The following is a 57,671-nucleotide window of genomic DNA, read 5'->3' as shown; positions in this document are numbered from 1 at the left end:
CTAAATAATAAACAATAGGTTTAATCGGTTCTACCAGTTCCCCTTTTGCATAAGCGACAGGATCTTTTGGTTCCAATTTCCAACGGCGGATGTAGGTTTTACTGTCGGATTTTAATTCGTTACTTCCATAATCAATCTGATTCATCGTAAACCATCCCACTCGCGGATCTGCTAATCGGGGTTGCATTGGTTTTTCAGGCAATAAAATCATCGATTGATTCATTTGGATACTGATTGTTTCCGAATCTGACTGAACCGGCGGTTTTGAAGCGTTATAGGTAAAATCCTGAATTACTTCAATATTCATGGGAAAACTTTTCATTGTATTGATAAAACTGCGGGATTCATCCAGTCCTTTTACTTTATACGTTTCTCTCATATCAGCCGATAAACCGCTAATTGATTTCACGTCTGTGGCATAAAATTTAGTCATATCGATTACCGTATTTGCCGAATCTTTGCTGAACGCTACAATATCAAAAGCAAATAAAGTAGGTTCATAATTATTGGATTTTACCGAAATACTGATAGGCAAACTGTCATTAGCAACTGCACTGAATGACTTTAATTTAATCAGAATTTTATCTTGAAAACGCTCCCAAATAATTAATTGCTCATTGGTTTCGGAACCGGCATTTACATATCCGCCGCCTAAATTAGCTGGAAGTTTAGCCAATCGACTGACCAAAAGCATGTCTTTATTCAAGTATTTATTTGGGATTTCGAAGAAATATTTCTTATCCACTTTATGAACGATAAACAATCCATCGTCAGAAACGGCATCTTTAGTAATTACCTTGCTGTATTCCTTAATCGTGGCTTCCGGTTTCTTTTCCGGTGGCGGGACTACAGTGGCATTTTTATCTTTTTTTCTTTTGGATTGGGCAAATTGGGCGGTAGGTACAAGCATCGCAGCAGCAATTGCTGTTAAAATGAAAAATTTCTTCATTTAATGGTTATTTAGTGGTTAATCAATACCAAAAATAATTTTTAGAGCCTACAAATTGAATAGTATTAATTGGTTTAACTTTTAATTAACAACCATTCAATTTAGTACTGTTCCTTTTATCATTGGTGATTTTACACTATAGAATAAAAACCTACCTGTTTAGTTTTAATTAAAAACTATTTGCTTTAGGCTAAACATATCCTGAATTTCAAACAAAATTTATCTACAAAACACGTATTGCTTTTACAAATCTACGAGTATAACCTGGCTTTTTCAAACTAGTAATCACTACTTTCATTTCACGACCTGAGGTAGAATGAATAAAATCACTTTCCATTCCTTTTGGATTTGTTACGATGCCCATATGGCCGATAACATTTCTGGTAGGACTCAAAAACAACAGAATATCTCCTTTTTTCACATCAGAAATTGGAATTTCTTTGCCAAAATTTTTAAACTGTGAAGAACTGCGCGGAACCTTGATTTTGAAATTATTAAATACAAAATAAACAAATCCGGAACAATCGAAACCATTCTTGCTACAGCCCGCTGCAACATAAGGTGTTCCTAATAATCCCATTCCAAAATTGACAATCTTGTATCCCAAATACGTGTTATTGTCAATTGGATCTACCAAGGTATCTTTGACAATAGTTTCATTTTTTTGGGATGAAAACCCACCCGTTTTAGATGAACCATACGCACTACTGCCTAAAACAAGTACCGATAAACCAATAAACAGTGTCAATTTCATGGTATTTATATTTTTAAATTTCATAGTGACAAAATTAAATTAGCAGCCTTTAAGTTTATATTATAGGAATCCCTGTTTCTATATTTCATAATTGAAATAGTGAGATAATGGAATCCCATAAAGTTCATCTTTACAAATCTAAATAAATTATATCATTTCAAATGAAAGCGAGTAAAAAAGCCCAAAAGCTAAAAGGCAAACAATAAATATGCCAAGAAACCTATAGTATAACAATCTTTGTGTGCCATTAAATACAAGTAATACAAATTACTTTCCACAAAAAAAGCCCCAACTCGGGACTTTTCATATTTTTATTCTTCTACTTCGTCCGTCCCATGGGATTTTGAATAGCCTCTCCATTTCTCGATACAATCCTGCAAATCCTGCGGAAGTTCCGTATCAAAACGCATCATCTCACCGGTTGTAGGATGCACAAAACCTAATGTTTTAGCGTGTAAAGCCTGTCTTGGCAATGCTTTGAAACAGTTGTCAATAAACTGCTTGTATTTTGTAAACGTAGTTCCTTTTAAAATCAAATGACCACCATAACGCTCGTCATTAAATAAAGGATGTCCTATGTGTTTTAAATGCGCACGAATCTGATGTGTTCTTCCGGTTTCCAGTTGGCACGAAATCAACGTAACGTATCCAAAACGTTCTAATACTTTGTAATGCGTTACAGCAGGTTTTCCTATTTCAGGATCAGCAAAAACCGCCATTTGCATACGATCTTTCAAGTGTCTTGCTAAGTTTCCTTCAATTGTTCCTTTATCAGCCACGACATTTCCCCAAACTAAAGCGACATATTCTCTTTCAGAAGTTTTTGCTTCAAATTGTTTGGCTAGGTGCGTCATCGCCGCTTCCGTTTTGGCAATCACCAATAAACCCGAAGTGTCTTTATCAATTCGATGCACTAATCCGGGACGCTCGCTGCTGTTCATTGGCAAATTATCAAAATGATATGCCAACGCATGCACTAAAGTTCCCGTATAATTCCCGTGGCCGGGATGTACCACCATTCCTGGTAATTTGTTTATCAACAATAAAGTATCGTCTTCATACACAATATCAAGCGGAATATTCTCTGGAATAATATGGTTTTCATAAGGAGGATGCGTAAGCATAACCCTAACCACATCATTGGCTTTAACCTTGTAATTGGACTTTACTTTAGCGTCGTTTACAAAAATATTCCCTTCGGTAGCTGCAGTTTGTATTTTGTTGCGAGTCGCATTTTGAATAAGGCTCATCAAGTATTTATCAATTCGCAAGGACGCTTGGCCTTTAGGAACTTCAAACCTGAAATGTTCAAATAACTCGTCTTCTAAATCTATTGTATCTATATTATTGTTCATCAACTGGTATTTCTTCTTCTATTGGTGCTACAAGCGTATCTGCAGCCTTTTCCTCTTCTTCGTAACTCATTTTTCCGTCTCCTAAAACCAAATCAATTTTGGATGATTTCAAGACTCTGTCCCCTGCTTTCAGGTTTCTTCCTTTGAAACGCATTTCCAATACCATATCTTTTCCAAGATTTGGAACATATGTAACCGATCCTTCTTCAAGTCCTAAAGCTTTCAAAGTAGGCACCGCTTCACGATATGTTTTATTCACTAAATCAGGAATTCGAACAGATGAAAATCCTGAAGTATTTATTTTTATGTATATTTTTCTACCTACTTTTACCTTTGTACCCGGCGTTGGATCTTGCTCAACAACACTATATTGCGGAAAATCACTTCTATAATCTACGCTATCCAAAAGCACGTAATCTAAATCCAACTCGTCCAGCTTTTCCTCCACTTGCTCTTCCGTCAATTTACTCAAATTTGGAACCGCAATTTCATTGCCATGATCAGTTGTAAAAGTCAACCAATGCATAAACAAATAGCCCAAAGCTGCAATAATGGCAATCGCAATTAATACTTGTACAAAAAAGACACGGCTGGTAAGATACTTACGTAAACTCATAAATTTATTTTTATATGCGGCAAAGATAAAGCTATTTCGTTCCAAAAAAAATGATAATTTTGTTTAATGCTTTTTGGAGCTATTTCCCGCTATTCGTTAAAATCTTTTTATCCGCCGAAAAGGCTGATAAAAAGGATTTCCACTACTATCGGGGCTAGAATCTAGTGCTAAAAACACATTATTATTTATTCGAACAACTAAGAACAAAACGATACAAAATGAAAAACATTGCCATCATCATGGGCGGATATTCCAGCGAGTATAAAATCTCACTCATCAGCGGAAACGTCGTATATCAATTTCTGGACAAAACGAAATACAACGGATTCCGAATCCATATTTTCAAAGAAAAATGGGTTTATGTTGATGCTAACGACTCCGAATTCGCTATCGATAAAAATGATTTTTCAGTAATTGTTGATGGTAACAAAATTACTTTCGACTGTGTTTTCAACGCCATTCACGGAACTCCCGGCGAAGATGGATTAATGCAGGCCTATTTCGAATTATTGCATATTCCGCAAACCTCCTGCGATTATTACCAAGCGGCTTTAACGTTCAACAAACGTGATTTATTATCGGTTCTAAAACCATACGGAATAAAAACTGCCACTTCCTATTACTTAAACAAAGGCGATGTTATCAATACTGAAGAAATTGTCGCTAAAGTTGGTTTGCCTTGTTTTGTAAAACCCAATAAAGCGGGTTCCAGTTTTGGAATTTCCAAAGTTAAAACTGCAGCCGAATTACCAATCGCAATAGAAGTCGCGTACAAAGAAGACAACGAAATCATCATCGAAAGTTTCCTTGACGGAACTGAAGTTTCAGTTGGAGTTATTAATTACAAAGGAAAAGTAACCGTCTTACCAATAACTGAAATTGTTTCTGACAATGATTTCTTCGATTATGAAGCCAAATATTTAGGCAAATCACAAGAAATCACACCGGCAAGAATCTCAGATGAAATGACTCAAAAAGTGAGCGAAATAGCCAAACGCGCTTACGAAGTCCTCAAAATGAAAGGTTTCTCCCGAAGCGAATTTATATTGGTAAACGGAGAACCACACATGTTGGAAATGAACACCATTCCAGGATTAACAACGGAAAGTTTGATTCCGCAACAAGCCAAAGCAGCCGGAATTTCATTGGAAGATTTATTTACAAACGCGATAGAATTGGCATTAAATAACTAACTTTCCATTATGACAGAAATCTTTGAATGGAACCGATTATTATACAATGATCTACCAGAATCCTTTCTTTTAGAAGTTATTTTCCGTTCCACCATAATGTTTACCGTTTTACTATTGACATTAAAAGTCGCAGGAAAACGTGGCGTGAAACAATTATCGGTATTTGAAACGGTCATCATAATTGCCTTAGGATCAGCAGCCGGAGACCCTATGTTTTATGAAGAAGTTGGTATCATTCCGCCCATAACTGTATTTCTGGTCATTATCCTATTGTACCGATTAGTAACTTGGCTCACCGGAAAAAGTAAAAGATTTGAGGAGTTTATAGAAGGAAAAACCGAATGTATCATCAGCGAAGGGAAATTTTCAATTGCTACATTTAAAAAAGAAAGTCTGGCTCAAGATGAATTCTTTTCAGAACTCCGTTTGAAATCAATAGAGCATTTAGGGCAGGTGAAAAATGCATTCATGGAAACTAGTGGCGAAATCAGTGTTTTCTACTATGAAGACCACGATGTTCAACCAGGATTGCCAATTCTGCCTTTTTTATTTAAACTCAAAAGTAAAACGATTCCAGCAGAAGGCGTTTATTCCTGCATCTTTTGCGGCAATACGGAAAGTCATAAAGCAGGAAATGCGCTGTGCAGCGTTTGTGCAAAATCGGAATGGGTCGAAGCAATAGATACACTGAGAAAAACGTAATTCAACCCAAAGAAAATCAATGCGATTTAATTATATCTTATACAATGAGAAAAGCAATATTCCCGGGTTCTTTTGACCCAATAACTTTAGGACATGAAGACATCATCAAGAGAAGTATTTCTTTATTTGATGAAATCGTAATTGCCATTGGAATCAATGCCGAAAAAAAATATATGTTTTCATTGGAAGACAGAAAACGTTTTATTGAAGAGACATTCAAAAACGAACCTAAAGTTTCAGTAATAACCTATGAAGGTTTGACAATTGATTTGTGCCATAGAATAAAAGCAGATTTTATTCTTCGTGGTTTGCGCAATCCAGCCGATTTCGAATTTGAAAAAGCAATCGCCCACACCAATCGTCGTTTATCAAAAATAGAAACTGTGTTTTTATTGACTGCAGCAAAAACCTCGTATATCAGCTCCAGCATTGTGAGAGATGTAATCCGCAATGGAGGACAATATGAAATGCTGGTTCCAGATGCAGTTCGAGTGAAATAGCACTAAAAATAGAAATTTACTGAAAGCACTATTTAGCCGTATCTTCTCCAAAAATAAATGCCAGATTGTATTACAAAAAATGTTAAATCACGTTAAGCATACTTTTAATTATGGAAGGAATTTTAATCTTTGCGCCTTTCTTTTTGATTCCATACATAATGGCGCATATTTTTAATCGTGTAAATTATTCCAATAGATGGATGACATATATTTTTAGCGGAATAGTAAATTTAGCATACTCTGTGTTGTTCGATTTTATAAGTTCTTATTTGAAGGAAGATAAATCTCAACCTGTATGTCATTTCCCCTTATTTCTATTTCCAATATTTTTTTCGCCTTTTCTAATACTACTTCAATTTATGTTTAACAAAGCTATCATTAAATCTGTCAAGTACAAACGCAACGATAGTCAAAATGAACAATAAAAGCTAAACACCCAGCAACCCAAAAAAATATAAATTTGTAAAAAGCGCTGTTAAGCCGTACTTTCACCAAAAATAAAAGCCATTAAACATGAGTATAGAAAGAGAATTAAGCAAACGTAGCGGAGCAAAATGTGAACTTTGTGGTGCAACCGAAAACCTAAAAGTATATCAAGTATTGCCAACCAAAAAAGGTGGACTTGATGAAAGTATTATGTCTTGCAGTACGTGTATTGACCAAATTGAAAATCCGGATAACGTAGATTTAAATCATTGGAGATGTTTGAATGACAGCATGTGGAGCGAACATACTGCCGTACAAGTTGTCGCGTGGAGAATGTTAAGTCGTTTGCGTGCAGCTGGATGGCCTCAAGAATTACTGGACCAAATGTATTTAGACGAAGATACTTTAGCTTGGGCACAAGCAACTGGTGAAGGCGAAGAAGACGAAACTAAAATAATTCACCGTGATAGCAACGGAGTGATTCTTGAAATTGGAGATTCAGTCGTTTTAATCAAAGATTTGAAAGTAAAAGGTTCCAGCATGGTAGCCAAACAAGGAACTGCTGTGCGTAACATCAGACTAGACCATGAAAACGCCGAATATATTGAAGGTAAAGTCGACGGTCAAACTATTGTAATTATTACACAATACGTTAAGAAAATATAGTTTGCAGTGATCAGTGATCGGAAAAAAGAGTGATCAGTGACTTTCTTGATAACAAAAAATCGTTAACAGTAATCAAATTTACTGTTAACGATTTTTTTATTGGTATAATGTTTTTTTTACTGCTCACTAGAAACTGAAAACTGAACACTAATTTTCCTCTTCTTTCTTAATCACTTTTCGAGCGACTTCAATTTTAAACTTCTTGCCTTTCATTTTTTCGTCTTTAATGGCGTGCAATAAATCTTTTACTTTGTTGAATTTGACGGCAGCAAAAGAGATAAAATCTTTCACTTCGATTAATCCCAAATCGCCTTTTTCTAATTTCCCTTTCTGAGAAAAGAAACCTACGATATCAATTTTGTTCAATTTATTTTTCTTTCCACCACTGATATAAATGGTTTGAAATTCAGGTGGTTTTGGTAAAGAAGTGGAGTTTTCCACTTTCAAAGCTTCCATGCCGTAATCAATGTAATCCATTTTTTTCTCACTTTCATGAGCAATAATATACGCGGTTCCAGAAGCCAACATACGCGCTGTACGTCCGTTTCTATGCGTGAATTCGTCTTCTTTAGATGGCAAGTGATAATGAATTACGTGATTCATTTCGGGGATATCAAGTCCACGAGCAGCCAAATCAGTTGTGATTAAATAGCTTACACTTCCGTTTCTAAACTGGATTAAAGCGCGTTCTCTTTCGTCCTGATCCATTCCGCCATGATAATACGTGGCATAAATTCCTTTTTCATTCAATGTATCACTGATACGTTCTGCGGCATCACGATGGTTGCAAAAAACAATAGCCGACTGTGATTTCAACGAACAAATCAAGTTGAATAAACTCCCAATTTTGTCTTTTTCTTTCGAAACCACCATTTTCATCGAAAGATTCGTTTCTGCTACGTTTTCTGGAATAAAATCCAAAATCGTTGGATTAACGACTCTTGTATATCGAGGAATCTCAATATCGGAAGTAGCGGAAACCAAAACGCGTTTATTCAGTTTCGTTAATTTTCCAATGATAAATGACATTTGCTCATGGAAACCCAATTGTAAGGATTTATCAAATTCATCCAAAATCAGCGTTTGGATTTTATCCACACGGAAAGTTCCTCTGTCGATATGATCAGCAATTCTTCCCGGAGTTCCAATTAAAACTGCTGGAGGATTGCTTAAATTCTTGATTTCAGTATCAATGGAATGTCCGCCGTAACATACATTTACTTTATAATCGGTTCCCATTTTTTTCCAAACTTGCTCAATCTGCAATCCTAATTCACGTGATGGAACCAGAACTAAACATTGAACCGATTGAATTTCTGGTTGTAACATTTCTAAAATAGGCAACAAAAAAGCCAAAGTTTTCCCGGAACCTGTTGGCGAAAGCAATAAAACATTATTGTCATTCAGAATAGCATCTTGTGCAACTTCCTGCATTTCGTTCAGGCTTTCGATGCCTAAATTCAAAAGTATATTGTTGGAATGGTGTTTCTTATTCATTTTTTCAATTTGGTGCAAAGGTAATTTTTAATTGTGATTTATGAATTTTGAATTACCAAATTTCATTCTATTTCAATCGAAAAATTCCTTTTATTACATTCATTTCTACAGTTATCTAAAAAAAGCTACATTTGAAATTCAATTTAAAAACCGAAATATGAGACTTTTCACATTCCTTTTTTTACTACTCTCCATCAGTACTTTTGCACAAAAAACGAATAAATACGATACTTTTTTCGAAAAAGGCAATGGAAATCAATCAGCGTCTTATCCAGAAACAATCGCGTATTACAAACTTTTGGCAGATGATTTTCCTACTATCGAAATGCAAAAAATGGGATTGACAGACAGTGGCGAACCCTTGCACATGGTTATTTTTAATCCTGAAAAACAATTTGACTTTGGAAACATCCAAAAAAACAAAGCAGTAATCCTACTCAATAATGCTATTCACGCAGGAGAACCGGATGGAATTGACGCTTCAATGCAATTGTTTAGAGATTTAGCTTTAGGCAAAATAAAAGCCCCTAAAAACACGGTTATTGTTTGTATTCCGGTATATAATATAGGCGGAGCTTTAAACAGAAATTCTACTTCAAGAGCCAATCAGGACGGACCAGAAATCTATGGCTTTCGTGGCAATGCGAGAAACTATGATCTGAATCGCGATTTCATCAAGTCCGATACCCGAAACACTAAAAGTTTTGTGGAAATTTTCCATAAAATAAATGCTGATGTTTTTATTGACAATCACGTTAGCAATGGTTCAGATTACCAATACAAACTCACGTACATTATGACGCAACATAACAAATTGGGAACTGTTTTAGGAGATTTTTTAAATACTGAAATGATGCCGGCTTTGATCCAAGATTTACAAAAAAAGAATATCGAAAATACGCCTTATGTCAATGCTTTTCAGGACACACCAGACAAAGGTTTTGGTCAATTTTTTGAAAGCCCAAGATTTGCAACAGGTTACACTTCGTTATTCAACACAATAGGATTTGTCGTGGAAACGCACATGCTTAAAAAATATGCAGATCGTGTGAAAGTGACATACGAATACATGCGTTCAGCAATCGATTTTACAGATACTAATTACAAAAAAATAAAACAACTGCGTTTGAAAAATGAAGAGCAGTACCAACCAAAGAAATCGTACACCATTAAGTGGGAAATTGACAGTACGAAAACGGTTCCGTTTTCTTTTTTAGGCTATGAAGCCAGTTATAAGAAAAGTGACGTAACATCAGGAAATCGATTGTTTTATGACCGTACAAAACCATTCAAAAAAGACATTCCGTACAGCAAAGAATTCAAATCCACAAAAGAAATAATAATTCCGAAAGCGTACATTATTCCAAAAGGATTTTGGCCAGTTATTGAATTATTAAAAAGTAATACAATTACCTATTCCCAACTAAAAAACGACACCATAATTGAAGTTGAAAGTTACAGAATTGCGGATTTTAAAACGACAAATTCTGCTTACGAAGGACATTATTTGCACCGAAACACTTCGGTAACTTCTAAAATGGAGAAAGTGGCTTTCGCCAAAGGAGATTACATAATTCCTACGCAACAAAAGGGAATCAAATATTTATTGGAAACATTAGAACCAGAAGCAATCGATTCTTTCTTCAACTGGAACTTTTTCGATACGATGTTGCAACAAAAAGAAGGTTATTCAGATTATGTTTTTGAAGATTCAGCGACACATATTTTAAAAGAAAATCCAAAATTAAAAGCCGAATTTGATTTAAAAAAACAAAGCGATGTGAATTTTATCAATAATCCGGAAGCGCAACTCGACTGGATTTACAAACAGTCGGTTTATTATGAAAAGGCGCATTTACAATATCCAGTCTATCGCATTTTAAAATAAAAACTCCTTTTTTTTTAAGAAATGCCCCCAAATAGTGTTGACTTTATGGGGGCATTTCTTTTATATAATTTTTTCCTCTTCAAACAATAATTTTATGTTTTCATAGGAATTTTTTAAAGCACCTTGAATTTGTTCTGGATTTAACCAGGCTACTTTTTCGATTCCTTCTTCTAATTGTCCTTGAAGTGTACCATCAAAATTAGTTTGCATTTCGAACCAATGTGTGATTTTCAACTTATATTTTCCATTACGCCTAAAAACATGATATGTTTTTTGAAGTTTGTGAGATATTGACAGCCCATTTACCCCAGTCTCCTCCTCTACTTCACGCACAGCTGTATCCTCAATTTCCTCTCCTTTTTTGATACCGCCTTTGGGTAAATCCCATTTCCCGTTTCTAAAAATGAATAGGACTTCACCTTTTTTATTATACACCAAGCCTCCTCCCGCTTTGCAAACAGGAATTTTTGCTTTCAAAGTCTTCATAATAACGCTTTCATCAGCATGATATAAGTACGCTTTTTGAATTTTATTTTGAAAGATTTTAACTATAAGTTGCTCTATGTCAATACTTTCTAATAGAAATAATTGAAAATCTGTCTCCTTAGAGATATGATTTGTCAAAAAAAGTGGTTTGTCGTTAACAAAAACTTTATACATTTGTAGTATGATTTTTAATAAAGATACCGCCGAAAAAACAGCCGAATTTCTTTTGCAAATAAATGCAATTAAATTGAATCCAGGAAATCCTTTTACATGGGCTTCTGGATGGAAATCACCTATTTATTGTGATAACAGATTAATCCTCTCATTTCCAGCTGTAAGAAATTATATTCGGGATGAATTTTCCAAGAATATTGAAAAACAATTTGGTAAACCAGATGTTATTGCCGGTGTTGCCACTGGAGCAATAGGAATTGGTATGCTGGTAGCGGAAAGTATGGGGCTGCCATTTGTATATGTACGCCCTGAACCTAAGAAACATGGCAGACTAAATCAAGTAGAAGGTTTTTTACAAAAAGGACAAAATGTAGTCGTTGTAGAAGATTTAATCAGTACGGGAAACAGTAGTTTACTTGCTGTTGAAGCTTTGCGTGAAGCGGGAGCCAATGTCAAAGGTATGGCTGCAATCTTTACTTACGGCTTTGATGTTGCAGAAGAAAATTTCAAAAACGCAAATGTTGATTTATTTACTTTAAGTAATTATCCAAACTTATTGAATTTGGCGGTTGCTAAAAGATATATCACTGAGGATGAAGAATTAACACTAAGAGAATGGAATTCAAGTCCGTCTACTTGGAATACTGAAGTCTAAATTAAAAAATAAAAATAAAAACCATGAACTTAGAAAGTCCAAAAGTTACTGTTCAAAAACCAGCTCAAGAAATGTTTGATTTATTGAGTGATGTTAAAAATTTTCAAAAATTAATGCCTGATAACATTGCTAAATTTGAAGTTATTGGTGACGACGCATTTATTTTTGGTTTAAAAGGCATGCCCGAAATAAAATTGAAAATGAAAGAGAAAGTGGCTCCAAGCAAAGTAGTTCTGGGCGCTGCAAGTGATAAATTACCGTTTACATTGATAGCAAATATTGATGCTGTTTCTGAAACTTCAAGTGATGTAAAACTTGATTTTGAAGGTGATTTCAATCCTATGATGGCTATGATGATAAAAGGTCCAATTGGGAAATTTATCGAAACTTTAGCTGGCAATATGAATAAATTGTAAAAAACTATTTAAATAGTAACAATAAAATAATATTACAAAAGTCTTTTAGTGCAAACTGAGAGACTTTTTTTTGTATAAAAAAGTCAATAATTGTCATTTACCGAGTTTTTAGGTTTGTTATGGGGAAAAATCACAACAATCATTTAATATTAGTAAATTACTGATTATTAAATAGTTAATAAATAATTTAAATCTAGTTGGCCCCATAACCAGAGAAAAAAACTCAATTGATCTATGCCAATTACTGATCCTCAATTAAAGAGCAACGATTGCGGAATTAGCGCAATCAAAACGATTTATAACATTTACGGAAAGAATATTTCTCGAAGATATATCGAGCAGAATATACCATTGGAAGAAAAAGGATCTCGAATTTCAGATATTAAAAACTTCTTGAATTCAAATGGATTTAAGGCTCAATTCAAACTATTTGATATTAATTATATTGGAGGTAATGAGGCAAGTTTACAAGAATTATTCCCTTTTATTTTACCCATTGAAAATAAAAATGGCTTGCATTATATTGTGGTGAATGATATAAAAAATAACCGCCTAAAAATATATGACCCTAGCAAAGGAAGTCAATACTATTTGTCCCTACAGGAGATGAAAAAAAAATCTTATTTCATCAAAAATCATTGGGATCTAGCAGATACTGAAGATAAAATAATAGCAATCTGTTCACAGGATTTATCAGATTATCAAATTAATTTTGAGAATACCTTAATTGAAAATGGTCATGCGGTCCTTTTCAATAAGCTCACTTACTTTAAATATCTAAAAGACAGTTTTGGTTTTAAAGACCTGCTAGCAGAAAGGAATTTTCTAACCGATTTACTAAAAAACCAAGAAATTTCCAGTGTCCCAAATAGTTTTAAAATACTGGAATTAGAAAAAGGAAAGATAAAAAACAATTCTCCTTTGATTCTTGTGGTAAAAGCAATAGAAGAGGAAAAAGACACACAGCAATCCTATCCTGAAGAAGAAAACGGAAGTTTATATTGGCAATTATTCAAACAATTAGGGGAATATAAAAAACTTTGGTACATCTATATTTTTGCGGCTTTGTTTTCAGCTGCTACTGCTCAAATTGCAGTCTTTACCAATCAAATCATGATTGACAATGTCCTTCCAACCTATAATTTGAACACGCTAGTTTTGTTTGCTGCAGGTTTAGGAATTTATAAAATTTTCGACATTTTCACTACTGTCTATAAGAACTTTGTGGGGATTCATTTAGGAAATGCTTTAGATAAATATTTTCTATTTTCTTTCGACAAAAAAATAAATAATTCATCCCTTTCCTATATTCACTCCTACAAAAAAGGGGATTTAATGGAACGCGTGAGTGATTCGCTGAAACTAAAAAGCTTTTTCATGAAGTTTTTCACCAATATATTAGTGGATGTAAGCGTGTCTATTTATTCATTATGCATTTTATTTTTTATAGATAAAACGCTAACATTAATTGTACTGGGTGTAATGATTTTATTTTTTCTTTGGTTTAAATTCATTACACCTTATTTGAAGCAAAATGAAAGACTGCGCTACATTCGCAAAGCCGATTTTCTTTCTAAAATGATGGAGAAAGTTGATGGAATACAGGTTATTAAAAGTTTCAAAATAGAACGTTTTCATTCCAATAAAATTTTCATAAGCATCAATGAATATTTAAAAATTCAGCTAAGAAACGGGTACATTGATTTATTAAATAAAATTTTTGTTGCCCTGATAGTAATTGTTTCCACGATTTTTATCATTTTATTTTTGACAAAATCAGCTATTGAAACCCAAATAATTACATTGGGCCAAATTGTGACTTTTATAGCGCTTTCTTCAAAAATATTTTCTTCTTTGAAAGGCATTTTAGATGACAATCTGACACTTCAGGAGAACGAAGTCATCCTAAAGAGATATTTGGATTTTGATGAAAAAACAAAAAAAATCTCTAAAAAAGGAATTCAGGATTTCAACATTGAAAAAATTGAATTTCAGAATCTGAATTACGGTTATCTACCCGATGAATTTGTATTAAAAGATATTAATTTAAAAATACGAAAAGGCGAAAAAATAAAAATAGAAGGACAAAATGGCTCTGGAAAATCAACCTTCAGCAAAGTATTAACAACACTTTACCATCCCAATTCAGGCTCGATTCTTATAAATGAAAAGGATAAGAAATTTTATAACGATGATAAAATGCGGGATAAAATTTTATTAGTGACCAATGAGGATACTCTGTTCAATGACACAATTCAAAACAACATTATTTTAGGAAAAGAGATAACCGTTACAGCAATTTTAGATATGGCAAAACAAATTAATTTTTATGAATTTATTGCTTCAAAAGATGATGGACTGGAATTTATTATTAACGAAAACGGGAAAAATCTTTCCACTGGGCAACGCAAAAAAATCCTCTTGCTTCGGGCACTATTTTCAGATGCTGAACTTATCATTCTAGATGAAGTCCTTTCAGGAATGGATCTCGAATCCAGAAATAAAATAGAAACGATGATTGATGAAGACCTTATAAAAACGTATATCATCATTTCTCACGAACCCATCACTAATATCAATTTTTCTAAAAAATATAAAATAGCAAATGGAGAACTCTTTTTATTACAACACGAAATCGATCCGGTTTATTAAAATTCTAAATCGAGTTTTGATAGCATTTCTTATAATTATAGTCTTTTTAATTTTTACCATAAAAATGAACGATACGGTAAGTTTTAAAGAAGGACAAATCTTTTCTGATACTCCCCAACTAAAAATAAACGCACCAAATGAAGTGAAAGTTTTAAAAGTACGAGTGAAAGAAGGTCAGGAAGTACAAAAAGGAGATACACTTTTTGTACTTGAAAATAAAAAAACCAAATCTGATTATGACATCTTAAATACAAATGTTTCCGGAATGAAAAACAAAATAAATATTATAAATAAATTGATTTTCAATACAATCAATCGGAAAAACTCTTTAAAACAATTATTGGAAATCCAATCAAAAATTTATAAAACGGATCGTAAAAAAGCAGAACAGGAAATAAGTTCTTTGAATACTAAAATAAATTTATCCTCACAACAAACTTCAATCTTAACAAATAAATTCCAAACTGATTCCTTGCTTTATACTAAAGGAGCCATTTCTAGATATGAGATGACCGAAACAAAAAACAGGAATTTAGATGATCAAAAAGGGCAGTTGGATATTCAATCTAACTATCATGTAAAGAATTATGATTTTGAAAATTTATCCAATAATTATCAAAAAACAAATAACGATTTGCGGCGCAACATTATTGATGTAGAGAATCAAATTCATAATTACCTGCGTGATATTGTTGAGCTTCAAACACAAATTAAGGATGGAAAATCCAATCTTACTTATATTTCTGATGAGTTAGGTAAATTGCTTGTAATATCCCCAATCGAAGGAACTGTTTCTAATCTTTATAACGCTAGGCAAAATCTGGAAATTATCAACAAAGGAGATATTCTCACTATAATTGCCCCAAAAAGAGAAGCCTTTTACGCAAAAGTAATTTTAGATGAAAAAGACCTTGCTTACATAAGAAAAGGCCAAGAAATTAATTTGAAACTGGATGCCTATAATTATTATCGATTTGGTGCTATTAAAGGAACAATTACCTATGTTTCTCCATCGGATGTAGATCAAACATTTTACTGTTTGGCAAACATAAAAAAGTACAATCCAAACATTAACCTAAAGGCAGGTTATAAACTTAAAGGAGAAGTGATTATCGAAAAAATGAAGCTTTATCAATACATCATCAAAAAATTATTCAACAAAATTGATAGTAATCTTAACTAGTCGTTATGAAGAATTCCATTTTTTTTGTAGTGTTTCTTATGTTTTCAAATTCATCGTTTGGACAGGATTTTGTGTCTTTTGCTGATTGCTTAGATTTAGCAATAAAAAATAATTTATCCCTGAAAAGCGCAGTCGTTTCCGGAGAAATAGCTACTAATGAATATAAATCCAGCTATGGGAAATTATTACCCTCTATAAATGCAACGGTTGAAAACAAAAATTCATGGGGTAGAGAAATAGATCCTGACACTAATTTATTTGTTGACAAAAAAATAGAAAATTATTCCGGAAATATTGGCGCATCTTATAATTTATTCTCTGGTTTTTCGACCCTAAATTCTATCAAATCAGCTAAACAGGATATGAAAATAAATGAAGCCAATATTAAAAAAATTGAAAATGAAATCACAATCGATCTTGCCCAAAAATACATCACTATTTTATATTTGCAAGAAATTATTTTATCCAATCAGGAACAAATAAAATCGAGTAAAAAACAACTGGAAGTAGCTGTTTTAAAGTTTGATTCCGGAGTGATATCTGAAAGTGAAGTGTTTAAAATAAAATCCCAAAAAGCCACTGAGGAATTGAATTTACTAACCAACCAAAACACTTTAGCAGATAATTTAATCAGTCTAAAGCAATTAATAAATATTTCTTTAGAAAAAGAAATCATCTTACTAAAACCTAATTTAGAACGCTATGAAAATTTAGAAATAAATGAAAACCAATTTTCTTTGGCTAACAAAGCTGTCAAAATAAATCCTTCTTATTTGATGAATGTTTTAAAAGAAAAAAAAACACGAAATGAACTTTCCATTTCAAAGGCATTATTATATCCTTCATTAAGCATGCGTTTTTCGTATGGTTCTTTTTATACTGTCAAAGATCCTTTTGTACCGTTTAAAGAACAATTTGATGCCAATCTTTCAAAAGGACTTCGATTCAATTTATCAATTCCTATTTTTAGTCAGTTAGAAAATGCTTCAAAAATTAAAATCAGTAAACTCAACTATAAACAATCCAAATTAGAGACTCAAATCGAACAAAACCGTCTTTCGAAAGAAATTTTAAAGGCCATCAACGATACAAAAACATCTATAAAAAAAAATGAGTCAGCAGCAATTGCTTATGAATTTTCTAAAAAAAGTTATGAAGCCGATGCCTTAAAATTTGAATTAGGTAAGATTAACATCAATGAATTAAATATAACAAAAATGAACTTTAATAATTCCCAAGCAGAGTTAATCCAATCAAAATATGAGTTACTATACAACAATGCGCTAATAAAATTCTATTTAGGCGATCCTTTTGTATTATAAATTTTATCCTCAATATAGCATTTGAATTTCCTTGATATCAAACTCAGAAATACTGTCGTCTTCCAAAAGAATCTGAAGTTTCCCAACCGAAGAAATCCCTTGAATAATACCCATAAAATTAGTATTATTTTTACCTGAAAAAGGCATTGGTATCCCTTTTTTATATAATTTATCAGTGTAGTCAGACCATAAGATATCAGGATGCTGTTTCCATAACACTATACTTTTCTCCATTTGATCTATAATGGAAGAAAGCAAGACTTCCTTATCGAATTCAGATGTAGAAATTACCGCTAAAGAAGATGCTTTTGGTAAATTTTCAAAATTAGTTTGATTCACATTTAGACCTAAACCGACAATAGAAATTATAGTACCATCACTTTTTATACTATTTTCTATCAAAATGCCACCTATTTTTTTATTATATGACATTATGTCGTTAGGCCATTTAATACTAAGATCAGGAATCTTAAATGTTTCCAAAACAGTAATTACGGCAAGTGAAACTACAATATTCAGATTATAAATTTGACAAATATCCGATAAAAAATCCTTAACCAAAATACTCATTGTTAAGTTTTTACTCGCCTCAGAAGTCCAAACAGCGCCCATTTGACCTTTCCCTTTTGTTTGATTCTCTGCGGTAACAACAGTCAAGTTTTCGAGCTCTTGTTTATTCGATAACCCTTTAAGGAATTCGTTTGTAGAATCTATGGCATCGAGTTTGATTACTTTCATATACGTTTTTTTGTGAAACAGAATTTAATATTGTGTTAAGGTTCAAAAATAATCACAAAAAATGGTAACTTTACAAACTTATATAAAAATAATTCATGGCGAAAAAGACTATAAATAATGACGTCCTATTGGCGAATATCATTAAAGGGATAGAAGAAGTAAAAGGAAATGATATCACTATTCTTGATTTAAGAGAAATAGACACTGCAGTTTGTGACTATTTTGTAATCTGTAATGGAAATTCAAATACACAAGTTAACGCAATAGTCAACTCCGTACAAAAAACAGTTTCAAAAGAATTAAAAGACAAGCCTTGGCATGTTGAAGGTACTGATAATGCGGAATGGGTATTAATGGATTATGTTAATATTGTAGTTCATGTATTTCAAAAACACATCCGTGAATACTACAACATCGAAAGCTTATGGGGCGATGCTAAAATAACGACCATAGAAAACAAATACTAAAGACATATAATCCGTAGTAATGGCTAAAGAAAATAATCCAAATCCGAATAAGTTTAAAGTAAGCCCTTGGCTAATCTATACTGCAATATTATTAATTTTCTTATTTATAAGTTTTATAACTAATGGTTCAAGTCTAAACGAACCAGGACAATTGACCTCTTCTAAATTTAATGACTATTTAGAAAAAGGACAAATTGAAAAAGTTATCGTATACAATAAGACAGAAGCAGAAGTATTTCTTAACGCTGCTGCATTGAAAGATGCTGCGCACAAGAAAGTTTCTAAAGATGTTTTCGACAGACCTAACAAAGGACCACACTACACGTTTGACATTGGTAATGATCAAATATTTCAGAACAAATTAGAGAAAGCTGTTGCAGAAGGTAAATTGAAAGATTTTAACTTCTTGGCAAAAAGCAATTGGTCAGATATCCTGATTAGTTTGTTACCTATCATAATCATTATTGCAGTTTGGATATTTATCATGAGAAAAATGTCTGGCGGCGGAGCTGGAGGTGGTGGACAGATTTTCAATATTGGAAAATCAAAAGCTAAACTTTTTGATGAAAAAACAGATATCAAAACTACTTTTAAAGACGTAGCTGGTTTAGAAGGTGCAAAAGAAGAAATTCAAGAAATTGTTGAATTCCTTAAAAACCCTGAAAAATATACCAATCTGGGTGGTAAAATTCCAAAAGGAGCTTTACTCGTTGGACCTCCGGGAACAGGTAAAACATTATTGGCAAAAGCCGTAGCTGGTGAAGCTCAAGTACCATTTTTCTCTTTATCAGGTTCAGATTTTGTTGAAATGTTTGTTGGTGTGGGAGCATCACGTGTACGTGATTTGTTCAAACAAGCCAAAGAAAAATCTCCTGCAATTATTTTTATTGATGAAATAGATGCAGTAGGTAGAGCTAGAGGAAAAAGTAATATGTCCGGTGGAAATGACGAACGTGAAAATACATTGAACCAATTGCTGACAGAAATGGATGGTTTTGGAACTAATTCTAACGTGATCGTTTTAGCTGCAACAAACAGAGCCGATGTACTTGACAAAGCTTTAATGCGTGCTGGCCGTTTTGACAGACAAATTTTTGTAGACTTGCCAGATATTCGCGAAAGAGCTGAAATTTTTAAAGTTCACCTTGCTCCGTTGAAAAAAATTGAAGGATTAGATACTGAATTTTTGGCCAAACAAACTCCAGGATTTTCTGGTGCTGATATTGCAAATGTATGTAATGAAGCTGCTTTGATTGCTGCCAGAAATAACAAAACTGCTGTTGACAAACAAGATTTCCTTGATGCTGTTGACAGAATTGTTGGTGGTCTAGAAAAGAAAAACAAAATTGTTACACCTGATGAAAAGAAAGCAATTGCAATCCATGAAGCAGGTCACGCAACGGTAAGTTGGATGTTAGAACATGCTGCTCCGTTAATCAAAGTAACAATTGTTCCTAGAGGACAAAGTTTAGGTGCTGCGTGGTATTTACCGGAAGAACGATTAATTGTTCGTCCAGACCAAATGCTTGATGAAATGTGTGCCACAATGGGTGGAAGAGCTGCTGAAAAAGTAACTTTCAACAGGATTTCAACTGGTGCATTGAGTGATTTAGAAAAAGTGACCAAACAAGCACGTGCTATGGTAACTATTTACGGATTGAATGAAAAAATTGGTAATGTAACCTATTATGATTCAACTGGGCAAAGTGAATATAATTTATCTAAACCATATTCAGAAGAAACGGCTAGAGTTATTGACGAAGAAATTTCATTACTAATTGAAAGTCAGTATCAAAGAGCTATTCAAATCTTAGAAGAAAATAAAGAAAAACTAAATCAACTGGCAGATATTCTAATTGAAAAAGAAGTTATTTTCAAGGATGATTTAGAAGCAATTTTTGGAAAAAGAACTTTTGATAAAAATCTTGATGAAGTAGTATCATAGTAAACACCAAAATTATTTAATTATTTTTAAAATCTTAATTCAAAAACTACTTTTGAATTAAGATTTTTTTATCTTTGGACGTTTTCAAATAATATATAGTATCTTACATAAATATGAATCTTTTTAGAAAATTTTTTGGTTCTAGCCATCCAGCATCAGAGGAAGATAAAGAAAGTGAATTTAACAGTTCCCATTCTGATAACACGCCTTCTATAGACGAAAAATTTATCTATAATTTTAAAAAAAATGGAGGTAAGTTTTTATACTGTGAAAATACTGAAGAACTAAAAGAACAATTTGAAAACATACTCGAAGAAAATGATTGGTTTGAAAGCGAAGTTTTGTGCTATGAACCAAGTCTTTTCGGAATGCTTGACGAAAATAAACTCGTATATAATAAACCTGCAAATCCGAAATTTCTTCTTGCTAATTGTGAGAATTTAATTGCTGAAGAAGGTTCTATATTATTTTCTTCTAAACAAATAAAACAGCACAAACCAAATGAGCTGCCAACTAATATCATCGTAATTGCAACTACAAGTCAAATGCTTGATTCAAAAAGTGACGGGCTTAGTGCAATAAAAAAGAAATACGAAAGAGACTATCCTACCAATATTACTACTATAAAATACTTTGAAAAAGCAAAAGTAGAAGATTTCACACAATACGGAAGTTCAGCAAAAAATCTATATTTATTGCTTTTAGAAAACCTTTAAGATGAATGAAACTCTAAAACGAGGTATATCAGGAGCTATTTATATCCTATTATTACTTGCTTCTATTTTATATTCTACTGAAAGCTTTTTTATCCTTTTTGGTGTCTTTCTTATTATTGCAGTTTACGAATTTTGCAATTTAGTTCAAATACATAAATTATTTCCAATTCTTTTTGGTACAACTTTATACACAACAGTAACTTTAGTGAGTCATTACAATCAAATCACTACAGATACTATAAATAAAATTTTCAATACTAATTTAGAAATTTCAATAAATGTCAAACAATTAGATATTGTGCTATTGGTCATTGCATTAGTGGTATCTATAAAATGTATCCTTTTTTTATTTTATGATAACATTCAAAAAATAAGCACTTCATCAAAATACTTGTATTTGTTAGGGTATATTATACTGCCTTTTGTGTTCATCACTAAAATTTCATTTGGAATAAATGATTATAATCCAAAAATTATAATTGGATTATTTATCTTAATCTGGACCAATGATACCTTTGCTTATATTGTAGGTAAATCTATAGGTCGAACCAAATTATTCGAAAAAATATCACCTAAAAAAACATTTGAAGGATTCTTTGGAGGAATCGTATTTGCAGTTTTAGCAGGTTATTTAATATCAAAATATTACATCAAAGCTAATCCGGAATTTAGCGACAGATCCGTTCTAATTTGGACATCTATAGCTGTGATTGTTGGAATTGCAGGCACTATTGGAGACTTAATCGAATCTAAATTCAAGCGTATTGCAGGCGTAAAAGATAGCGGAAACATAATGCCTGGTCATGGAGGCATACTAGATCGACTAGATAGTGTTATATTTGTAGCACCAATTATATTTTTATTTTATCAAATTTTAAACTATGTTTCATAAAGAAGGAACCCAATCGATTTTATTTGGATCAATTTTCGTAGCTGTAGTCCTTTTATTGACTGACAATTTTATTGACACCAATTGGATTAAAATGGCAATACAAATAGCAGCCTTATTGCTTTTGATTATCATATTACAATTTTTTAGAAATCCAAAAAGAACTGTGATAATCAATGAAAATCACATTCTAGCTCCCGTTGATGGAAAAGTAGTTGTAATTGAAGAAGTGTTTGAAAGCGAATATTTCAAAGACAAGCGTCTACAAATATCTATTTTCATGTCTCCAATAAACGTTCATGTTACGCGTTATGGCTTGAGTGGAATTGTAAAATTCAGCAAATACCATCCTGGAAAATTCTTAGTGGCTTGGCATCCTAAAGCTAGTGAAGAAAACGAAAGAACTACGGTTGTAATCGAAAATAAAACTTTTGGTGAAATTTTATACCGTCAAATTGCCGGAGCTTTGGCGCGAAGAATCGTAAATTATGCCGAAGAAGGAATGCAGGTAATTCAAGGAACGGATGCTGGATTTATAAAATTTGGTTCAAGAGTAGATATCTTTTTACCATTAGGAACACCAATAAATGTTGTTTTGAATCAAAAAGCAATTGGAGGAAAAACAATTATTGCTACAAAAGGAGAATGATTGAAAAAAATTTAGATACTCGATTTCTTGAAGCGGTAGAAATAGCCTCTAAAATGACACAGGCAGAGTTGCCACAAGATGTCCAATTGCGGCTTTATGCATTCTATAAACAAGCTACTTTTGGCACTCTAGATCTAAAGCAAACTTCTACCTATCATTTAAGAGATGCATTTAAAACTAATGCTTGGATGCAGATTAGCCACCTCACGCCAGATGAAGCCAAAGAACAATATATAGAAATGATTCATTTTCTAAATAAAAACAGTAATCAATTATGAAAAAGATAGGCCTTTCAATTCCAGTTTTATTTCTATTTACACTTTTACTTTCTTGTAATGATAAAAAATTAACTGAAGTGGTTGATGTTCCTCTTCCTGTTGTTGAAGAAAAAGTGGTGGTTGGTTCCCCAGATGATGTGAAGGCAGATGAAGGATCATTTCAACTTGAAAAACTTCCTTATGCCTATGATGCTCTAGCACTAAATATATCAGCAACAACCTTAGAAATGCATTATTCCAAGCATTATCTGACCTATACAAACAATTTGAACAGAGCTGTATTAGGAACTCCATTAGAAAATCTGACTATAGAAGAAGTATTAGCCAAATTAGATCCTAACGATGCTACACTGCGTAATAATGCCGGTGGATTTTACAATCATTCCTTATATTGGAAATGCATGGCACCAAAAGCTGGAGGTGAACCAACAAATGCATTATCTGAAGCAATTATTAAAGATTTTGGTTCCTTTGAAAACTTTACTAGTTTATTTAAAGATGAAGCTACAAAACAATTTGGTTCCGGTTGGGCTTGGCTTGTAGTAGACAGATCTGGAAAACTGCAAGTGACTAGTACTCCAAATCAAGACAATCCTTTGATGCGTAATGCTGTTGTTCCGGGAACTCCAATATTAGCTTTAGACGTATGGGAGCATGCTTATTATTTAGATTACCAATACCGAAGAAAAAATTATATCGATGCATTTTTCAATGTAATTAATTGGAGAAAAGTAGAAGAAAATTACGATGCTGTTGCAAAAAAATAGCTTTCGCTTCTAATCATAAAAAAATGCTGATATAAATTTATATCAGCATTTTTTTTATAATAAACTCTGGTTTTATATTTTCTATTTTAACTCTGAGTTTTATCTAAATATTTCAGGTTATTTCAAAATGGTATTGCTCAATACCACAACATCCATTGGTTTTATTATCAGCTTTTTCATTACTTTTTTAGTAAAAACATCTCTGAATTTTCCTTTTTTAAGAATTGGGTTGGTGAAATGAATGTTTTTATCACTTCTATTAATGATTACAATCACCTCTTGATTGCCAAGTTTACGGCTAAAAGCATATGTCTTTTCGGCATCATTAGTTTCAATCGTTGTGTAATTCCCAATCCTGATTGCCTCATATTGATTGCGTAAAGCAATGAATTTTTTATACCAATTAAATAAATAAGTATTGAAGTCCACTTTATCCTCCTCATGTTTACTTTGATCAGGATTTAATATTTCTGCATTATAATTTTTGTCATTCCATACCATAGGTTTACGACAATCCGGGTCGTTACTTCCCCACATACCGGTTTCATCCCCATAATAAATCATAGGTGATCCCAAATATAACATTTGAAATGCCGCAATTAATTTTTGCTTTTCCAATTGTTTATCTGTTGGTTTTCGAGCATTATAATCGATATTATTACTTTTCTGGCTCCAATTAAAGTAGGCTCCCCAATCGCTAAATTTTTTCCCGTCAGGATTTGCTACCGCGCTACCAATTCTTGTGGCATCGTGGCTTCCCACTAAATTCTGCATATTATGTGCAACACCTTCTCCAAATCCTTCACGCAATTCCTTCAATTGAGTATCAAATTGGGTAACAGAAATCCCTTTTGCATCTTGCACAAAAAAATCATGCACCAGAAAAGAAAAATTATAATTCATCGTAGCATCAAATTCATCTCCGCTTAAATATGGTTTTGTTTTATCAATAGGATCAACTAATTCAGCTGTCAGATACGCTTCGCTATTAATTGATTTTACTTCATTTCGCCAATCTTTCCAGAAAGGATGTGCAATGCAATACGCTACATCCAATCGCCAACCATCAATTCCGTATTGAGCACCTTTATTCATTGGATTCATCCAACGCTTGGTCGCATCAAAAATATATTTTTTAGGACCGGATACTATTCCGTTCTCATCCTCTTTGAACTCTGGTAAGGTTTTTACACCAAACCAACCTTGGTATTCAAATTTAGTGCCTTTGGCAGCATCTCTCCAACTGTCGACCATGAACCAATCTTTGTAAGCTGACTTTTCCTGTTTTTCCTCCACATCTCGAAAAGCAAAACTATTCACTCCTAAATGGTTGAAAACCCCATCAAAAATAATGAACATTTTACGTTTATGAACTTCATCAATAAGTTTAAGAGCCAATAAATCCGCCTTTGTCCAAACCCATTTTTCAGGATTTAAAGGATCTTCGTTCATTATCATTTTTTTATCGCCTTCCGGATCAGGTCCAAATGATGGATCAACATGGTGATAACACAATGCATCATATTTATGGGAAGATGGCGCCCAGAAAATTGGGTTCATGTAAATAGCATTAATGCCCAATGATTGCAAATAATCCATTTTATCAATTACTCCCTGCAAATCTCCACCGTAACGTCTGCGTTGAAGATTGTAATAAATATCTTTTCCGTTTTTCTTTTCGTAAGGTTGCAATTCGTACCAATCGCTCGTCCACGGATGAATTTGAAAATCAGAAGTACTATCAAAAGGATACGCGCCATCTTGATCTTCTACTTTTGGGTCATTTGAAGGGTCCCCGTTATGAAACCGATCCGGGAATATTTGATACCACACTACTCCTTTACTCCAATTTGGGGTAAAATCAGTTTGTGCAAATGATGGCATGAATACTAAAAACAGTAAACAAATTGTGATTTTTTTAGTCATTAAATAGAGTTTAAAATTTAGTTATTGATTTTTTTACAATTGAAAAATAAACGATTCCGATGGAGCGATTGTAATTTGTGCTTTTCCTTCACCATTCAAAACCTGTAGCTGAATAGAATTTTTATGATACAATTGATCCGTTACTGTATAATTACCATCTTTCAAATTCCATTTTTGAATGATATTTGAAGGGATTTTTAATTCGAAATTGCTGGTGGTAATCCAAGAAAAATTAGTGACAACTATTAATTTTTGAGTATCAGACCAGCGTATGAAAGCATAAATCCCCGGATCGTAACCTTGAGTTGTTTGGCGATTCAATGTTTGAAGTTCTTGATATTCCCCCATCAAAGCCGAACTATTCAGAGAGAAATTCAATAATTTTTTATAAAAATCACGCAACTCTTTTTCATCCTGCGATAACTGACCTCCATCAAATTTACCGTCGTTCATCCAGCGCTGATGACTAGGAACTCCGATATAATCAAAAATTGAAGTTCTAGAATGAGTTCCAAAGCCTGCATTTTCATTCCCAGCCTCACCTACTTCCTGACCAAAATAAACCATCGTAGGCGAAGTGCTTATAGTTGTAGAAACCACCATCAAAGGCTTACCTTTTTGTGGCGTTCCCGCAAATTCAGGACTTGCCAAACGCTGTTCATCATGATTATCCAGAAAATGCAACATGTGATGCTCAATATCTGCCATTCCGTTTTGTATGTCTGATAATCCATCAGGTAATGATTTTCCTTGAATGATATCTTTCAATTTATCATAGGTTTCTACTTTATCATACAAATAATCCATTTTACCCAAATGAATATAATTTCTATATTCTTTAGGATTGTAAACTTCGGCTAATAAAAAAGCATCCGGATTATTCACTTTAATGGCTGAATTCATGTAACTCCAAAATTCATACGGAACCATTTCGGCCATGTCAAATCGAAAACCATCCACTCCTTTTGCAGTCCAATACAACGCAATGTCTTTGAATTTATCCCAAGAATCTGGAACGTCTTTTCCTTTCCAAAAATCGAAATGTTCCTGATATGATTTGTTATCAAAACCATCCGGAAGTTCCGGAAAATCTTTGGAGCCATCCGGACGAATACCGTAATTTACTTTTATCGTTTCATACCAGTCGTTTTTATCAGGTTTCGCCAAACGGGATCCGTTCCCAGTCCATTTTGCTGGACTTTCTTCAAATTTTCCATCAATCAATGGATTCTTTTCTCCATTTAGCGGTTTATCCGTATCTGGGATTTCAAAGCGTGTATTTGGAATATAATAGAAGTTATTGTCTCTTTTATATTCAACAGTTGTATCATCATCAGCACCAAAATCCCTAACGCCATCCGGATTGCTCTTGCCTTCATATTTGCGCGCAATGTGATTGGGAACAATATCGATAATCACTTTTAAACCCGCTTTGTGTGTTCGGGCAATCAAAGCTTCAAATTCTTGTAAACGATTCGCGGGATTTACGGCCAAATCTGGATTTACATTGTAATAATCTTTTACGGCATAAGGAGAACCTGCTCGTCCTTTTACCACTTCCGGATCATCATTAGAAATCCCGATAGCGGAATAATCCCGAATCACAGCATGATGCGGAACTCCGGTGTACCAAACATAAGTAACTCCCAAATCCTTGATTTCCTGCAAAGCTGTTTCCGTAAAATCATTGAACTTGCCTACTCCATTTTCCTCAATGGTTCCCCAAGGTTTGTTAGTGGTATTTTTATTTCCGAATAATCGGGTAAAAACCTGATATACAACTTCTTTTTTATTAGAGGCTTTCTCGTTCTGTTCTGCGTTCATTTTTAGATCTTTCGTTTTACAGGCTGCAGCCAAAAGCACTACGCTTATACTGACAACAATAGTTGTTTTTTTCATCTTATAAAATTATTTATGCTGATTTCAATTATTTAATAACAAAATGAATATCAATTTTTAAATTTAATATTTTTTCAATAAAACAAGTCTATATCGTTTGAAATTAAATAATTCTGTTTTCAAAAGCAGACACTACAACGTAGGAGTTGCGACATTTGTTGATAACTTTAAAAAGGAAAAATTTTAGCTTTAGCTGCCCATTTGACTAATTATAAATAAATCCTAATATGGATTAGGATTGTTTCCTTTTTCATAAATTTGACAAAAATTAAATCCATTGAAGAAATCACTGTTTTTCCTTCGTTATTGTTTGCTAATGCTTGTTACTAATTTGGTTTTGGCGCAAGCCCCAAAAAAAATTATTGTAGAAAACTCTGATTTTGCCGATGTAAATCAAGTAGAAATTCCTGATGCATTATTACTTATCGGAAACGTACGTGTCAATCATGACGGTGTGGTAATGACTTGTAACAAGGCATATTATTTCCAAAAGGAAAACTACATAAAGGCTTTTGGAAATGTTCAAATGGTGCAAGGAGACACTTTATTTTTGAATAGTAAATATGCGGAATACAACGGAAATGTAAAAAAAGCGTATGCTTCCGGAGATGCCGTAATGAGTTCTCCAGAATCAACTTTGACTACGGAAATAATTAATTTTGACCGAAATATTCAAGAAGTATTTTACGATACGCCAGGGACAATTACCAATAAAGAGAACACGTTAAAAAGTAATTCAGGAAGATACTACGTAAAACAGAAAAAATTCCAGTTCCTTACTGCGGTTACTATCACAAATCCAACGTATGTAATTAAATCAAATCACTTGGATTATTTCAGTAATTCAGGTCACTCGTATCTTTTTGGACCTTCAACAATTACCAGCAAAGCCAATTATATTTATACCGAAAAAGGCTTTTATGATACCAAAAAAAATCTGGCGCATTTCCTTAATAAATCCTACATCAGATACGATGATCGGGTAATTAAAGGCGACAGTTTGTATTACGACCGAAACCGGGAATTTGCATCAGCAACCCGCAATGTAAAAATAACGGATTCTATCAATCGCGGAATTGTAAAGGGACATTATGCCGAAGTGTATAAAAAACTAGATTCGATGTACGTAACCAAAAGAGCCGTTGCCGTGAATTTTGTCGAAAATGACTCTGTTTACATCCATGGAAAAAAATTAATGGTTACCGGAAAAGAGGGAAATAGAATTATCCGAGCGTTCAATAATGTCCGATTTTTCAAAACGGACATGAGTGGAAAATGCGATTCGATTCATTCTAGTTCTAAAACAGCCTTGACAAAAATGATTGGAAATCCGATACTTTGGAATGCAGAAAATCAAATTACTGGCGATGTTATGCATCTAATAGGAAATAACACAACTCAAAAACTAGATTCACTCAAAGTACTCAATAATACATTCATCGTCTCCAAAGACACGATAGGAACTGGCTATAATCAAGTCAAGGGACAAGATCTCTATGGTAAGTTTCAGGAGGGAAAACTTCATGATGTTGATATTGTAAAAAATGCCGAAGTTATCTATTACATGCGGAACGAAGCGCAGGAGCTTATAGGTATCAACAAAAATAAAAGCAGCAAAATCAATCTTATTATTGAAGATAATGAGGTAGAAACTATCACATTTTTTCAACAAATAGATGGTGACATTTTTCCTGAAAAGGATTTACCCGAAAATGCCAGAAAACTGCGAGGACTGGTCTGGCGTGGCGATGAACGAATAAAATCGAAGGATGATATTTTTCCACCTGAAGAAAATGAAGACAACGACAAAATAGCAAAAGCTACCAAAACAGCTGAAGCCAAAGAGGATATTCCTATGAAAATCCGGAAAGAAACGCTGAATTACGATAAGAAGAAAGTGAAAAAATAGTATTCGGTTTTCATTCCGAAGCCTCGGGAGTAGTTTTCAGTCTCAACTTACGGACAACAGCTTTCGGGATATCCGATTAAAAAAAATACCTTAAAAAAACTTCGTGAACTTTGCGAAAAACCTCGTGAACTTTGCGGTTAAATTTCTAAAAAATTGAATACAGATTTCTTAAAATACCAAGCGCAAACCTCTCCCTATCCATTGGGCATGGAAGTTTCACATGCAGTAGGTTCTTACATTTACGATACTAATTCTAAGAGATATTTGGATTTTGTAGCTGGAGTTTCGGCTTGTGCCTTGGGACACCAACACCCAAGAGTCAATCAAGCCATTAAAGATCAGTTAGACAAATATTCTCACGTCATGGTTTATGGCGAATATTCACAAAGCCCGGCTGTAGAATATTGCAAATTGTTAGCCTCGCTCCTGCCCGCTCCTTTAGACACCACATATTTAGTCAATTCAGGTACAGAAGCTATTGAAGGCGCCTTAAAACTCGCCAGAAGAACCACCGGAAGAAGCCAGTTGATTTCGTGTCATAATGCGTATCATGGCAATACTATGGGTTCTATGAGCGTCATGGGATTTGAAGAGCGCAAACAAATTTTTCGTCCGTTGATTCCTGATGTTGATTTTATCACGTTCAACAACGAAGAAGATTTACAAAAAATAACGAATAAAACAGCAGGAATTATTCTAGAAACCATTCAAGGCGGCGCCGGATTTATTCAGCCACACAATGATTTCCTTAAAAAAGTGCGCGAGCGCTGCACCGAAGTTGGTGCAATGATGATTCTGGATGAAATCCAACCTGGCTTCGGTAGAACAGGAAAACTTTTTGGATTTCAGAATTATGATGTAGTTCCTGATATCGTGGTTATGGGAAAAGGAATGGGCGGCGGCATGCCAGTAGGCGCTTTTACAGCTTCATCGGCAATGATGGAATTATTGAGTCATGATCCAAAACTGGGTCATATCACCACTTTTGGAGGTCACCCTGTCATTGCGTCAGCCTGCTTAGCGACTTTGCAGGAAATAACTGAGACCAATCTCATGGCCGAAGCGATGGAGAAAGAAAAGCTATTGCGATCACTTTTGGTACATCCTTTGATAGAAGAAATAAGAGGAAAAGGATTGATGCTGGCCGCAATGACAAAAAGTGCCGACATAACAAACGAAGTGATTCTTAAATGTCAAGATAAAGGACTTATTTTATTCTGGTTACTATTTGAAGGATGCGCCATAAGAATCACGCCTCCTCTTACCATTTCTAAAGAAGAAATACGAGAAGGTTGCAGCATCATACTTGAAGTAATGGATGGAATTTTGAACAAGAATTAATAGTTAAAAATATCGCAATTGGGAGCTATTTCCTGCTATCCGTTGCAATCTTTTACTTTTTAAAGAAAAAAAGTAAAAGGATTTCCACTCTTATCAGGGCTATGGCATCAGTATTAAACCAAAGCTTTTTTTGTTAATTAAATTGTTCACAACAATTCTAACTTTCCCTCACAGTACAAGCACGATTACCTAAATTTATTTAGGCCAAATTAAAAACACACAGTATGCAATTAAGCAACGAAGAAGAAGACTATAACTTATCCCTGTCTAAATTTGAGTCCATGTTGAAAACCAACAAAGTGCTCTTTTTTGACTCCGAAGAATTTGAAGAAATTATTCTTCATTATCTCGATATGGGTAAGGCCGCTTTGGCAAAAAAAGCACTGAAACTGGCATTGGAACAACACCCAAAATCTACCGGACTAAAACTAGTTCAAGTGGAAATGTTAGTCTATGATGACAAACTCGAATTAGCCGAAAAGCTATTGAATGAGTTGTACGCCATTGAACCAACCAATGAAGAAATTTACATTCAAAAAGCCAATATCTGCTCCAAAAGAGACCAACACGAAAAGGCAGTTGAATTATTAAAAATAGCGTTAAAATACACCGATGATTATGCCGATGTCTATAATTTAATAGGCATGGAATATCTTTTTATGGACAATCTTGAAATGGCAAAAGAAAGCTTTATCAAGTGTTTAGAAGAAGATTTGGAAGACCAGTCCGCATTGTACAATGTGGTGTATTGTTTTGAGTTTTTAGATCAAAACCAAGAAGCGATTACCTATTTAAAAAAATACATTGACAAAAACCCATACAGTGAAATTGCCTGGCATCAACTGGGACGTTTACACTATGGCGTTAAAGAATATGAAAATGCGATTCGTGCCTTTGATTATGCCACTTTAATTGATGATGAATTCCTTGGCGCTTTCATGGAAAAAGCAAAAGCGTATGAACGTTTAAAAAAATACGATGAAGCCATAGAAAGCTACAGCAGAACCATTGAATTAGATGATGCGACTTCGTATGCTTTACTTCGAATGGGGAAATGTTATGAAAGATTAGGAAACAAAGCTTTAGCATTAAAATATTTCAATCAAACCGTGCATGAAGATCCACTTTTAGATAAAGGCTGGATTGCCATAACTGACTTTTACGTTCGTCAAAAAAATCACCAAAAAGCGTTATTTTATGTCAACAAAGCATTAGCTATTGACAACCAAAATCGTTTGTATTGGAAACGTTTTGCAACCATTAATAAACAAATGAATTTCTTTGAAGAAGCTGAATTTGGTTACCGAAAAGCAGTGGAATTTGGTGATACCGGACTAGACACTTGGTTATTTTGGGTTGATATTTTGCAATTTTTAGGTGAATTTGAAAGTGCAATTCAAACGTTATTACAAGCTTCAGAATATTTTCCAGAAGAAAATGAAGTTGAATACCGTTTGGCAGGATTGTATTTTATGCTAACGGATAATACAAAAGCAAAGTTCCATTTAAGCAATGCCTTACGATTGAATTTTGACAATTATATCCTTTTAGAAGATCTATTTCCGGTAGTTTGGGCAAAAAAAATGGTGCAGAATTATATTGCAAAACATAAAAAACAATAATGGTTGATACAGTTAGAAAACGCTTTGGATTATTAGGACGCAACATTAGTTATTCTTTTTCTAAAGGATATTTTACCGACAAATTTAATAGTGAAAACTTTGCCGGTTGTACCTATGAAAATTTCGATATTCCTGAAATAAACGCTTTTTCGGAAATAATTAAAAACACTTCAGATTTAAAAGGATTGAATGTTACTATTCCGTACAAGGAAGCAGTAATTCCGTTTCTAGATAAATTATCAAAAAAAGCGGAAATAATTGGTGCTGTAAATACCATTATAATTACCAAAAAAGGGAAATTAAAAGGCTACAATACAGATTATTATGGTTTCAAAAAATCATTAGAACCACTATTGCAACCGCACCACAAAAAAGCTTTGATTTTAGGAACTGGAGGCGCTTCAAAAGGAGTGGCTTTTGCTTTGGACGAACTAAACATTCCCTACACTTTTGTTTCGAGAGAAGCCAAAGAAAATGGAATTGATTACGACCGAATCAACGCGACAACATTTGATAATTACCAAATCATCATAAACGCTACTCCAGTAGGAACAAGCCCTGACGTAGATGCGTTCCCATTAATCCCGTACGAATTTTTCACGGATAAGCACATTGCTTATGATTTAATTTATAATCCCGCTGAAACGCAATTCCTTAAAAAAGCAAAACAACAAGGCGCGCAAATCAAAAATGGCTTGGATATGCTTGTTTTTCAAGCGGAAAAAGCTTGGAAAATTTGGAATAAATAATAAAAATACAATTCTATATTTAGTTGTATTTATATAATTACAAAACACCACTGTCTTTGAGTGGTGTTTTGCATTAATAAAAATTAAATTCGGAGAAAAACTCACAATAAAACCGATAAAACCCTAGCCCTGATGGCAGCGGCATCCTTTTTTGTCTCGTTTTTCAGAGACAAAAAAGATACAGCGGACAGCAGGAAATTGCTTCAAAATGAATTTTTTTTTAACATAAAATGACTATAAATAAAGCCTTTTATTTTGTAGTTTCATACTGCTTTAGTACCTTTCGTGTTGAATAGATTTAGAAACCTTACACATTGAAAAAATGTTAGAAGAAAAGAATGATAACCTGTCTCGTCATGAAAACGAAGCAGATGGAAATTTAGAAAACAATTCAGTAGCTACTACTACAGACACTGCGGCAGTTATTGAACCAATAGAACCAACCTATTTTCCCGCAGAAGATAATGTTGTAATACCTTCTCCGGAAGAAACCGTTTCCGAAACAAAAAATCAAACTGCGCTTGATGCCATAGCGGAAACAAATGCAGAAGAAAGTGAAGATGAAACGCTGAAAGAGCGCCATGAGATCCCGATGCAGGATTATGATGCATTGTCTCTGGAAGATCTTGTGGAGGAACTGAAAGCTTTAGTTTCTAATGAAAAAGTAATGTCGTTTAAGGATCATATTGAGGAAATCAAAAAAGCATTTTTAGCGAAATACAACCACCTTCTTGAAGAGAAAAAAGAGGAATTTCTAGCAGAAAATCAAGATCCAAACGAAGAATTTCAATATCATTCTCCACTTAAAACTAATTTTGATAAATATTATTCTCAGTTTAGAGATACTAAAAACACCCATTTCAAGAGTCTACAAACGAATCTGAAAACAAATTTAGAAAACCGTTTGGCGATTGTTGAAGAGTTAAAGGAACTGATTAATCCTCAGGCAAACATCAAAGACACTTTAAAACATTTTAATGATTTAAGAGAACGATGGAAAAATGCAGGACCAATCCCAAAAGATAAATACAATCATGTTTGGAACAATTTCCATTTTCATGTAGAGAATTTCTATGATTATCTGCATTTAGACAGAGAGGCCAGAGATTTAGATTTCAAACATAATTTAGAGCAAAAACAAAAAATTGTAGCTCGTGTTGAAGAATTGGTGAATGAGGCTGACATTAATAAGGCATTCAGAGAATTACAAGACTTGCACAGAATCTGGAAAGAGGATATTGGCCCGGTTTCCAGAGAACATCGTGATGACATTTGGAATAAATTTAGTGATTTGACTAAACAAATGCATGACAAACGTGAGGTTTTGTTCGAAAATCAAAGAGGTACAGAACTTGAAAACTTAGAAAAGAAAAAAGAAATTATTGCCAAAATTGAAGTTCTGGCTACAGAAAAAGTCAATGCTCACTCACAATGGCTGGCTCAAATAGAAAAAGTGGAAGCGTTGCGAACTGCTTTCTTTTCTGCAGGAAAAGTACCATCGGAAGTAAATGAGGAAACTTGGGCTAGTTTTAAAACAGCCGTCAGAAATTTTAATTCTTTTAAAAATTCATTTTACAAAGATATTAAGAAAGATCAAAACGAGAATTTAAACAAGAAAACGGCTCTTGTTGCCAAAGCCAAAGAACTTCAAGAAAGCCTAGATTTTGCAACTACTACGCCTATCATGAAAAAAATTCAGGATGAGTGGAAACAGATAGGACATGTACCAAGAAAATATTCGGATAAAATCTGGAAAGAATTTAAAGATGCCTGTAACCATTATTTTGACAAATTAAAAGAACAAAAAAATGAGGAAAATGGTGAAGAAGTAGAAGCTTTTGATAATAAAAAAGCCTACTTAGAAACGTTGAGAGAATTCCAATTGACTGGAGATCACAAAACGGATTTAGACGCTATTAAATTGCATATTGAAACTTGGAAAAACTTTGGAAAAGTGCCTTTCCCAAGAAGACATATTGAAGGAAAATTCAATAAAATTCTGGATGCCCTTTTTGAAAAATTGAGTTTGAGTAAAAAAGATACTGACATGATGCGTTTCGCCAATAGAATGGATCATTTATCTGAAAGTCATGATATTCGCAAACTGGATAACGAAAAGATTTTCTTAATGCGTAAAATTGATGAAGTTCAGAATGAAATTTTTCAATTAGAGAACAATATTCAGTTTTTTACCAATACCAGAAATGCTAAAAAAGAAAATTCTATTGTATTAGAAGTTCGAAAAAATATTGCTATTCATAAAGAAAGTCTTGATGTTTGGAAAGAAAAACTAAAACAATTGAGAAATTTGAAAATAGAATAAATTTCAGCAATTATTGATAATCAAAAACCTCGAACTATTCATGTTCGAGGTTTTTTTTATGGATATCAGTTTTGCAATTTAAATTTTAACTTACATTTATTAGATAAAATTTCATAAAATCACTTCTAAATTTTAAATTAGCAAAATGAATTGGATTCGGAAAACTATCATTTTTATTGGACTTTTAATAGCTCTGTTATTTGCTTTTAATGCAAATGAAGTTCCTGTTCAAACCATTAAAATAGAAAAGTCAAATTCTTCATTTTCTGCGAACAGCATTCATTCTTCAGATTTTATACAGCCTCAAGTAAGTAATACATTTACTTCTTATCATAAAACTCCTGATTACACCATTGCAAAATATTTAGAAAATTTTCTGATTGCAATTCCGGATTTTAAAATTAGTACATTCTTTATTCGTTTTGCGAAACAAGACATCAATAGATGTGAGATGGTTTCGCTTTTACTCTTTCCTTTCCATTTTTTTTGGTGATTTGAAGCACTGATTACACAACTTATCTTCCCTTTTGAATTGATTCCTTTTGGTTTTCAGTTCAACTTATCATGCTTTACAAAAAAATAAAAAAATGGATACATCCGTAACAATAATTGGCCTTATACTAACTTTAATAATTGCAATTCCTCTATTCTATTCCATGAGGTCAACTTCAATCAACAAAGCAAAAATTAAAGCCATAAAAAATAAGTTCAGTCAAAACAATCATTTTAATTTTGAAATAACAGAAACACAAAATAAAAAAGTCTTGGCATTAGACGAAAAAAACAAAGGGTTTCTTTTAATGAATTTTAATGCAAAGGAGGAAGTTGTCTCTTTTGTAGATTTAAATACAGTTCAATCCTGCAAACTGATTCCAACAACGGAGAATAACACTGATACGATTCTAAAAATTGAATTTGAATTTCAATACAAAGATGGCAAAAAAACAGAGTTTATACCATTTTACAAAATTGAGAATGATCAAATTGGTCAAGTTTGTTTATATGAAGATCATCAACTAGCCAAAAAATGGACTAAAATGATTCAGAATTGCATCACCGTTTAAGTAGTTAATTTGTTGAATAAAAGAGGCTTTTAAGCCTCTTTCTTTTGCAAAAGGTTTTTCAATATGATAATTATCATTTTAATATTTAAGGAGTCGTCATACTTTTGATTAATGTTAAATGACTTCGCTATGAAAAATTCTTTAATTCAAAAATATAATGTTCCAGGTCCCAGATACACTAGTTATCCAACGGTTCCCTATTGGGATGAAACTGATTTTTCAAATGAGATTTGGGCCGAAACGCTAAAAAAATCATTTATAGAAAGTAATTCTTCGGAAGGCATCAGTTTATATATCCATTTGCCTTTTTGCGAAAGCTTATGCACTTTTTGTGGCTGTAACAAGCGTATTACCAAAAATCACAGCGTTGAAAATCCGTACATAGAAGCAGTTTTGAAAGAATGGACCTTATATTGTAAAATTCTTGGAGAAAAACCAACTATAAAAGAGATTCATTTGGGTGGTGGAACTCCTACATTTTTCTCTACTAAGAATTTAGAGGATTTAATAAATGGTATTTTTGTTCATGCCAAAAAAGCCAAAGATCACGAGTTTAGTTTTGAAGGTCATCCAAATAATACAACTCACGAACATTTGCAAAAGCTTTATGATTTAGGCTTTAGAAGAGTGAGTTTTGGCGTTCAGGATTATTCCGAGAAAGTACAAAAAGCAATTCACCGTTTGCAGCCTTTTCATAATGTGGCAAAAGTTACATTTTGGGCCAGAGAAATTGGGTATACTTCCATAGGTCACGATATTATTTTTGGATTGCCTTTTCAGGAAATAGAAGATATTATTGATACGATTGAAAAAACAAAATCATTACAACCCGACCGATTGGCATTTTATAGTTACGCGCACGTTCCTTGGATTAAAGGCAATGGACAACGCGGTTTTAACGACGAAGACATTCCAAAAGATGATAAAAAGAGAATGCTTTATGAAACCGGTAAAAAATTATTGTATGAGAACGGATATCATGAAATAGGAATGGATCATTTTGCGTTGAAAACAGACAGTTTACATGAGGCTTTTCAAAACGGAACATTACACCGCAATTTCATGGGCTACAGTTCTTCAAAAACACAATTAATGATTGGTTTGGGAGTTTCTTCCATCAGTGACAGTTGGTTTAGTTTTGCTCAGAATGTTAAAAATTTGGAAGATTATTATCAAATATTAGAATGGAATAAATTGCCGGTTTTCAGAGGACATTTATTGACTGATGAAGACCTCATTATCAGAAAACACATTCTGAATTTAATGTGCCAATTTGAAACTTCCTGGGAAACCAAAGAGGGTTATTTCAATGAAATTCCAGACGTTATATTTCAGTTGAAAGAAATGGAAAATGACGGATTACTGATAATTAAAGACAATGGAATTGCCGTTACTGAAAAAGGGAAACCTTATGTTCGTAATATTTGTATGGCATTCGATTTACGCTTGAAAAGAAAAGCGCCGGAAACCGAATTATTTTCGATGACAATCTAATGTTTCTCAATCTTACAAAATAAAAAAGCACGCCATCAGCGTGCTTTTTCTATGCTAAACTATTATAAAATTAGTGACAATTTGGATCGGCTTGAATAAACAAACTCATATTGGATGGAGAAATATAAGGAATTCCCAATCCCAATCCTCTTAAAATAAATAAACAACCAATGCATACCGCTACATAAGGAATCGCTTTCTGAATTCGGTTTCGAATAGGAATTGTAAGAAATGAGTTGATATACACGACGCTGCTCATCATAGGAACGGTTCCTAATCCGAATAAAATCATATACAAAACACCAAGACTTTCACTTTGCATGGCAATGGCGCCAAACAAAGCAACATAAACCATTCCGCAAGGCAAAAAGCCATTTAGTAAACCAATAGTGAATAGGGATTTATAACTCTTATTTCTAAACTGACTTCCTAAAGCCGTTTTGATTTTAGAAATTAATTTAAAAACCGGTTTTGAAAAATTATATTTAGCAAAAATTCTCTCTGGAATCAAAACAACTATAATCATAGCTACACCAATGAATATGGATAAGTTTTGTTGCAAACCTGCCATAAAAAAACCTTTTCCAAGCAGTCCAAAAACAAAGCCTATTGTCGCGTAAGCCGTTAATCTTCCCAAATGATAGGTCATGATTTGAGTTGCTTTTCTGGTCTGATTCGTTCTGTCGACGGGCAACATCATAGCAATAGGACCACACATTCCAATGCAGTGAAAACTACTTATTAAACCGAAAATGAAGGCAGTATAAAGCATTTTTTTAGTCTAATGTCATAAAATTAAAAGTCTTAAATCCTATAAATTGACTTTAAGACTTTTGACTTTAAGACTAATTGATATAAATTGTTTCTTTAGACAAATACGATTTTCCATCGTATTGCCATTCCATATTAATGTCCCATCGACCGCCTGCCAAACTTTTTTTAGGTATGAGCAAAGTAGTAGCATCAGATAGTGAAATTGGAATTTCAAAATCTAATTTTTTGTTAGACGGTCTGTAAAGGGACACTTTACCTTTAATATTTATTGGAACAAATACTTTTGGGAATGCTATTTCAACTCCATTTGAGACAATGTTTATTGTTGGCTTTTGAACCAAATCTTCTACATTTTGAATTCGAGCCATTTCATCTCCAAAATGGGCATCATGCTTGTAATATTCTTCAACAACCAGCTCATTGTCATATTTTGAATCGGATTGTACCGTAAAAACAAAATACAAAATGAAGGATATAAATAAACCAAAAGCGATTACGATTCCTGTTCCCCAGTTAATTTTCATGATATGTTTTTTTTATATAAATTCTAAATCTTAGTTTATTAATGTTAATCGAAACTTCGCGGACTTAAGAAATTAGTGGTGCTAGTTTCAATTTTTTCATCTCCATCATAAACCTCAATTTTCAATTTTGTTTTGTCGCTATCCAATAAATTTTGATTGATTTCTACAAATAGTGTTCCTCCGCTCATTCCTTGTTTTGGAACTTTAAGTTCTTGTTTCCCTACAACTTTTAAAGTTCCTTTTATGCCCACCAATTTGAAATGAATATCATTAAAATCAGTATTCGTTTTATTGATAATTTTAAAAGTATAAATATTACTGATGTTATCCCCTTTGTGTTGAAACAACTGTCCTGGCAATCTCAAGATTGTGGCTTCAACATCAGTACGTAGAAACAATAATCCAATCAAAATACCTGTCAAAATGAATAATACAGCCGAATACCCTTTCATTCTTGGCGTGAACCTGAACTTCTCTTTTTTCTCAATTTCATCTTCCGATGCGTACCGGATCAACCCTTTAGGTAAACCCACACCTTCCATAATGGCATCACATTCGTCAATACAGGCCGTGCAATTGACACATTCCATTTGTGTCCCGTTTCGAATATCAATTCCAGTTGGACAAACATTTACACATTGCTTACAATCGATACAATCTCCTTTTCCTGTCGTTGCTCTATCTTCCTGTTTGTTGAATTTGGCCCTGCCAACTTCTTTTTCGCCACGAACAAAATCGTATGCTACATTTATCGATTTATCGTCTAATAAAACACCTTGTAATCTTCCGTAAGGACAGGCAATAATACAAACTTGTTCCCTAAACCATGCAAAAATAAAATAGAAAACTCCTGTAAAAATCAATAACGAAACCAAAGTACTCAAATGATTTTCAGGTCCTTCTTCAATCATTAAAAGCAACTTATCGCTGCTGATAAGATACGCCAGAAAGACATTGGCAATAAAAAAAGAAATGATTAGGAAAATAGTCCATTTCATCCCTTTCTTTCTAATTTTCTCTACATTCCATTCTTGTTTTTCCAAACGAATTTGGGCACCACGATCGCCTTCTATCCAATATTCGATTCTTCGGAAAACCATTTCTAGAAAGATAGTCTGCGGACAAATCCATCCGCAAAATATTCGCCCAAAAATCACCGTAAAAAGGATGATGAAAACAACTCCAACAATCATGAAAAGAACAAAAATGTAAAAATCCTGAGGCCAAAACGGAAATCCAAAAATATTAAATCGTCGCTCCAATATATTGAACATCATGAATTGATTGCCATTAATCTTTATAAAAGGATTGGCAACAAGTACAATAAGCAAAAAATAACTGACCCATTTCCTGTAATCATAAAACTTCCCTGAAGGTTTTTTTGGAAAAATGAATTTTCTGTTTCCTTCTTCATCAATTGTTCCGATGGTATCTCTAAAAGCTTCGTCCGGTAATTTTGACATTTTTTTTAATTTTAAAGACCAATTTCACAAAAGCAAAATTGGTCTTTTATTTGTTTATTTGGCCTCCGCTTCATCAACCCATATTTCGCCTTCAGGCGCTTTTGAATCTGCAGGATTACTACCTTTTAATGATATAATGTAACTGGCTACTTTTTGCATTTCTTTCGGTTTTAAAGTTCCCTTCCATGCAATCATTCCTTTTCCATCACGCCCACCGTTTACTAAAGTATGAAATATATTTTTAATACCTCCACCTAGAATCCACTGTTCATCCGTCAAATTTGGTCCAATTTGTCCTCCACCATCAGCTCTGTGACAAGCCGCACAATTTGTAGTGAAAATTTCTTTCCCAGTTGCTAAATCAGCTGGATCTGTCAATAAGGTTACCGTTTTTTCATCCATCATGTCCGGCGCAGTTTTCATATATTCTGCAACATCAATTTTGGCTTGAGCAACTTCTTTTTTAAGTTCCATCTCCTGATTATCTGCTCCTAACACTTCAAATCGAACCATATAAACAATTCCAAAAACAATTGATGCATAAAACAAATAGACCCACCATGGCGGCAAATTATTGTCAAGCTCTTTGATTCCGTCATAATCATGATCAAGCAATAACTGGCCTTCACTTTCTAAAGGTTCAGTTTTAGTTAATCTTTTCATTATTTTTTGATACCACTCGCTATCCTTAAAGCTCAAACCATTCACTTCATTTAGTTTACTTTTTTGCTCTTCAGTTAACAACTGATACATTATATTATCGACTGCACTCATCGTAATTTCTATCGCTATCAAAAGGAAAAGAAATACAAACAAAAACACAGAAACCATCGGGAATTTTATAAAAGCGGGTCTGTCCCCTGAGTCTATGAAATATTCCATTGCCATAAATACGGCAAAGAAAATAACGGGAACCCTAACATATGCTGGAATTAATTTTTTCATTTTCTAAATTTTAAAAAATTATACTATTTAATTATCTCTCAATGGAATTTGACTTAGCTCATTGATTTTTTCTTTCTTATAGGAGAACACCCATAAACCAAGTCCTACAAAAAAGACAAAGAAAATTAATAAAGATAAGATGGGATATATCGTCACACCATCAATTGTTTCCAAATTGTGTTTTACTTGTTCAAACATGACTTTTAATTTTTAGCAGTATTTTTAACTTTTATATCTGTTCCAAGTCTTTGCATATAAGCAATCATAGCTACAATTTCTCTCTCGTTCATTGGAATAAATTTTTCTCCTCTGGCTTCTGCTTTTTTCTTGCTTTCATCATAACTTTTCACAAAATCAGGATCATTTTTCAAGCTTTCTTCAATTGCAATAGCTTGTTTTCTTAAATCATCTAAACCACTTGCAACTTGAGCTTCAGTATATGGAACACCAAGTGTAACCATTGCCTGCATTTTCTTTTGAGTCAAAGAAATATCCATTGGTTTATTATCAAACAACCATTTATAACCTGGCATAATTGATCCTGCAGATATACTTTGTGGACTCCAGAAGTGGTTAAAATGCCAATTGTCATTGTATTTTGCACCAACTCTTAATAAATCCGGGCCCGTACGTTTTGATCCCCAAAGAAATGGATGATCATATACAAACTCACCCGCTTTAGATTGTGGTCCATAACGTTCTACTTCACTACGGAAAGGACGAACAGACTGCGAATGACAACCTACACAACCTTCGCGAATGTATAAATCACGCCCTTCTAATTCTAATGGAGAGTATGGTTTTACGCTTGCAATTGTTGGAATATTAGATTTAACCATTATCGTTGGTACAATTTGGATAACTCCTCCAATTAAAATTGCTATAGTTGCTAATATTGTCAATTGAATAGGTTTTCTTTCTAACCAAGGATGAAATTTTTCTCCTTTTACTCTTCCAGAACTAATTCTTACTAAAGCGGGAGCTTCGGCTAATTCATCTTCAATAGTAGAACCTGCTCTTAAAGTTTGAACAATGTTATAAACTAAAGTTAGCATTCCAATCAAATAAAGAGTTCCACCAATAGCTCTCATCCAATACATTGGCATGATTTGAGTTACTGTTTCAAGGAAGTTACCATATGTTAAAGTTCCGTCTGGGTTAAACTGTTTCCACATAGAAGCTTGTAAAAACCCAGCTACATACATTGGAATTGTATATAATATAATCCCTAAAGTACCAATCCAAAAGTGAAAATTAGCTAATTTTAGTGAGTATAAAGTAGTTTTGGTCATTCTTGGAATCAACCAATAAATCATACCGAAAGTCATAAATCCATTCCAAGCTAATGCTCCTACGTGAACGTGAGCAATAATCCAGTCCGTATAATGCGCAATAGCATTTACATTTTTCAACGATAACATTGGTCCTTCAAAAGTAGCCATTCCGTAACCAGTGATCGCAACTACAAAGAATTTTAAAACAGGATCTACACGTACTTTATCCCAAACTCCTCTTAAAGTTAAAAGTCCGTTTATCATACCACCCCAAGATGGCGCTAGCAACATTATTGAAAAAGCAACTCCTAAATTCTGTGCCCAGTTAGGCAACGCTGAGTATAATAAATGGTGTGGTCCTGCCCAGATATAAATAAAAATTAACGACCAAAAGTGAACAATTGACAATCTATAAGAGTATACTGGACGATTAGCTGCTTTTGGAACAAAATAATACATCAATCCTAAGAAAGGAGTCGTCAAGAAGAATGCCACCGCATTATGACCGTACCACCATTGAACCAAAGCATCTTGAACTCCTGCATAAACAGAATAACTTTTGAATGCAGAAACTGGTAATTCTAAATTGTTGAAAATATGTAAAACTGCTACAGTAACAAATGTTGCCAAATAAAACCAAATTGCAACATATAAATGTCGCTCTCTTCTTTTTATCATGGTTCCAATCATATTGATACCCATTACAACCCAAATCAGAGTAATTGCAATATCTATTGGCCATTCTAATTCGGCATATTCTTTTGATGAACTAAACCCTAAAGGCAAAGTAATGGCCGCAGCAACGATAATTAATTGCCAACCCCAAAAATGAACATTACTCAAAAAATCACTAAACATTCTCGCTTTCAGTAATCTTTGCAAGGAATAATACATTCCCGCAAAAAAAGCATTACCTACAAAAGCAAAAATAACGGCATTAGTATGCAAAGGTCTCAATCTACCGTAACTTAACCATGAAATTCCATCGGTCATATTTGGGAAAAGAAACATAAAGGCTAATGTGAGCCCAACTAACATTCCTACCACACCGAAAAGAATAGTGGCGTAAATGAATTTCTTTACAATTTTGTTGTCATAATAAAACTGCTGCATTTCCATAATTAAATTTGTTTTTATTTTAATTTAAACGTTTTAAGGACAAAAGTTTTGGATTCAATACATCCAGTTACTTTTCATCTTTTTTCTCCACTTTTTTTTCTTTTTTAGCTGACTTCAAAAGCTCATCATCAAAAAGCATTCTGACCGAGGGTGTATAATCATCATCATATTGACCTGTTTTTACGGCTCGTATGAAAGCTATAAAAAACCCGATTGCAATTAATATACTGATGGAGATTAATAAATAAATGACACTCATACCTTAATTTGTGTTAACAAAGTTACTTTTAGGTTTTCTAGTAAAACATGACAATTATCATGCTTATTAATTTTGTTAAATATATGTGAAAAAAAATTAAAAATCATGCTAAATTCTATTTATTACTTGCATAATAGCTACTCATCACAGTTACAAAACTCACTATAGTTATCGTGCTCAAAGGCATTATAATAGCTGCTATCAGAGGCAGTAAATTTCCTGTAATTGCAAATGACAATCCCACCACATTATAGAGTAAAGACAATGTAAAACTCATTTTGATAGTTGTTATGGAATTCTTGGATAATTTCAAAAAATAAATCAATCTATGAAATTCACTGGCATCCAAAATAGCATCACAAGCTGGAGAAAAAACATTGACATTTTCAGAAATCGAAATTCCAACATTGCTTTGCGCCAAAGCTCCGGCATCATTTAGTCCATCGCCTACCATCATCACATTTTTGCCTTGTTCCTGCAAATTTTTAATGAATTCCAGTTTTTGTTCCGGTTTCTGATTGAAAATTAATTCCGTGCCTTTCGGCAAAAGTCGTTCAAGAGTTGCTCGTTCGCCTTCATTGTCACCAGATAAAACCTTGATTTGATAGTTAGTGCTTAAGTTCCTGAAAAGCACTTCCAATCCTTCTCTGTATTGATTTTTAAAAACAAATTTTCCGTAATAAACATCATTTATCTTAATGTGAACCGATGTTTGCTGAATGTTGTTTTCTTCTATTTTATCTACAAAAGATGCCGAACCTATTTGGATTTGATGACCAAAAATCTGAGCTTGAATCCCTTTTCCTGTAATTTCTTCAAAAGCATCCACTTTCAACTTTTTGGTATCATTTGCTGATTTATTTTGCAAAATTGGAATCGGCAAATAGTCATACAACATTCTGCTCAACGGATGATTTGAAGCCCGAAGAACATTTTTTATCAGCAACAAATTCTCATCGGAAAGGGCTGTTCCTTCATAGGAAATATTTGATTTTTTATTGGTGGTAATCGTTCCCGTTTTATCAAAAACAATAGTATCTACTTTCGCTAATTGCTCAATAACCAACGCATTTTTGATATAGAATTTCTGTTTTCCTAAAATTCGTAATACGTTCCCAAAAGTGAATGGCGCTGTCAATGCCAAAGCACAAGGACAAGCAACAATTAGCACTGCGGTAAACACATTGAAAGCAGTATTGGCATCAATAAAAATCCAATAGCCAAATCCTGCAAAAGCAATCAGTAATAAAATAGGCGTGAAATAACGGCTGATGCTATCGGTAATCGTTTTGTGTTTTTGCTCTACATTTTTTTGGAACACATCATTGCTCCATAATTGTGTCAAGTAACTTTGGGAAACAGAATGTAAAACTTCCATTTCGATTACTTTCCCTATTTGTTTTCCGCCTGCAAACACTTTATCGCCGGATTGTTTTGTAATAGGAATCGCTTCACCGGTGACAAAACTATAATCGATTTCTGCTTTTTCCGAAATTAAAATCCCATCAACCGGAATAAGTTCCTGATTTCTGATGAGCAGTCTGTCGCCTTTTTCCACTTCGTAAATAGCCACACTTTCTTCGGAGGCATCCGTATTGATTTTAGTAATTGCTATTGGAAAATAGGACTTAAAATCCCTTTCAAAACTCAAAAAACTATAGGTTTTGATTTGGAACATTTTCCCCAAAAGCATAAAGAAAATCAATCCGGTTAAGCTGTCGAAAAAACCAGAACCGTAATCCATGAAAATATCAAACGTACTTCGCACAAACATCACAACAATCCCTAAAGCAATAGGAATATCAATGTTGAGCATTTTGGTTTTGATACTTTTATAGGCCGAAACATAATAACCACTAGCCGAATAAAAGAAACTTGGTAGCGCTAAAACAAAAATCAACCAACGGAAAAAGCCACGGTATTGGTCTAACCAATATTCTTTTACCTCAAAATATTCCGGAAACGAAAGCAACATGATATTTCCGAAACAAAAGAAAGCAACGCCTAATTTATACGTTAAACTTCTATCCACATCATTACTCCCCGTTTCATAGTTTTCTAAACTAATGTAGGGTTCATAACCAATAGAACTCAACAAATAAACAATCGTTTTAATAGAAACTACTTCTGGATTGAAGGTGATTCGGACTCTTTTTTCAGGGAAATTAACCTGCGAAGTGCTTATTCCTTTTTGAAGACGTTGTAGATTTTCCAAAATCCAAATACACGAGCTACAATGAATATGAGGAATGTTAAGTGAAATAATTGCGGTTGAATTTTCTTGAAATTCCAAAAGTTTGGATACAATACTTTCATTGTCTAAAAAATCATATTTACCATTAATGTCTTGCGGGGTTGCTCCAGGGGATTTTTCAAAATCATAATAACAAGTCAAATCATTGAGGCTAAAAATTTCGTACACGGTTTTACAACCATTGCAACAAAAATTTCTCGCATCAAAAATAATTTCTTCTTCTTTTATAATATCTAAACCACAATGGAAACAGTTTTGTGTGTCCATAACTTTGCTCATTTTACCTAGAACAAAGATCATCAATTGAATGAGTTAAAAATATGATATTTGTCATATTAAATAGTTAGTTTTGTAATGCAAATAAATCAAGAAAAATATGAGCAAATGCGAACAATGTATCGTCAGAGAATTTAGCTCTTTAAAAGCCTTAACTAAAGACGAATTAATAAAACTTTCTGACTGTAAAACATCCCATATCATTAAAAAAGGAGATGTTATATTTGAAGAAGGAGAAAATGTAAATGGTATTTATTGTATAAAAGATGGTATTTGTAAACTGACTAAACTCAGTGCAAATGGTAAAGATCACATTGTAAAATTGGTTACAAAAGGAGAATTATTGGGCCAGCGTTCCATGATTAGTGATGAACCAGTAAATCTAAGTGCTGTAGCTCTTGAAGATATGCAGGTTTGTTTTATTCCAAAATCAGAAGTGATGGGCTATTTTGACAAAAACAATCAGTTTTCTATGAATGTTATGAAAACTATTTGTGGGGATCTAAAAGAAGCTGATGACCACATGGTTAATTTAGCTCAAAAAACGGTCAAAGAAAGATTAGCCGAAACACTTCTTTATCTAAATGATACTTTTGGAAAAAACGAGGATAACTCTTTAAAAGTACAACTTTCAAGAGACGAACTAGCCAGCATAATTGGAACAGCCACTGAAAGTTGCATCCGTTTATTATCTGATTTTAATAAATTAGGATTGATTGAATTGAATGGTAAAAAAATTGTTTTGAAAGACATTACTGCCTTAAAAAAATTAGCAGATTAATTCAATCTGCTTTACTCTTTCTTGTTCATCACAAAATAATATACTGGAATTCCCAACGCCACAATACACAGTCCCAAGCCCGTATTGAACGTATCATAAATCAATAAAGTGAAGCAGATTGCCGATGTCACTATAATATAAATGGCTGGTACAAATGGATAACCAAATGCTTTATAAGGTCTATCTGCGTTAGGTTCTTTTTTTCTAAGAATGAAAACACCCAGAATCGTCAGGATATAAAACAACAACGACGCAAAAGTAGCATAGGTCAACAAATCCCCAAATTTTCCCGAAATACAAAGCACACAAGCCCAAATACATTGTACCCACAATGCTTTAGCCGGAACTTGGTTTTTATTAAGTTCCGTAGCTTGTTTAAAAAACAATCCGTCTTTTGCCATGGCAAAAAACAATCTTCCTCCCGAAAGAATCAAACCGCTATTGCATCCAAAAGTGGAAACCATGATTAATGCAGCCATCACAAAAACTCCTACATTTCCCATAATCATACTTGCAGCTGCCGCTCCAACCCTATCATTACTGGCAAACATGATTCCGTTACCGGCAATATCAGTAGCGTTTGGAGTTCCTTGCATTGGTAATAAAGCCAAATAAGCAACATTCGCTAAAACATAAATGATAGTTACAATCAAGGTTCCAAGAAACAAACTTCGGGGAATATTCTTTTTGGGTTCTTTAATTTCTCCTGCAATGAAAGTCACATTATTCCAGGCATCACTAGAAAATAAGGAATTAATAATGGTAGCTCCTGCAGCACCCAAAATTGCCATTCCTGCTAATTTTGTAACCGTAATTGTTCCGTCAGGATTTACAACCGTTTTGCTGGCTTCCCACATATTTGCAAAATTATTGGACAAAACATTCGTTTGTAAACCAACATACAATCCTAAAACAATCAATGCAAAAAGTGCAATTAATTTAGCCGAAGTGAAAATCAATTGAACTGTTTTTCCGCTTTCGACACCTTTGGTATTGATATAAGTTAGCAGAATTATACTAAAAATAGCCAATACTTTTTGGTACGAAAAAACAAAACCAGTCCCAACGGTAAAAAGGGTCTGATCTAAAACAGGAAAGAAGATAGCCGCATAATTAGCGAAAGTAACCGCAATAGCGGCAATAACTCCCGTTTGAATTACCGTGAAAACAGTCCAGCCGTACAAGAAAGAAACTAATCTTCCATAAGCACGTTGTATGTAAACGAACTGTCCGCCCGCATTGGGCATCATTCCTGCTAATTCTCCATAACTCAATGCCGCAGCAACCGTGATTAATCCTGTTACCAACCAAATTACCAACAACCAGACAGCAGATCCTATATCTCTCGCCATGGCTGATGTTACTATGAAAATTCCGGATCCTATCATGGATCCGGCAACTAAACTCGTCGCATCAATTAATCCTAAAGAACGTTTTAACTCGGGTTTATTTTCTGACATTGGATAATTTAATAAGTGATAATAATTTTAATCATTTAATACTGAACACTACAACTTCTTCGCTTCTTCCCAAAAAACATCCATTTCAGCTAAAGTCATATCCATTAAAGGTTTTCCTAATTCTCCTGCTTTGCTTTCCAAATATTGAAAGCGCTTGATGAATTTTTTATTGGTGCGTTCCAAAGCATCTTCTGGATTCACGTTAAGAAATCGGGCATAATTGATCATCGAAAACAAAACATCGCCAAATTCGGCTTCAATTTTATCTTGATCACCTGCTTCAACCTCAACTTGTAATTCTTCCAATTCCTCTTGAACCTTATCCCAAACCTGATGCGATTCTTCCCAATCAAAACCAACTCCTTTTACTTTATCCTGAATTCGACTTGCTTTGACTAATGCAGGTAAACTTTTTGGAACACCTTCCAGAACAGATTTTTTGCCTTCTTTGAGTTTTAGTTTTTCCCAATTTTGTTTGACTTCCTCTTCATCTTTAACCACAACATCACTATAAATATGTGGATGACGATGAATTAACTTTTCACAAATTTCATTGCAAACATCAGCCATATCAAAATCCTTGGTTTCGCTTCCTATTTTGGCATAAAAAACAATATGCAATAACAAGTCGCCCAATTCTTTTTTGACTTCGTTCAAATCATTGTCTAAAATTGCATCGCCTAATTCATAGGTTTCTTCAATAGTCAAATGACGCAACGTTTGCATGGTTTGCTTTTTGTCCCAAGGACATTTTTCACGCAAATCATCCATAATGTCTAATAATCTTTCGAAAGCTAGCAGTTGGTTTTGTCTTGAATTCATCAGAGATTGTTTTTGGTAAAAATAAAAAAATCCTGTTCAGAAAATAGCTGAACAGGATTAAATATTATTGTAGTGTAAAATTACTCTTTTTTAGCTTTTGCTTTTTTAGCAGGAGCTTTCACTTCGGCAACCGGAGTTTCTTCTGCAACGGCAGCAACTTCTTCAGTAACAGCAGCAGCTGGAACTTCATCAGTAACTAATCCTTTTGCCTGAAGCATATTGTACCAGTTTAAAACTTTTTTGATATCAGAAGGATATACTCTTTCTTCATCATAATCAGGTAAAATTTCTTTGAAATAAGCCGTTAGTTTAGCATTGTCTTCTTTATGAGAAAGTGCTGGACCTTTGCTTTCTTTATCAGCAATTTTTTGCATGATCTCAGCTAATGGTTTTTCGCCTTCGTAGGTATAAATTGAAATTTCAGACAATAAACTCACATTACTTTTCAAGTTTACTGTGATTTTTTTTCCGTCTGCCAATGATTCTGCTACAAAGCCAGTTCTTGTTTGCACTTTCAATACATATAAACCTGGTTTCCCAGAAATGGCTAATGTTTTTTCTAAATTCATGTTTTGTGTAATTATTATTAAGAATTTGACTTATTTTTTTTTCATTTAAACCAAAAATCGTACCAAGCGAAGCCTTAGATTTACTTTATCTTCCTTTTTTGGCAAAAAATTTCATACGGTAGTCCTGGAATGTTTTTCCTTCTAAGATGTTTTTCAGTTTCTTTTGAATCAATCTTTTTTTTAATGATGAAATTTTATCGGTGAATAAAATCCCTTCAATATGATCGTATTCATGTTGGATTACTCTGGCGATTAATCCGTCAAAAACTTCTGTTTTCATAACAAAATCCTCTTCACAATATTCGATTGTAATGGTTGGATTTCTGTAAACATCCTCTCTAACATCTGGAATACTAAGGCATCCTTCATTAAAACTCCACTCTTCTCCTTCTTCTTTTATCATTTTTGCATTGATAAAAGTTTTTTTGAATCCTTTTAATTCTTTTTGTTCCGCATCTTCTAATTCTTCATCATCGCTAAAAGGAGTGGTGTCGATTACAAATAAACGAAGCGCTAATCCTACTTGTGGCGCAGCAAGTCCCACACCATAGGCATTATACATGGTATCGTACATATTGGCTATCGTTTCTTTCAAGTTTGGATGTTCCGGTGAAAGAACTTCTCCTGTTTTTCTTAAAACTGGATCGCCATATCCTATAATTGGTAAAATCATTCGTGTTATATTAAGTATTTTCTACTGAAATTGGAATATGTTTCCTTTTCATTCAGTTTGCAAAAATAGTAAAAAAATAGACAATGAATAATCTGCCGTTAAATATTAGCTAATATTTACAATTTAAAACAAATCACCTCCTTTATTGGTTGTATAATTCATACAAATCTTACCTTTGTACCAATACTATGATATGATTTACAAAATCCGAAAATTTACCGACAGCACTTATTTTACCAATGCTATAAAAGTTACTATAGCGGCAGTCATTCCCGTTGTAATATTTTCGTTTTTGGGAAAATTTGAAATGGGTTTTGCCATGGCTCTTGGAGCTTTTTTCACGTATCCAAGTGATATTCCTAGCAGTCTGAAACATAAAATAAATGGTGTTCTGGTAACTGCTTTTCTGGTTGCGGGCATTAATTTACTTGTTAATATTGTATTTCCATATTCTTGGATTTTCTATCCGTTTTTGGCAGTTTTAATTTTCCTCATATCAATGCTTTCTGTTTATGGGCAACGCGCTACCATGGTTTCTTTCTCTGGCCTTATTGCGGTTTCATTAGCATTTGCAAGCATCAATACCGGTTGGGCAATGCTTCTTCATGCCGGATTAATTCTTGCCGGCGGTTTATTTTATTTGCTGGTTTCTCTCATTTTTCATTATATCAGACCGAATCGTTATGTAGAGTTACAAATTGCGGAATGCATCAAGCTTACAGCTAAATATTTGAAACTTCGAGGCGATTTGTGGACCTTGAATGCTGATAGAAAATCAATCATTGAAAAGCAATTGCATCTTCAAGTTGAGCTGAATACCATCCATCAAAATATTAGAGAAGTATTGATCAGCAGTCATACCACCTCTGGTTCTTCCAATCAAAACCGTAAAATGCTATTGGTTTTTATTTCCTTAGTAGAAATTCTGGAACTCGCGTTATCTACAGCTTTCGACCATGATAAATTACATCAAAAATTCGATGATCATCCAAAGGTTTTGCATACGTATCAAAATTTAGCTTACAATCTGGCGGCTAGCTTGAAGCAATTATCTAAAAGTGTCAAAAAAAGTACGAAATACATTTCTAAACATACTTTACTGGGCGATTTGAATGCCTTACAGCTTGCCATTGCAGATTATGAAAATGATTTAGGGAAAACTACTGCTTCCGAAGGTGTTTTTATGTTGACAACGATGTTGCAATACGCTGAAAAACAAGTCGAAAAAATAAAAATTGTTGAGCGTGCTTTTACAGTTACTTTTAATTCGCACGATTTTAAAGGAATCGATACTGATTTAGAAAAATTCCTCACTCCACAATATTATCCGTTGAGTACTTTGACCCAAAACCTGAGTTTCTCCTCTACTATTTTCAGGCATTCCTTGCGATTAACCATAACCTTAATGCTTGGTTTTATTATTGGAAAATTTCTACCGTTCCATAATGTTTATTGGATATTGCTGACCATAATTGTAATTATGAGACCGGGTTATGGCTTGACAAAAGAACGTTCTTTTCACCGAATAATTGGCACAGTGATTGGTGGATTAGTTGCTTTCGGGATTCTTTTCATCGTAAAAGACAACATCATAATCAGTGTTCTTTCTATTGTTTGTATGCTGTTGGGATTCTCTTTTACACAAATTAATTATAAGGTGAGCGCCATTTTTGTCACCATGTATGTTGTATTTATCTATGGAATAATTACACCTAATATTGGTGATTTAGTTCAATATCGAATCCTGGATACGGTTGTGGGTGCTGCTTTAGCCTTTTTGGCAAACCACTTTTTATGGCCTTCGTGGGAGTTTTTGAACATTCCCCTCTATTTAGAAAAAGCAATTAAGGCAAACCAAGATTATTTAAAAGAAATTTCTGTTTTTTACAATAAAAAAGGAAATATTTCTACTTCCTATCGTCTCGCGCGAAAAAATGCTTTTATCGAAATTGGTAATCTGATGGCTTCGTTTCAAAGAATGGTTCAAGAACCTAAATCAAAGCAAAAGCAAATGCCACAAGTATATAAACTGACCGTTTTAAATCATTCTTTACTGTCTTCTTTGGCTTCATTAGGAACTTATATTCAGTCCCACAAGACCACAACTGCTTCTGAGGCGTTTAATGTCGTCGTAGATACTGCCATTAAAAACTTAGACAATGCCATTGCAATCCTGAAAGAAAATAATGTAGCAATCAAAGAAAACCTTCCGCAAGAAGATTTAGCGTTGCGCTTTACAGAGCTGAAAAACATCCGGGAAAAGGAGTTAAAAGAAGGAATTCCTATCGATGAAGAGGCATTTCAATTGAAAATGCAGGAAGCGCAATTGGTAATTGAACAATTAATCTGGTTGACTAATTTGTCCGAAAATATTTTGAAAACGACAAAAATACTAAAGGATTCATAACGAAAAAGGCGCTGAAATTAGATACAATCTAAAATCCAGCGCCTTTATTATTTTGAAGAAATTCTAATTATTCAGTTTTAAAACAGTAGCGGTATCTTTTCTGATTTCCTTTAATAAATCAGGATTCTCATTTAATTTCTGACCAAAAGAAGGAATCATCGTTTTTAATTTCTCTTGCCATTCCGGCGTTTCGAATTGATCTTTAAAACACCTTCCAATCAAATTAACCATAATAGAGACAGCGGTTGAAGCGCCCGGCGAAGCACCCAGCAAAACAGATAAGGAACCATCGGCAGTGGTAATCACTTCGGTTCCAAACTCCAAAATCCCACCTTCTTTTTCATCTTTCTTAATCACTTGTACACGTTGCCCTGCTCGTTCTAAAACCCAGTCTTTAGATTTAGCACCTGGCACATATTCTCTTAAGGCATTAATTCTGTCTTTAGGAGACTGACGCACTTGCTGAATTAAATATCTAGTAAGTGGTATATTCTTGATACCTGCGGCAACCATAGGAATAATATTATCCGTTTTTATGGATAAAGGCAAATCCGAATAAGAGCCATTTTTTAAAAACCGGGTCGAAAAACCTGCAAAAGGACCAAAAAGTAATGCTTTTTCTCCATTTATCATTCTGGAATCAATATGCGGAACAGACATTGGCGGTGCGCCAACACTAGCTTTACCATATACTTTGGCCTGATGTTTTGCGATAACATCTGGATTGATGCATTTTAACCATTGCCCACTCACCGGAAAACCTCCGTATCCCTTTCCTTCTGGAACATCTGCTTTTTCTAATAAAGGCAACGAACCGCCTCCAGCACCTATGAAAACAAACTTAGTGTATGCTTTTTTCTTTTGACCTGTAGCCAAATCAATTACTTTTATTCTCCAGGACTTATCTTCTTTTTGCTTTAATTTTTGAACTTCATGATTAAAATGAATCGTAACCCCTTCTAATTTTGTTAAATAACCAAAAATACTTCGGGTTAACTCTCCAAAATTGACATCGGTTCCGATTGCCATCGAGGTAGCAGCAACTGTATCAGACTCCTTTCTGCCTTCCATAACCAAAGGCATCCATTTTTTTAACTCAGAAAAATCAGTGCTAAAAACCATATCCTTAAATAAAGGATTCGAATGCAAAGCCTCAAATCTCTTTTTTAGGTACTCAACATTTTTTTCACCCCAAACAAAACTCATATGCGGAATGCTTTGTATAAAATTCTCTGGGGATGGAACTTTATTTTCTTGGACGAGATACGCCCAAAATTGTCTAGAAACCTCAAAAGATTCGGCGATACTGATTGCTTTTTTAGGATTGATGCTTCCATCAGGACCTTCTGGAGTGTAATTGAGCTCGCAAAAAGCTGAATGCCCCGTTCCGGCATTATTCCAGGCATCAGAACTTTCAGCAGCTGCAATATCTAATCGCTCGTAAATTTCAATTTTTATATCGGGCTTTAGTTCTTTTAGGATTAAGCCAAGAGTGGCGCTCATAATTCCAGCTCCAATAAGAACTACTTCACTATTTGTACGTATGGTTGTGTCAGGCATAACTAGATTTTAAAGTGCAAAGATAAATTATATAATTGCAAAAAAAAGCATAAATTTTGCTTCAAAAGTTACATTAATCAAACCATTTTAGCGAAAACACTGCTTTTTTTTATTGATTTTAAAATATTTTCCGGGTCAAATAGTCCTGAAGCATTATCGTTGCCGAAATTTCGTCTATTAATGCTTTATTTTGGCGCTGTTTCTTGCTGAGACCGCTATCAATCATGGATTGAAATGCGAGTTTTGAAGTAAACCGTTCATCTACCCGAATAACTTTCATTTCTGGAAAATGATTGGTAAAATGCGTTACAAATCCCTTAATGATGGAAGCGCTTTCGGAAGGTTCGCCATTCATTTGTTTGGGTTCACCAATAAGAACAGCTTCAACTTTTTCCTTGCAAAAATAGTCCTTCAAAAAAGCAATTGCAGTTGCGGATGGAATCGTTGTCAATCCAGAAGCTATGATTTGCATTTCATCGGTAACCGCTATTCCGGTTCGTTTTTGTCCGTAATCTATGGCGAGAATTCTTGGCATTTATATTTTTTTTTCAAAGGTAAACAAAGTAACTACTAAAGTACAGATAAAAACATAACCTCCTTATGAATAAAAACATTCTTTTCTTTAGACATAAAAACCGCTTCAATTGCTTAAAGCGGTTTTAATTCAAAATAAATAACAGAAAAATCATCTACAATCTATCTACCAAAAAATCTGCTGAAGAATCCTTTTTCTTCCTCTTCTTCAACTATTTCGATTTGATTTCTATTGTGAGATGCAAACTGTGGTTTTTCATGCTCATAAACCAATGCTTTTATGTACTCCACATAGCTAGTTTTTTTCTCTTCTAAAAATCCAATTAAATATTTTTCACTAAATTCAATTCCACTTGCTGCTTCAATTTGTAACAACTTTTTATATAAAGGTTCAATATGAAATGAAATAACTTCTTGAGGTACTGCACGTCTTCGTCCAAAATAGTTTACAATAACTCCTTTTTCGTCTTTTGCAATTTCAAAGTCCGTAATAACCCAATAGTATCTTCCTGATTTGGCCAAATTCTTTACAATTGCATGGAAATTTTTTCCTTCTTTAAGATTTTCCCACAAAACTTTAAATATCACTTTTGGCATATCGGGATGCCTTATGATATTATGTGGTTGCCCCATTAATTCATAATCTTCATAACCACAAACATCAACAAAAACTTCATTTGCATATTCAATTATTCCGGAGGGATTCGTTTTACTCATAATTACTTGGGTTTTATCCCAAGAAACTTCTTTGTCAATAGGTGTTACTTTTTCAAACACATGATTTTCTTGATTCATACTTAAAATTTATAGACTATTTATATTTAAATCCTATTATAACGTCGCATTATAACAAAAATAAAAAGCAAATTTAATTTGAACAAATAACAGCAAATAGAACATCTGTCATTTCATTATTCAAATATTTTTCTATTTTAAAACCATTAAAAAAGACAAAATTATCTTTTTTATCAAAAAGAGTTTTAAAATTTAAATTTTGAATAACAAAAAGGGATCTATGAAACAAACTAAGTTGTTTTAAAAAAAATTCGAATTATATTTGTCAAAAATCTAATTAAAATGAATCCACTACAAACAATTATAGAACAAGCTTGGGAAAACAGAGCTTTGCTACAAGAAAAAACAACTACTGATGCTATAAGAGAAGTTATTGAATTATTAGACACCGGTAAATTGCGTGTTGCCGAGCCAGTAGCTGATGCATGGCAAGTAAACGAATGGGTTAAGAAAGCGGTAGTGATGTATTTCCCTATTCAAAAAATGGAAACATTAGAATCTGGAATTTTCGAATATCATGACAAAATGTTATTGAAAAGAGGCTATGCTGAGAAAGGAATTCGTGTGGTTCCTAATGCAGTAGCACGTTATGGTGCTTACATTTCAAGCGGTGTTATTTTGATGCCAAGTTATGTAAATATTGGCGCTTATGTTGACGAAGGAACAATGGTTGACACTTGGGCAACCGTAGGAAGTTGTGCTCAAATTGGTAAAAATGTACACTTAAGTGGTGGTGTTGGGATTGGTGGTGTTCTTGAACCATTGCAAGCTGCTCCGGTAATCATTGAAGACGGTGCTTTTATTGGTTCGCGTTGTATCGTAGTTGAAGGTGTTCATGTTGGGAAAGAAGCCGTTCTTGGCGCCAATGTTTGCTTGACCGCATCCACAAAAATTATTGATGTTACCGGTGAAACTCCAGTTGAAATGAAAGGATTTGTTCCTGCACGTTCTGTAGTAATTCCAGGAAGTTAT

General features: G+C 33.6%; 52 protein-coding genes (2 of these 52 only partly in view). 28 read left to right on the top strand and 24 right to left on the bottom strand.

The features are described from left to right. The 4 genes from BMX64_RS05560 to BMX64_RS05545 all read right to left on the bottom strand — a co-directional run. On the bottom strand, nucleotides 1-949 hold the 5' portion of the coding sequence (locus tag BMX64_RS05560; protein WP_091168096.1) for a zinc-dependent metalloprotease. 1,520 nt of this gene lie to the left of the window's left edge; only the first 949 of its 2,469 coding nucleotides appear in the window; its start codon is at nucleotides 947-949; its stop codon lies beyond the left edge, outside the window. Nucleotides 950-1,172: 223 nt separating this feature from the next. Then, nucleotides 1,173-1,703: a C40 family peptidase gene (locus tag BMX64_RS05555; RefSeq protein WP_167543024.1), complete on the bottom strand. Its 531-nt coding sequence runs from the start codon at nucleotides 1,701-1,703 to the stop codon at nucleotides 1,173-1,175. A gap of 311 nt (nucleotides 1,704-2,014) precedes the next feature. Further along, nucleotides 2,015-3,058 (bottom strand): RluA family pseudouridine synthase, encoded by a 1,044-nt coding sequence (locus BMX64_RS05550; RefSeq protein ID WP_091168088.1) that lies wholly within the window; start codon nucleotides 3,056-3,058, stop codon nucleotides 2,015-2,017. Continuing rightward, entirely contained in the window at nucleotides 3,048-3,674 is a 627-nt protein-coding gene (locus tag BMX64_RS05545; RefSeq protein ID WP_091168084.1) for a PASTA domain-containing protein, read from the bottom strand. Before BMX64_RS05545 ends, BMX64_RS05550 begins: the two co-directional genes overlap by 11 nt. Nucleotides 3,675-3,892: 218 nt before the next feature. Here BMX64_RS05545 and BMX64_RS05540 point away from each other — a divergent pair, with 218 nt between their 5' ends. The 4 genes from BMX64_RS05540 to BMX64_RS05520 all read left to right on the top strand — a co-directional run bounded on the left by BMX64_RS05540 (nucleotide 3,893) and on the right by BMX64_RS05520 (nucleotide 7,161). Continuing rightward, nucleotides 3,893-4,867: a D-alanine--D-alanine ligase gene (locus BMX64_RS05540; protein WP_091168080.1), complete on the top strand. Its 975-nt coding sequence runs from the start codon at nucleotides 3,893-3,895 to the stop codon at nucleotides 4,865-4,867. Between the two features lie 9 nt (nucleotides 4,868-4,876). After that, nucleotides 4,877-5,569, top strand: coding sequence for a DUF421 domain-containing protein (locus BMX64_RS05535; protein ID WP_091168077.1), 693 nt, complete (start codon nucleotides 4,877-4,879; stop codon nucleotides 5,567-5,569). A gap of 44 nt (nucleotides 5,570-5,613) precedes the next feature. After that, nucleotides 5,614-6,069 (top strand): pantetheine-phosphate adenylyltransferase, encoded by a 456-nt coding sequence (coaD, locus tag BMX64_RS05530; protein ID WP_091169019.1) that lies wholly within the window; start codon nucleotides 5,614-5,616, stop codon nucleotides 6,067-6,069. 513 nt (nucleotides 6,070-6,582) lie between these two features. After that, the gene (locus BMX64_RS05520; protein WP_091168072.1) at nucleotides 6,583-7,161 is read left to right on the top strand and encodes a PhnA domain-containing protein; all 579 of its coding nucleotides are present in this window, start codon (nucleotides 6,583-6,585) and stop codon (nucleotides 7,159-7,161) included. A 147-nt stretch (nucleotides 7,162-7,308) separates the two neighbouring features. Here BMX64_RS05520 and BMX64_RS05515 read toward each other — a convergent pair whose 3' ends face one another. Continuing rightward, nucleotides 7,309-8,658, bottom strand: coding sequence for a DEAD/DEAH box helicase (locus BMX64_RS05515; RefSeq protein WP_091168069.1), 1,350 nt, complete (start codon nucleotides 8,656-8,658; stop codon nucleotides 7,309-7,311). Nucleotides 8,659-8,815: 157 nt separating this feature from the next. Here BMX64_RS05515 and BMX64_RS05510 point away from each other — a divergent pair, with 157 nt between their 5' ends. Beyond that, entirely contained in the window at nucleotides 8,816-10,546 is a 1,731-nt protein-coding gene (locus BMX64_RS05510) for a M14 family metallopeptidase (RefSeq protein WP_091169013.1), read from the top strand. 60 nt (nucleotides 10,547-10,606) lie between these two features. On the opposite strand, the gene BMX64_RS05505 is transcribed toward BMX64_RS05510, so the two are convergent. Next, nucleotides 10,607-11,206 carry an NUDIX hydrolase gene (locus tag BMX64_RS05505; protein ID WP_091168065.1) on the bottom strand — a complete coding sequence of 200 codons (600 nt, stop codon included), beginning with the start codon at nucleotides 11,204-11,206 and terminating at the stop codon, nucleotides 10,607-10,609. A gap of 7 nt (nucleotides 11,207-11,213) precedes the next feature. On the opposite strand from BMX64_RS05505, the gene pyrE reads away from it, so the two are divergent. The 5 genes from pyrE (at nucleotide 11,214) to BMX64_RS05480 (ending at nucleotide 17,434) form a co-directional block, all read left to right on the top strand. Then, the gene (pyrE, locus tag BMX64_RS05500; protein ID WP_091168062.1) at nucleotides 11,214-11,861 is read left to right on the top strand and encodes an orotate phosphoribosyltransferase; all 648 of its coding nucleotides are present in this window, start codon (nucleotides 11,214-11,216) and stop codon (nucleotides 11,859-11,861) included. A 23-nt stretch (nucleotides 11,862-11,884) separates the two neighbouring features. Next, nucleotides 11,885-12,277, top strand: a complete 393-nt coding sequence (locus tag BMX64_RS05495; RefSeq protein WP_091166951.1) for an SRPBCC family protein — start codon at nucleotides 11,885-11,887, stop codon at nucleotides 12,275-12,277. Between the two features lie 234 nt (nucleotides 12,278-12,511). Continuing rightward, entirely contained in the window at nucleotides 12,512-14,929 is a 2,418-nt protein-coding gene (locus tag BMX64_RS05490) for an ATP-binding cassette domain-containing protein (RefSeq protein WP_091166949.1), read from the top strand. A gap of 64 nt (nucleotides 14,930-14,993) precedes the next feature. Further along, a complete protein-coding gene (locus tag BMX64_RS05485; RefSeq protein ID WP_167543023.1) occupies nucleotides 14,994-16,112 on the top strand; it encodes a beta-barrel domain-containing protein in 1,119 nt (372 codons plus the stop codon). Between the two features lie 5 nt (nucleotides 16,113-16,117). Continuing rightward, nucleotides 16,118-17,434, top strand: coding sequence for a TolC family protein (locus tag BMX64_RS05480; RefSeq protein ID WP_091166946.1), 1,317 nt, complete (start codon nucleotides 16,118-16,120; stop codon nucleotides 17,432-17,434). Between the two features lie 9 nt (nucleotides 17,435-17,443). On the opposite strand, the gene BMX64_RS05475 is transcribed toward BMX64_RS05480, so the two are convergent. Further along, on the bottom strand, nucleotides 17,444-18,172 hold the full coding sequence (locus BMX64_RS05475) for a biotin--[acetyl-CoA-carboxylase] ligase (protein ID WP_091166944.1): 729 nt from the start codon (nucleotides 18,170-18,172) through the stop codon (nucleotides 17,444-17,446). Between the two features lie 95 nt (nucleotides 18,173-18,267). Between BMX64_RS05475 and rsfS the strand changes: the two genes are divergently transcribed. The 7 genes from rsfS to BMX64_RS05440 all read left to right on the top strand — a co-directional run bounded on the left by rsfS (nucleotide 18,268) and on the right by BMX64_RS05440 (nucleotide 23,883). Next, complete coding sequence (rsfS, locus tag BMX64_RS05470; protein WP_091166943.1) at nucleotides 18,268-18,639, top strand: ribosome silencing factor; 372 nt, start codon at nucleotides 18,268-18,270, stop codon at nucleotides 18,637-18,639. A 19-nt stretch (nucleotides 18,640-18,658) separates the two neighbouring features. After that, nucleotides 18,659-20,584 (top strand): ATP-dependent zinc metalloprotease FtsH, encoded by a 1,926-nt coding sequence (gene ftsH, locus BMX64_RS05465; RefSeq protein ID WP_091166940.1) that lies wholly within the window; start codon nucleotides 18,659-18,661, stop codon nucleotides 20,582-20,584. Between the two features lie 113 nt (nucleotides 20,585-20,697). Next, nucleotides 20,698-21,300, top strand: coding sequence for a lactate utilization protein B/C (locus BMX64_RS05460; RefSeq protein WP_091166938.1), 603 nt, complete (start codon nucleotides 20,698-20,700; stop codon nucleotides 21,298-21,300). 1 nt (nucleotide 21,301) lies between these two features. Next, nucleotides 21,302-22,192 carry a phosphatidate cytidylyltransferase gene (locus BMX64_RS05455; RefSeq protein ID WP_091166937.1) on the top strand — a complete coding sequence of 297 codons (891 nt, stop codon included), beginning with the start codon at nucleotides 21,302-21,304 and terminating at the stop codon, nucleotides 22,190-22,192. After that, complete coding sequence (locus tag BMX64_RS05450; RefSeq protein WP_091166934.1) at nucleotides 22,182-22,838, top strand: phosphatidylserine decarboxylase family protein; 657 nt, start codon at nucleotides 22,182-22,184, stop codon at nucleotides 22,836-22,838. The genes BMX64_RS05455 and BMX64_RS05450 overlap by 11 nt, the downstream gene beginning before the upstream one ends. Next, nucleotides 22,835-23,116 carry an acyl-CoA-binding protein gene (locus BMX64_RS05445; protein WP_091166932.1) on the top strand — a complete coding sequence of 94 codons (282 nt, stop codon included), beginning with the start codon at nucleotides 22,835-22,837 and terminating at the stop codon, nucleotides 23,114-23,116. Before BMX64_RS05450 ends, BMX64_RS05445 begins: the two co-directional genes overlap by 4 nt. Further along, the gene (locus tag BMX64_RS05440) at nucleotides 23,113-23,883 is read left to right on the top strand and encodes a superoxide dismutase (protein WP_091166930.1); all 771 of its coding nucleotides are present in this window, start codon (nucleotides 23,113-23,115) and stop codon (nucleotides 23,881-23,883) included. The genes BMX64_RS05445 and BMX64_RS05440 overlap by 4 nt, the downstream gene beginning before the upstream one ends. Before the next feature lie 117 nt (nucleotides 23,884-24,000). On the opposite strand, the gene BMX64_RS05435 is transcribed toward BMX64_RS05440, so the two are convergent. Together BMX64_RS05435 and BMX64_RS05430 are read right to left on the bottom strand one after the other, a co-directional pair. Then, nucleotides 24,001-25,809: a glycoside hydrolase family 13 protein gene (locus tag BMX64_RS05435; protein ID WP_208858959.1), complete on the bottom strand. Its 1,809-nt coding sequence runs from the start codon at nucleotides 25,807-25,809 to the stop codon at nucleotides 24,001-24,003. 33 nt (nucleotides 25,810-25,842) lie between these two features. After that, the gene (locus BMX64_RS05430; RefSeq protein ID WP_091166928.1) at nucleotides 25,843-27,708 is read right to left on the bottom strand and encodes an alpha-amylase family protein; all 1,866 of its coding nucleotides are present in this window, start codon (nucleotides 27,706-27,708) and stop codon (nucleotides 25,843-25,845) included. A gap of 316 nt (nucleotides 27,709-28,024) precedes the next feature. Between BMX64_RS05430 and BMX64_RS05425 the strand changes: the two genes are divergently transcribed. The 8 genes from BMX64_RS05425 to hemN all read left to right on the top strand — a co-directional run bounded on the left by BMX64_RS05425 (nucleotide 28,025) and on the right by hemN (nucleotide 38,210). Further along, a complete protein-coding gene (locus BMX64_RS05425; RefSeq protein ID WP_091166927.1) occupies nucleotides 28,025-29,617 on the top strand; it encodes an OstA-like protein in 1,593 nt (530 codons plus the stop codon). 153 nt (nucleotides 29,618-29,770) lie between these two features. Then, entirely contained in the window at nucleotides 29,771-30,958 is a 1,188-nt protein-coding gene (locus BMX64_RS05420; RefSeq protein WP_091166925.1) for an aspartate aminotransferase family protein, read from the top strand. Nucleotides 30,959-31,182: 224 nt separating this feature from the next. Further along, nucleotides 31,183-32,580, top strand: a complete 1,398-nt coding sequence (locus tag BMX64_RS05415; protein ID WP_091166923.1) for a tetratricopeptide repeat protein — start codon at nucleotides 31,183-31,185, stop codon at nucleotides 32,578-32,580. Beyond that, nucleotides 32,580-33,329: a shikimate dehydrogenase family protein gene (locus BMX64_RS05410; RefSeq protein WP_091166921.1), complete on the top strand. Its 750-nt coding sequence runs from the start codon at nucleotides 32,580-32,582 to the stop codon at nucleotides 33,327-33,329. The genes BMX64_RS05415 and BMX64_RS05410 overlap by 1 nt, the downstream gene beginning before the upstream one ends. Before the next feature lie 322 nt (nucleotides 33,330-33,651). Beyond that, nucleotides 33,652-35,652 (top strand): DUF349 domain-containing protein, encoded by a 2,001-nt coding sequence (locus BMX64_RS05405; RefSeq protein ID WP_208858958.1) that lies wholly within the window; start codon nucleotides 33,652-33,654, stop codon nucleotides 35,650-35,652. A gap of 145 nt (nucleotides 35,653-35,797) precedes the next feature. After that, nucleotides 35,798-36,145, top strand: a complete 348-nt coding sequence (locus BMX64_RS05400; RefSeq protein WP_091166917.1) for a hypothetical protein — start codon at nucleotides 35,798-35,800, stop codon at nucleotides 36,143-36,145. Between the two features lie 94 nt (nucleotides 36,146-36,239). Further along, nucleotides 36,240-36,716 carry a hypothetical protein gene (locus BMX64_RS05395; RefSeq protein WP_091169003.1) on the top strand — a complete coding sequence of 159 codons (477 nt, stop codon included), beginning with the start codon at nucleotides 36,240-36,242 and terminating at the stop codon, nucleotides 36,714-36,716. A 129-nt stretch (nucleotides 36,717-36,845) separates the two neighbouring features. Further along, a complete protein-coding gene (hemN, locus tag BMX64_RS05390; protein WP_091166914.1) occupies nucleotides 36,846-38,210 on the top strand; it encodes an oxygen-independent coproporphyrinogen III oxidase in 1,365 nt (454 codons plus the stop codon). Between the two features lie 70 nt (nucleotides 38,211-38,280). Here the strand turns inward: hemN and BMX64_RS05385 are convergent, their stop codons facing one another. The 8 genes from BMX64_RS05385 to BMX64_RS05350 all read right to left on the bottom strand — a co-directional run bounded on the left by BMX64_RS05385 (nucleotide 38,281) and on the right by BMX64_RS05350 (nucleotide 47,089). Continuing rightward, nucleotides 38,281-38,982: a sulfite exporter TauE/SafE family protein gene (locus tag BMX64_RS05385; RefSeq protein WP_091166911.1), complete on the bottom strand. Its 702-nt coding sequence runs from the start codon at nucleotides 38,980-38,982 to the stop codon at nucleotides 38,281-38,283. A 73-nt stretch (nucleotides 38,983-39,055) separates the two neighbouring features. After that, nucleotides 39,056-39,508: a FixH family protein gene (locus tag BMX64_RS05380; protein WP_091166907.1), complete on the bottom strand. Its 453-nt coding sequence runs from the start codon at nucleotides 39,506-39,508 to the stop codon at nucleotides 39,056-39,058. Between the two features lie 44 nt (nucleotides 39,509-39,552). Next, nucleotides 39,553-40,971, bottom strand: a complete 1,419-nt coding sequence (ccoG, locus tag BMX64_RS05375; protein WP_091166903.1) for a cytochrome c oxidase accessory protein CcoG — start codon at nucleotides 40,969-40,971, stop codon at nucleotides 39,553-39,555. 54 nt (nucleotides 40,972-41,025) lie between these two features. Next, the gene (locus BMX64_RS05370) at nucleotides 41,026-41,916 is read right to left on the bottom strand and encodes a cbb3-type cytochrome c oxidase N-terminal domain-containing protein (protein ID WP_091166899.1); all 891 of its coding nucleotides are present in this window, start codon (nucleotides 41,914-41,916) and stop codon (nucleotides 41,026-41,028) included. Nucleotides 41,917-41,943: 27 nt separating this feature from the next. Next, nucleotides 41,944-42,114, bottom strand: a complete 171-nt coding sequence (locus tag BMX64_RS05365) for a cbb3-type cytochrome c oxidase subunit 3 (RefSeq protein ID WP_091166896.1) — start codon at nucleotides 42,112-42,114, stop codon at nucleotides 41,944-41,946. A 5-nt stretch (nucleotides 42,115-42,119) separates the two neighbouring features. After that, a complete protein-coding gene (gene ccoN / locus BMX64_RS05360; protein WP_091166895.1) occupies nucleotides 42,120-44,309 on the bottom strand; it encodes a cytochrome-c oxidase, cbb3-type subunit I in 2,190 nt (729 codons plus the stop codon). Between the two features lie 67 nt (nucleotides 44,310-44,376). Then, nucleotides 44,377-44,568, bottom strand: coding sequence for a cbb3-type cytochrome oxidase assembly protein CcoS (gene ccoS, locus BMX64_RS05355; protein WP_091166893.1), 192 nt, complete (start codon nucleotides 44,566-44,568; stop codon nucleotides 44,377-44,379). A 115-nt stretch (nucleotides 44,569-44,683) separates the two neighbouring features. Beyond that, nucleotides 44,684-47,089, bottom strand: a complete 2,406-nt coding sequence (locus BMX64_RS05350; protein ID WP_091168999.1) for a heavy metal translocating P-type ATPase — start codon at nucleotides 47,087-47,089, stop codon at nucleotides 44,684-44,686. A gap of 109 nt (nucleotides 47,090-47,198) precedes the next feature. Between BMX64_RS05350 and BMX64_RS05345 the strand changes: the two genes are divergently transcribed. Beyond that, nucleotides 47,199-47,879, top strand: a complete 681-nt coding sequence (locus BMX64_RS05345) for a Crp/Fnr family transcriptional regulator (protein WP_091166891.1) — start codon at nucleotides 47,199-47,201, stop codon at nucleotides 47,877-47,879. A gap of 11 nt (nucleotides 47,880-47,890) precedes the next feature. Here BMX64_RS05345 and BMX64_RS05340 read toward each other — a convergent pair whose 3' ends face one another. From BMX64_RS05340 to def, 4 genes are all read right to left on the bottom strand, one after another. Further along, complete coding sequence (locus tag BMX64_RS05340; protein WP_091166889.1) at nucleotides 47,891-49,339, bottom strand: APC family permease; 1,449 nt, start codon at nucleotides 49,337-49,339, stop codon at nucleotides 47,891-47,893. Between the two features lie 48 nt (nucleotides 49,340-49,387). Beyond that, nucleotides 49,388-50,161 carry a nucleoside triphosphate pyrophosphohydrolase gene (mazG, locus tag BMX64_RS05335; protein ID WP_091166887.1) on the bottom strand — a complete coding sequence of 258 codons (774 nt, stop codon included), beginning with the start codon at nucleotides 50,159-50,161 and terminating at the stop codon, nucleotides 49,388-49,390. Nucleotides 50,162-50,241: 80 nt separating this feature from the next. Beyond that, entirely contained in the window at nucleotides 50,242-50,730 is a 489-nt protein-coding gene (locus BMX64_RS05330) for a DUF5606 family protein (protein ID WP_091166885.1), read from the bottom strand. An 85-nt stretch (nucleotides 50,731-50,815) separates the two neighbouring features. After that, entirely contained in the window at nucleotides 50,816-51,403 is a 588-nt protein-coding gene (gene def / locus BMX64_RS05325; protein ID WP_091166883.1) for a peptide deformylase, read from the bottom strand. Nucleotides 51,404-51,596: 193 nt separating this feature from the next. On the opposite strand from def, the gene BMX64_RS05320 reads away from it, so the two are divergent. Next, nucleotides 51,597-53,810, top strand: a complete 2,214-nt coding sequence (locus tag BMX64_RS05320; protein ID WP_091166881.1) for an FUSC family protein — start codon at nucleotides 51,597-51,599, stop codon at nucleotides 53,808-53,810. A gap of 63 nt (nucleotides 53,811-53,873) precedes the next feature. Here the strand turns inward: BMX64_RS05320 and BMX64_RS05315 are convergent, their stop codons facing one another. From BMX64_RS05315 to BMX64_RS05305, 3 genes are all read right to left on the bottom strand, one after another. Next, nucleotides 53,874-55,370, bottom strand: a complete 1,497-nt coding sequence (locus BMX64_RS05315; RefSeq protein WP_091166879.1) for a malate:quinone oxidoreductase — start codon at nucleotides 55,368-55,370, stop codon at nucleotides 53,874-53,876. Nucleotides 55,371-55,488: 118 nt separating this feature from the next. After that, nucleotides 55,489-55,905 carry a Holliday junction resolvase RuvX gene (ruvX, locus tag BMX64_RS05310; RefSeq protein WP_091166877.1) on the bottom strand — a complete coding sequence of 139 codons (417 nt, stop codon included), beginning with the start codon at nucleotides 55,903-55,905 and terminating at the stop codon, nucleotides 55,489-55,491. 161 nt (nucleotides 55,906-56,066) lie between these two features. Further along, entirely contained in the window at nucleotides 56,067-56,699 is a 633-nt protein-coding gene (locus tag BMX64_RS05305; protein WP_091166875.1) for a PAS domain-containing protein, read from the bottom strand. A 282-nt stretch (nucleotides 56,700-56,981) separates the two neighbouring features. On the opposite strand from BMX64_RS05305, the gene BMX64_RS05300 reads away from it, so the two are divergent. Beyond that, nucleotides 56,982-57,671 carry the 5' portion of a 2,3,4,5-tetrahydropyridine-2,6-dicarboxylate N-succinyltransferase gene (locus BMX64_RS05300; RefSeq protein ID WP_091166874.1) on the top strand. Its footprint extends 126 nt past the window's final position, so the window shows 690 of its 816 coding nt (coding positions 1-690); its start codon is at nucleotides 56,982-56,984; the stop codon falls past the right edge of the window.

The organism is Flavobacterium sinopsychrotolerans, assembly GCF_900110375.1.
GTDB lineage: Bacteria > Bacteroidota > Bacteroidia > Flavobacteriales > Flavobacteriaceae > Flavobacterium > Flavobacterium sinopsychrotolerans.
This window is presented reverse-complemented; position numbering and strand designations above follow the sequence as displayed.

Bases quoted from the DNA above. Each gene is read 5' to 3' on its own strand.
- BMX64_RS05555 (WP_167543024.1), bottom strand. From the start codon at position 1,703: ATGAAATTGACACTGTTTATTGGTTTATCGGTACTTGTTTTAGGCAGT.
- BMX64_RS05550 (WP_091168088.1), bottom strand. From the start codon at position 3,058: ATGAACAATAATATAGATACAATAGATTTAGAAGACGAGTTATTTGAA.
- BMX64_RS05545 (WP_091168084.1), bottom strand. From the start codon at position 3,674: ATGAGTTTACGTAAGTATCTTACCAGCCGTGTCTTTTTTGTACAAGTA.
- BMX64_RS05540 (WP_091168080.1), top strand. From the start codon at position 3,893: ATGAAAAACATTGCCATCATCATGGGCGGATATTCCAGCGAGTATAAA.
- BMX64_RS05535 (WP_091168077.1), top strand. From the start codon at position 4,877: ATGACAGAAATCTTTGAATGGAACCGATTATTATACAATGATCTACCA.
- coaD (WP_091169019.1), top strand. From the start codon at position 5,614: ATGAGAAAAGCAATATTCCCGGGTTCTTTTGACCCAATAACTTTAGGA.
- BMX64_RS05520 (WP_091168072.1), top strand. From the start codon at position 6,583: ATGAGTATAGAAAGAGAATTAAGCAAACGTAGCGGAGCAAAATGTGAA.
- BMX64_RS05515 (WP_091168069.1), bottom strand. From the start codon at position 8,658: ATGAATAAGAAACACCATTCCAACAATATACTTTTGAATTTAGGCATC.
- BMX64_RS05510 (WP_091169013.1), top strand. From the start codon at position 8,816: ATGAGACTTTTCACATTCCTTTTTTTACTACTCTCCATCAGTACTTTT.
- BMX64_RS05505 (WP_091168065.1), bottom strand. From the start codon at position 11,206: ATGTATAAAGTTTTTGTTAACGACAAACCACTTTTTTTGACAAATCAT.
- pyrE (WP_091168062.1), top strand. From the start codon at position 11,214: ATGATTTTTAATAAAGATACCGCCGAAAAAACAGCCGAATTTCTTTTG.
- BMX64_RS05495 (WP_091166951.1), top strand. From the start codon at position 11,885: ATGAACTTAGAAAGTCCAAAAGTTACTGTTCAAAAACCAGCTCAAGAA.
- BMX64_RS05490 (WP_091166949.1), top strand. From the start codon at position 12,512: ATGCCAATTACTGATCCTCAATTAAAGAGCAACGATTGCGGAATTAGC.
- BMX64_RS05485 (WP_167543023.1), top strand. From the start codon at position 14,994: ATGAACGATACGGTAAGTTTTAAAGAAGGACAAATCTTTTCTGATACT.
- BMX64_RS05480 (WP_091166946.1), top strand. From the start codon at position 16,118: ATGAAGAATTCCATTTTTTTTGTAGTGTTTCTTATGTTTTCAAATTCA.
- BMX64_RS05475 (WP_091166944.1), bottom strand. From the start codon at position 18,172: ATGAAAGTAATCAAACTCGATGCCATAGATTCTACAAACGAATTCCTT.
- rsfS (WP_091166943.1), top strand. From the start codon at position 18,268: ATGGCGAAAAAGACTATAAATAATGACGTCCTATTGGCGAATATCATT.
- ftsH (WP_091166940.1), top strand. From the start codon at position 18,659: ATGGCTAAAGAAAATAATCCAAATCCGAATAAGTTTAAAGTAAGCCCT.
- BMX64_RS05460 (WP_091166938.1), top strand. From the start codon at position 20,698: ATGAATCTTTTTAGAAAATTTTTTGGTTCTAGCCATCCAGCATCAGAG.
- BMX64_RS05455 (WP_091166937.1), top strand. From the start codon at position 21,302: ATGAATGAAACTCTAAAACGAGGTATATCAGGAGCTATTTATATCCTA.
- BMX64_RS05450 (WP_091166934.1), top strand. From the start codon at position 22,182: ATGTTTCATAAAGAAGGAACCCAATCGATTTTATTTGGATCAATTTTC.
- BMX64_RS05445 (WP_091166932.1), top strand. From the start codon at position 22,835: ATGATTGAAAAAAATTTAGATACTCGATTTCTTGAAGCGGTAGAAATA.
- BMX64_RS05440 (WP_091166930.1), top strand. From the start codon at position 23,113: ATGAAAAAGATAGGCCTTTCAATTCCAGTTTTATTTCTATTTACACTT.
- BMX64_RS05435 (WP_208858959.1), bottom strand. From the start codon at position 25,809: ATGACTAAAAAAATCACAATTTGTTTACTGTTTTTAGTATTCATGCCA.
- BMX64_RS05430 (WP_091166928.1), bottom strand. From the start codon at position 27,708: ATGAAAAAAACAACTATTGTTGTCAGTATAAGCGTAGTGCTTTTGGCT.
- BMX64_RS05425 (WP_091166927.1), top strand. From the start codon at position 28,025: ATGCTTGTTACTAATTTGGTTTTGGCGCAAGCCCCAAAAAAAATTATT.
- BMX64_RS05415 (WP_091166923.1), top strand. From the start codon at position 31,183: ATGCAATTAAGCAACGAAGAAGAAGACTATAACTTATCCCTGTCTAAA.
- BMX64_RS05410 (WP_091166921.1), top strand. From the start codon at position 32,580: ATGGTTGATACAGTTAGAAAACGCTTTGGATTATTAGGACGCAACATT.
- BMX64_RS05405 (WP_208858958.1), top strand. From the start codon at position 33,652: ATGTTAGAAGAAAAGAATGATAACCTGTCTCGTCATGAAAACGAAGCA.
- BMX64_RS05400 (WP_091166917.1), top strand. From the start codon at position 35,798: ATGAATTGGATTCGGAAAACTATCATTTTTATTGGACTTTTAATAGCT.
- BMX64_RS05395 (WP_091169003.1), top strand. From the start codon at position 36,240: ATGGATACATCCGTAACAATAATTGGCCTTATACTAACTTTAATAATT.
- hemN (WP_091166914.1), top strand. From the start codon at position 36,846: ATGAAAAATTCTTTAATTCAAAAATATAATGTTCCAGGTCCCAGATAC.
- BMX64_RS05385 (WP_091166911.1), bottom strand. From the start codon at position 38,982: ATGCTTTATACTGCCTTCATTTTCGGTTTAATAAGTAGTTTTCACTGC.
- BMX64_RS05380 (WP_091166907.1), bottom strand. From the start codon at position 39,508: ATGAAAATTAACTGGGGAACAGGAATCGTAATCGCTTTTGGTTTATTT.
- ccoG (WP_091166903.1), bottom strand. From the start codon at position 40,971: ATGTCAAAATTACCGGACGAAGCTTTTAGAGATACCATCGGAACAATT.
- BMX64_RS05370 (WP_091166899.1), bottom strand. From the start codon at position 41,916: ATGAAAAAATTAATTCCAGCATATGTTAGGGTTCCCGTTATTTTCTTT.
- BMX64_RS05365 (WP_091166896.1), bottom strand. From the start codon at position 42,114: ATGTTTGAACAAGTAAAACACAATTTGGAAACAATTGATGGTGTGACG.
- ccoN (WP_091166895.1), bottom strand. From the start codon at position 44,309: ATGGAAATGCAGCAGTTTTATTATGACAACAAAATTGTAAAGAAATTC.
- ccoS (WP_091166893.1), bottom strand. From the start codon at position 44,568: ATGAGTGTCATTTATTTATTAATCTCCATCAGTATATTAATTGCAATC.
- BMX64_RS05350 (WP_091168999.1), bottom strand. From the start codon at position 47,089: ATGGACACACAAAACTGTTTCCATTGTGGTTTAGATATTATAAAAGAA.
- BMX64_RS05345 (WP_091166891.1), top strand. From the start codon at position 47,199: ATGAGCAAATGCGAACAATGTATCGTCAGAGAATTTAGCTCTTTAAAA.
- BMX64_RS05340 (WP_091166889.1), bottom strand. From the start codon at position 49,339: ATGTCAGAAAATAAACCCGAGTTAAAACGTTCTTTAGGATTAATTGAT.
- mazG (WP_091166887.1), bottom strand. From the start codon at position 50,161: ATGAATTCAAGACAAAACCAACTGCTAGCTTTCGAAAGATTATTAGAC.
- BMX64_RS05330 (WP_091166885.1), bottom strand. From the start codon at position 50,730: ATGAATTTAGAAAAAACATTAGCCATTTCTGGGAAACCAGGTTTATAT.
- def (WP_091166883.1), bottom strand. From the start codon at position 51,403: ATGATTTTACCAATTATAGGATATGGCGATCCAGTTTTAAGAAAAACA.
- BMX64_RS05320 (WP_091166881.1), top strand. From the start codon at position 51,597: ATGATTTACAAAATCCGAAAATTTACCGACAGCACTTATTTTACCAAT.
- BMX64_RS05315 (WP_091166879.1), bottom strand. From the start codon at position 55,370: ATGCCTGACACAACCATACGTACAAATAGTGAAGTAGTTCTTATTGGA.
- ruvX (WP_091166877.1), bottom strand. From the start codon at position 55,905: ATGCCAAGAATTCTCGCCATAGATTACGGACAAAAACGAACCGGAATA.
- BMX64_RS05305 (WP_091166875.1), bottom strand. From the start codon at position 56,699: ATGAATCAAGAAAATCATGTGTTTGAAAAAGTAACACCTATTGACAAA.